The 55,976-nt window shown below is 71.9% G+C and carries 49 protein-coding genes and 1 riboswitch (1 of these 50 running past the window's edge); of the genes, 22 read left to right on the top strand and 27 right to left on the bottom strand.

Annotated features, from left to right (window positions below; translation table 11 throughout):
- The 7 genes from ACZ6R6_RS34355 to ACZ6R6_RS34325 all read left to right on the top strand — a co-directional run.
- Positions 1-367: the 3' portion of an Asp23/Gls24 family envelope stress response protein gene (locus ACZ6R6_RS34355; protein WP_470100584.1), read on the top strand. 44 nt of this gene lie to the left of the window's left edge; 367 of the gene's 411 nt are visible here — the last part of the coding sequence; the start codon falls outside the window, past its left edge; its stop codon occupies positions 365-367.
- Positions 364-630 carry an Asp23/Gls24 family envelope stress response protein gene (locus tag ACZ6R6_RS34350; RefSeq protein WP_306864984.1) on the top strand — a complete coding sequence of 89 codons (267 nt, stop codon included), beginning with the start codon at positions 364-366 and terminating at the stop codon, positions 628-630. The genes ACZ6R6_RS34355 and ACZ6R6_RS34350 overlap by 4 nt, the downstream gene beginning before the upstream one ends.
- Complete coding sequence (locus ACZ6R6_RS34345; protein ID WP_470100466.1) at positions 627-815, top strand: hypothetical protein; 189 nt, start codon at positions 627-629, stop codon at positions 813-815. The genes ACZ6R6_RS34350 and ACZ6R6_RS34345 overlap by 4 nt, the downstream gene beginning before the upstream one ends.
- A complete protein-coding gene (locus ACZ6R6_RS34340) occupies positions 812-1,285 on the top strand; it encodes an Asp23/Gls24 family envelope stress response protein (RefSeq protein WP_470100464.1) in 474 nt (157 codons plus the stop codon). Before ACZ6R6_RS34345 ends, ACZ6R6_RS34340 begins: the two co-directional genes overlap by 4 nt.
- Positions 1,282-1,962, top strand: a complete 681-nt coding sequence (locus ACZ6R6_RS34335; protein WP_470100462.1) for a DUF6286 domain-containing protein — start codon at positions 1,282-1,284, stop codon at positions 1,960-1,962. Before ACZ6R6_RS34340 ends, ACZ6R6_RS34335 begins: the two co-directional genes overlap by 4 nt.
- A 5-nt stretch (positions 1,963-1,967) precedes the next feature.
- On the top strand, positions 1,968-2,555 hold the full coding sequence (locus ACZ6R6_RS34330) for an alkaline shock response membrane anchor protein AmaP (RefSeq protein ID WP_470100460.1): 588 nt from the start codon (positions 1,968-1,970) through the stop codon (positions 2,553-2,555).
- Between the two features lie 76 nt (positions 2,556-2,631).
- The gene (locus ACZ6R6_RS34325) at positions 2,632-3,012 is read left to right on the top strand and encodes an antibiotic biosynthesis monooxygenase family protein (RefSeq protein ID WP_470100458.1); all 381 of its coding nucleotides are present in this window, start codon (positions 2,632-2,634) and stop codon (positions 3,010-3,012) included.
- Positions 3,013-3,103: 91 nt separating this feature from the next.
- On the opposite strand, the gene ACZ6R6_RS34320 is transcribed toward ACZ6R6_RS34325, so the two are convergent.
- Positions 3,104-3,700, bottom strand: a complete 597-nt coding sequence (locus ACZ6R6_RS34320) for an HD domain-containing protein (protein WP_470100456.1) — start codon at positions 3,698-3,700, stop codon at positions 3,104-3,106.
- Positions 3,701-3,771: 71 nt separating this feature from the next.
- Between ACZ6R6_RS34320 and ACZ6R6_RS34315 the strand changes: the two genes are divergently transcribed.
- The 3 genes from ACZ6R6_RS34315 to ACZ6R6_RS34305 all read left to right on the top strand — a co-directional run bounded on the left by ACZ6R6_RS34315 (position 3,772) and on the right by ACZ6R6_RS34305 (position 7,416).
- Positions 3,772-4,782, top strand: a complete 1,011-nt coding sequence (locus ACZ6R6_RS34315; RefSeq protein ID WP_470100454.1) for a helix-turn-helix domain-containing protein — start codon at positions 3,772-3,774, stop codon at positions 4,780-4,782.
- 65 nt (positions 4,783-4,847) lie between these two features.
- Positions 4,848-5,456: a cysteine hydrolase family protein gene (locus ACZ6R6_RS34310; RefSeq protein WP_470100452.1), complete on the top strand. Its 609-nt coding sequence runs from the start codon at positions 4,848-4,850 to the stop codon at positions 5,454-5,456.
- A gap of 274 nt (positions 5,457-5,730) precedes the next feature.
- Positions 5,731-7,416, top strand: coding sequence for a heparinase II/III domain-containing protein (locus ACZ6R6_RS34305; RefSeq protein ID WP_470100450.1), 1,686 nt, complete (start codon positions 5,731-5,733; stop codon positions 7,414-7,416).
- Between the two features lie 183 nt (positions 7,417-7,599).
- On the opposite strand, the gene cimA is transcribed toward ACZ6R6_RS34305, so the two are convergent.
- Positions 7,600-9,177, bottom strand: a complete 1,578-nt coding sequence (gene cimA / locus ACZ6R6_RS34300; protein ID WP_470100448.1) for a citramalate synthase — start codon at positions 9,175-9,177, stop codon at positions 7,600-7,602.
- Positions 9,178-9,455: 278 nt separating this feature from the next.
- Here cimA and ACZ6R6_RS34295 point away from each other — a divergent pair, with 278 nt between their 5' ends.
- Positions 9,456-10,109 (top strand): O-methyltransferase, encoded by a 654-nt coding sequence (locus ACZ6R6_RS34295; RefSeq protein ID WP_470100447.1) that lies wholly within the window; start codon positions 9,456-9,458, stop codon positions 10,107-10,109.
- A 102-nt stretch (positions 10,110-10,211) separates the two neighbouring features.
- Positions 10,212-10,805, top strand: coding sequence for a Uma2 family endonuclease (locus ACZ6R6_RS34290; RefSeq protein ID WP_470100445.1), 594 nt, complete (start codon positions 10,212-10,214; stop codon positions 10,803-10,805).
- Between the two features lie 57 nt (positions 10,806-10,862).
- On the opposite strand, the gene ACZ6R6_RS34285 is transcribed toward ACZ6R6_RS34290, so the two are convergent.
- Positions 10,863-11,957 carry a branched-chain amino acid aminotransferase gene (locus ACZ6R6_RS34285; RefSeq protein ID WP_470100443.1) on the bottom strand — a complete coding sequence of 365 codons (1,095 nt, stop codon included), beginning with the start codon at positions 11,955-11,957 and terminating at the stop codon, positions 10,863-10,865.
- Between the two features lie 172 nt (positions 11,958-12,129).
- Positions 12,130-13,176 carry a 3-isopropylmalate dehydrogenase gene (locus tag ACZ6R6_RS34280; protein ID WP_470100441.1) on the bottom strand — a complete coding sequence of 349 codons (1,047 nt, stop codon included), beginning with the start codon at positions 13,174-13,176 and terminating at the stop codon, positions 12,130-12,132.
- Between the two features lie 167 nt (positions 13,177-13,343).
- A riboswitch (cyclic di-AMP (ydaO/yuaA leader) is annotated at positions 13,344-13,572 on the top strand.
- On the opposite strand from ACZ6R6_RS34280, the gene ACZ6R6_RS34275 reads away from it, so the two are divergent.
- Positions 13,560-14,204, top strand: a complete 645-nt coding sequence (locus ACZ6R6_RS34275; RefSeq protein ID WP_470100439.1) for a C40 family peptidase — start codon at positions 13,560-13,562, stop codon at positions 14,202-14,204. It overlaps the preceding riboswitch by 13 nt.
- Before the next feature lie 62 nt (positions 14,205-14,266).
- Here the strand turns inward: ACZ6R6_RS34275 and ACZ6R6_RS34270 are convergent, their stop codons facing one another.
- On the bottom strand, positions 14,267-14,389 hold the full coding sequence (locus tag ACZ6R6_RS34270) for a hypothetical protein (RefSeq protein WP_306864946.1): 123 nt from the start codon (positions 14,387-14,389) through the stop codon (positions 14,267-14,269).
- Between the two features lie 312 nt (positions 14,390-14,701).
- Positions 14,702-16,291 (bottom strand): phosphoglycerate dehydrogenase, encoded by a 1,590-nt coding sequence (serA, locus tag ACZ6R6_RS34265; protein WP_470100437.1) that lies wholly within the window; start codon positions 16,289-16,291, stop codon positions 14,702-14,704.
- A gap of 216 nt (positions 16,292-16,507) precedes the next feature.
- On the opposite strand from serA, the gene ACZ6R6_RS34260 reads away from it, so the two are divergent.
- Complete coding sequence (locus ACZ6R6_RS34260) at positions 16,508-17,467, top strand: hypothetical protein (protein WP_470100435.1); 960 nt, start codon at positions 16,508-16,510, stop codon at positions 17,465-17,467.
- Positions 17,468-17,609: 142 nt separating this feature from the next.
- Here ACZ6R6_RS34260 and ACZ6R6_RS34255 read toward each other — a convergent pair whose 3' ends face one another.
- The 3 genes from ACZ6R6_RS34255 to ACZ6R6_RS34245 all read right to left on the bottom strand — a co-directional run bounded on the left by ACZ6R6_RS34255 (position 17,610) and on the right by ACZ6R6_RS34245 (position 21,509).
- Positions 17,610-20,216, bottom strand: coding sequence for an FtsX-like permease family protein (locus ACZ6R6_RS34255; protein WP_470100433.1), 2,607 nt, complete (start codon positions 20,214-20,216; stop codon positions 17,610-17,612).
- 61 nt (positions 20,217-20,277) lie between these two features.
- A complete protein-coding gene (locus ACZ6R6_RS34250) occupies positions 20,278-20,985 on the bottom strand; it encodes an ABC transporter ATP-binding protein (RefSeq protein WP_470100431.1) in 708 nt (235 codons plus the stop codon).
- On the bottom strand, positions 20,982-21,509 hold the full coding sequence (locus ACZ6R6_RS34245; RefSeq protein ID WP_306864932.1) for a PadR family transcriptional regulator: 528 nt from the start codon (positions 21,507-21,509) through the stop codon (positions 20,982-20,984). Before ACZ6R6_RS34245 ends, ACZ6R6_RS34250 begins: the two co-directional genes overlap by 4 nt.
- Positions 21,510-21,606: 97 nt before the next feature.
- Here ACZ6R6_RS34245 and ACZ6R6_RS34240 point away from each other — a divergent pair, with 97 nt between their 5' ends.
- A complete protein-coding gene (locus ACZ6R6_RS34240) occupies positions 21,607-22,152 on the top strand; it encodes a DUF1707 and FHA domain-containing protein (RefSeq protein ID WP_306864930.1) in 546 nt (181 codons plus the stop codon).
- Here the strand turns inward: ACZ6R6_RS34240 and ACZ6R6_RS34235 are convergent.
- Complete coding sequence (locus tag ACZ6R6_RS34235; protein ID WP_470100428.1) at positions 22,133-23,476, bottom strand: MFS transporter; 1,344 nt, start codon at positions 23,474-23,476, stop codon at positions 22,133-22,135. The two genes, ACZ6R6_RS34240 and ACZ6R6_RS34235, sit on opposite strands and share 20 nt — an antisense overlap.
- A 123-nt stretch (positions 23,477-23,599) precedes the next feature.
- On the opposite strand from ACZ6R6_RS34235, the gene dacB reads away from it, so the two are divergent.
- Both dacB and ACZ6R6_RS34225 read left to right on the top strand, forming a co-directional pair.
- Positions 23,600-25,150 carry a D-alanyl-D-alanine carboxypeptidase/D-alanyl-D-alanine endopeptidase gene (dacB, locus tag ACZ6R6_RS34230; protein ID WP_470100426.1) on the top strand — a complete coding sequence of 517 codons (1,551 nt, stop codon included), beginning with the start codon at positions 23,600-23,602 and terminating at the stop codon, positions 25,148-25,150.
- 187 nt (positions 25,151-25,337) lie between these two features.
- Positions 25,338-26,210: a CAP domain-containing protein gene (locus ACZ6R6_RS34225; protein ID WP_470100424.1), complete on the top strand. Its 873-nt coding sequence runs from the start codon at positions 25,338-25,340 to the stop codon at positions 26,208-26,210.
- 135 nt (positions 26,211-26,345) lie between these two features.
- Here the strand turns inward: ACZ6R6_RS34225 and ilvC are convergent, their stop codons facing one another.
- The 5 genes from ilvC to ACZ6R6_RS34200 all read right to left on the bottom strand — a co-directional run bounded on the left by ilvC (position 26,346) and on the right by ACZ6R6_RS34200 (position 33,880).
- Positions 26,346-27,326: a ketol-acid reductoisomerase gene (ilvC, locus tag ACZ6R6_RS34220; protein ID WP_470100582.1), complete on the bottom strand. Its 981-nt coding sequence runs from the start codon at positions 27,324-27,326 to the stop codon at positions 26,346-26,348.
- A gap of 35 nt (positions 27,327-27,361) precedes the next feature.
- Positions 27,362-27,886: an acetolactate synthase small subunit gene (ilvN, locus tag ACZ6R6_RS34215; protein ID WP_306864917.1), complete on the bottom strand. Its 525-nt coding sequence runs from the start codon at positions 27,884-27,886 to the stop codon at positions 27,362-27,364.
- A gap of 70 nt (positions 27,887-27,956) precedes the next feature.
- Complete coding sequence (locus ACZ6R6_RS34210) at positions 27,957-29,732, bottom strand: acetolactate synthase large subunit (protein WP_470100421.1); 1,776 nt, start codon at positions 29,730-29,732, stop codon at positions 27,957-27,959.
- A gap of 316 nt (positions 29,733-30,048) precedes the next feature.
- Positions 30,049-32,709, bottom strand: coding sequence for a putative bifunctional diguanylate cyclase/phosphodiesterase (locus tag ACZ6R6_RS34205; protein ID WP_470100580.1), 2,661 nt, complete (start codon positions 32,707-32,709; stop codon positions 30,049-30,051).
- 262 nt (positions 32,710-32,971) lie between these two features.
- Positions 32,972-33,880, bottom strand: a complete 909-nt coding sequence (locus ACZ6R6_RS34200) for a 2-hydroxyacid dehydrogenase (RefSeq protein ID WP_470100419.1) — start codon at positions 33,878-33,880, stop codon at positions 32,972-32,974.
- A gap of 73 nt (positions 33,881-33,953) precedes the next feature.
- Here ACZ6R6_RS34200 and ACZ6R6_RS34195 point away from each other — a divergent pair, with 73 nt between their 5' ends.
- The gene (locus ACZ6R6_RS34195; protein ID WP_470100417.1) at positions 33,954-35,057 is read left to right on the top strand and encodes a PQQ-dependent sugar dehydrogenase; all 1,104 of its coding nucleotides are present in this window, start codon (positions 33,954-33,956) and stop codon (positions 35,055-35,057) included.
- Positions 35,058-35,155: 98 nt separating this feature from the next.
- On the opposite strand, the gene ACZ6R6_RS34190 is transcribed toward ACZ6R6_RS34195, so the two are convergent.
- The 3 genes from ACZ6R6_RS34190 to ACZ6R6_RS34180 form a co-directional block, all read right to left on the bottom strand.
- Positions 35,156-37,249, bottom strand: coding sequence for a VanW family protein (locus tag ACZ6R6_RS34190; RefSeq protein ID WP_470100415.1), 2,094 nt, complete (start codon positions 37,247-37,249; stop codon positions 35,156-35,158).
- A 90-nt stretch (positions 37,250-37,339) separates the two neighbouring features.
- A complete protein-coding gene (locus tag ACZ6R6_RS34185) occupies positions 37,340-38,011 on the bottom strand; it encodes a response regulator (RefSeq protein WP_470100413.1) in 672 nt (223 codons plus the stop codon).
- Positions 38,011-39,711: an ATP-binding protein gene (locus ACZ6R6_RS34180; protein WP_470100411.1), complete on the bottom strand. Its 1,701-nt coding sequence runs from the start codon at positions 39,709-39,711 to the stop codon at positions 38,011-38,013. Before ACZ6R6_RS34180 ends, ACZ6R6_RS34185 begins: the two co-directional genes overlap by 1 nt.
- A gap of 181 nt (positions 39,712-39,892) precedes the next feature.
- On the opposite strand from ACZ6R6_RS34180, the gene ACZ6R6_RS34175 reads away from it, so the two are divergent.
- The 3 genes from ACZ6R6_RS34175 to ACZ6R6_RS34165 are packed head-to-tail and all read left to right on the top strand — an operon-like array spanning position 39,893 to position 42,900.
- Positions 39,893-40,864 (top strand): Bug family tripartite tricarboxylate transporter substrate binding protein, encoded by a 972-nt coding sequence (locus ACZ6R6_RS34175; protein WP_470100409.1) that lies wholly within the window; start codon positions 39,893-39,895, stop codon positions 40,862-40,864.
- Positions 40,864-41,400, top strand: a complete 537-nt coding sequence (locus ACZ6R6_RS34170; RefSeq protein ID WP_470100407.1) for a tripartite tricarboxylate transporter TctB family protein — start codon at positions 40,864-40,866, stop codon at positions 41,398-41,400. The genes ACZ6R6_RS34175 and ACZ6R6_RS34170 overlap by 1 nt, the downstream gene beginning before the upstream one ends.
- The gene (locus ACZ6R6_RS34165) at positions 41,401-42,900 is read left to right on the top strand and encodes a tripartite tricarboxylate transporter permease (protein WP_470100405.1); all 1,500 of its coding nucleotides are present in this window, start codon (positions 41,401-41,403) and stop codon (positions 42,898-42,900) included.
- Between the two features lie 165 nt (positions 42,901-43,065).
- Here ACZ6R6_RS34165 and ACZ6R6_RS34160 read toward each other — a convergent pair whose 3' ends face one another.
- The 9 genes from ACZ6R6_RS34160 to ACZ6R6_RS34120 all read right to left on the bottom strand — a co-directional run bounded on the left by ACZ6R6_RS34160 (position 43,066) and on the right by ACZ6R6_RS34120 (position 54,451).
- Complete coding sequence (locus ACZ6R6_RS34160) at positions 43,066-43,434, bottom strand: SH3 domain-containing protein (protein ID WP_470100403.1); 369 nt, start codon at positions 43,432-43,434, stop codon at positions 43,066-43,068.
- Between the two features lie 234 nt (positions 43,435-43,668).
- Positions 43,669-45,156 (bottom strand): Asp-tRNA(Asn)/Glu-tRNA(Gln) amidotransferase subunit GatB, encoded by a 1,488-nt coding sequence (gene gatB / locus ACZ6R6_RS34155; protein ID WP_470100578.1) that lies wholly within the window; start codon positions 45,154-45,156, stop codon positions 43,669-43,671.
- A 14-nt stretch (positions 45,157-45,170) separates the two neighbouring features.
- A complete protein-coding gene (locus ACZ6R6_RS34150; protein WP_306864885.1) occupies positions 45,171-45,749 on the bottom strand; it encodes a hypothetical protein in 579 nt (192 codons plus the stop codon).
- Positions 45,746-46,834: an AAA family ATPase gene (locus tag ACZ6R6_RS34145; protein ID WP_470100401.1), complete on the bottom strand. Its 1,089-nt coding sequence runs from the start codon at positions 46,832-46,834 to the stop codon at positions 45,746-45,748. Before ACZ6R6_RS34145 ends, ACZ6R6_RS34150 begins: the two co-directional genes overlap by 4 nt.
- A gap of 39 nt (positions 46,835-46,873) precedes the next feature.
- Complete coding sequence (gatA, locus tag ACZ6R6_RS34140; RefSeq protein WP_470100399.1) at positions 46,874-48,364, bottom strand: Asp-tRNA(Asn)/Glu-tRNA(Gln) amidotransferase subunit GatA; 1,491 nt, start codon at positions 48,362-48,364, stop codon at positions 46,874-46,876.
- Positions 48,361-48,660, bottom strand: coding sequence for an Asp-tRNA(Asn)/Glu-tRNA(Gln) amidotransferase subunit GatC (gene gatC / locus ACZ6R6_RS34135; RefSeq protein ID WP_470100397.1), 300 nt, complete (start codon positions 48,658-48,660; stop codon positions 48,361-48,363). Before gatC ends, gatA begins: the two co-directional genes overlap by 4 nt.
- A gap of 250 nt (positions 48,661-48,910) precedes the next feature.
- Entirely contained in the window at positions 48,911-50,992 is a 2,082-nt protein-coding gene (locus ACZ6R6_RS34130) for a putative bifunctional diguanylate cyclase/phosphodiesterase (RefSeq protein ID WP_470100395.1), read from the bottom strand.
- 128 nt (positions 50,993-51,120) lie between these two features.
- The gene (gene ligA, locus ACZ6R6_RS34125; RefSeq protein ID WP_470100393.1) at positions 51,121-53,301 is read right to left on the bottom strand and encodes an NAD-dependent DNA ligase LigA; all 2,181 of its coding nucleotides are present in this window, start codon (positions 53,299-53,301) and stop codon (positions 51,121-51,123) included.
- Positions 53,302-53,446: 145 nt separating this feature from the next.
- Complete coding sequence (locus ACZ6R6_RS34120; RefSeq protein WP_470100391.1) at positions 53,447-54,451, bottom strand: methionine synthase; 1,005 nt, start codon at positions 54,449-54,451, stop codon at positions 53,447-53,449.
- A gap of 199 nt (positions 54,452-54,650) precedes the next feature.
- Here ACZ6R6_RS34120 and ACZ6R6_RS34115 point away from each other — a divergent pair, with 199 nt between their 5' ends.
- Complete coding sequence (locus tag ACZ6R6_RS34115) at positions 54,651-55,805, top strand: S8 family serine peptidase (RefSeq protein ID WP_470100389.1); 1,155 nt, start codon at positions 54,651-54,653, stop codon at positions 55,803-55,805.
- Positions 55,806-55,976: the final 171 nt, after the last annotated feature.

Raw genomic sequence — 55,976 nt, 5'->3', positions numbered from 1 at the left:
GAAGATCGCGGGCCTGGCCGCCCGCGAGGTCGCGGGCGTCTACGACATGGGCGCCGGCACCGCACGGGCGCTCGGCGCGGTCCGCGGCATGGTGGGCGGCGACAGGAGCGTCACACAGGGCGTGTCGGTCGAGGTGGGCGAGCGGCAGGCGGCGGTCGACCTCGACCTGGTGGTCGAGTACGGCGTGGCCATCCCCGACGTCGCCGCCGCCGTGCGCCGCAACGTGATCACGGCTGTCGAGCGCATGACGGGCCTTGAGGTGACCGAGGTCAACATCAAGGTCGACGACGTCCACATGCCCGGCCAGGAGAAGGAAGGCGACAGGGGCAGGGCGGAGGAGGCCGAACCGGGACCGCGCGTCCAGTGAGCGACCTCGCCCACGAGATAGCCGACGCCGTACGGCGCTGCCCCGACGTCGCCGACCTGTCGAGCGGCCCGTTCGGGACCGTGGCGACCTACCTGCCTGGCGAGCGGGTGTCCGGCGTCGCCGTACGCGACCACGAGGTGGAGGTCGCCATCGTCGTCCAGATGGGACGGCCCCTCCCGGAGATCGCGCAAGAGGTGCGGACGGCGCTCGCCCCTCTGGTGGGCGACCGTCCGGTGAACGTCTATATCGGAGGTATTCGATGAACCAGTTCCCCATGTGGAGCATGGTCGGCATGCTCGTCGGCGTCGCCCTGGGCTTCGCGGCGGCCTTCGGTGGTCTCGGCGCGTTTCTCCTGGTGCTCGTCCTGGGCGCCGTCGGACTCCTCGTCGGCCGCATCGTCGACAGCGGCGAGATCGACCTGTCCCGGCTGGGCATGAGGCGGCAATGACCACCCCGGTCGGACACCGCGCCACGCCCTCCGAGACCCCCACCGACGTGCGCGGTCTCCCCGCGCAGCGGCCGGGCGGCACCTCGCCCGGCGACGCGGCCCGGTCCGCCGCGCCGGCCCGGCGGGTCCGGCCGGCCGTACCGGCCGAGCGGCGCGGCAGGACGGACATCCCGGAGCGGGTGGTCTCGCGCATCGCGGCCCGCGCGGCCGGGGAGGTGGCGCGGGTGCGCGAGGTCCGCGAGCGGGGGCCGCTGACCTTCACCGGACGCACCCGCGCCACCGTGGACGGGGACCTCACCGTGCTGAGGCTGGAGGTGTCGGTGGATTACCCCGCGCCGCTCCGGCAGGTCACCGAGGCGGTCCGGCGGCACGTCGCCGACCGGGTCGCCCTGCTGACCGGCCTGCACATCGGCCACATCGACATCGCCGTGACCGGCGTGGTGCCGCCCCTGCCGGAGGACGGCCCGTGACGGCCACCCCCGGTGCGCCCGGTCCCGCCTCCGGGCCGGGCCCCGCACCGCGGCCACCTGCCGCACCCGGCGCGGAGCTCACGGAACAGGCCCCACCGCCCCCGCCCGCCGGGATCCAGCGGAACCGGGCGGCCGACCGGGCGGCGAGCCGGGCCTTCCGTCCGCGCCGGGTGGTCCCCGCGGTGATCACCGCGGCCCTGATGACCGTGATCGGCGTCCTGGTCGCGGTGGAGACGGTCTCCGCGCTCCTCGGCCGCCCGGTGCGCTGGGTGCCCTACGACAGGATGCTGAGCTGGGCGTCCTCGACGCCGTGGAACGACCCGCGGGTGATGGCGGGGGCGAGCGTGGTCACCGCGCTGGGGCTGCTGCTGGTGCTGCTCGCGCTCGTGCCCGGACAGCCCAGGCTCATCCCCGCACGGACCGGCGACCCCGACCTGATCATCGGCGTGCGGCGCCACGGCTTCACCCGCGCCCTGGCCCACGCGGCCCGGCGGGTGCAGGGGATCGATCGCGCCCATGTGAGACTGCGCGGCCGGACCGCGCAGGTGACGGTGGACAGTCACATGTGGGACGTCACCGGGCTGGCGGAGGCCGTACGGCTGGCCGTCACCGAGCGGATCACCGCGCTCTCCCCGGTCGACGACTACGCCGTACGCGTGAACCTGCGAGGAAAGTGACCGCCATGGACAGGAAGACCGCGAGGGGCAACCGGCTGGGACTGCTCATCATGGGGCTGCTGCTGACGGCCCTCGGCGGCCTCGCGGTCGCCCGCGGCGCGGGCGCGCTCCCGCGGTCCTTGGCGCCCGCCCACGAGCCGCTCCTCGGCGCCCCGGTGCGCGAGGCGTTCACCCGCGACGGCCCGTGGCCGTGGTGGGCGCTCGCCGCCGGCGGGACCGTGCTCGCCCTCCTCGGCCTGCGCTGGCTGCTGGTCCAGGGCCGGCACACCAGGCTGGGCGACATCCGCCTGGCCGGCGGCCCCGGGGGGGTCACCGACATCGACGCCGGCAGCGTGTCCGACGCGCTGGCCGCCGACGTCAGCGCCCACCCCGCGATCCTCGGCGCCAGCGCCACCATGGTCGGCACGCAGGCGAACCCGGCGGTACGGCTGCGCGTGGTGGCCGACGAGAACCTCCCGATGAGCGCGATCCGCGAGCAGTTGGACGGGGTGGCCGTCCCGCGCATGCGCCAGGCGCTGGAGACCGAGCACATCCCGGCCGTCGCCCAGGTGAGCCTGGAGGAACCGCCACGGGCCCGCAGGACCGTCGCCTGACCGGACGGCGCCCTCCCCGGAAGTCTTTCCGGCGGCGCTCACGGTGCGGCTCCGGCCGGTGGGGCAGGATGGTTTCATGAGCGTTGTCAAGATCAATGTGCTGACCGTCCCCGCCGAGCAGCGCGAGGAGCTCGAACGCCGCTTCTCCGGGCGGGCCGGGATCGTGGAGTCGGCCGACGGCTTCGAGTGGTTCGAACTGCTCCGCCCGGTGGAGGGCACCGAGCAGTACCTCGTCTACACCCGCTGGAGGTCCGAGGAGGACTTCACCCGGTGGACGGAGAGCCAGGCCTTCCAGCGGGGTCACGCCCAGGCCGCCGCGGCCCCGGGCGCGCAGGGTCACGGCCATGCCGAGGCCCAGGCTCAGGGCCACGGCCACGGCCAGGGTCCGGCCGCGACCGCGGCCACGCTCTGGTCGTTCGAGGTGGTGCAGAGCACCGGTCCCAAGGACGGCTCCTGACCGGGTGATCCGCCCCCGGCCCGCCCGGGGCGCCGCCGTCTCCACGGCGCTCGGCGCGAGGGGGTGACGGCCGGCCTGGACAGGGCGGGCGTCAGCGGTCCAGCACGTTCGCCCGGATGCGGTCGGCGACGCCGCCGCGGACGAACACGCCGGCCAGGCTGTCCGGCTTGCGCGCGGCCTGGTCCCTGAAGCACGCGATGAACTCCTCGCCGAGCCCCAGCCGCGGGTAGCGCTCCAGCACCTCGGCCCGGAGCTCGGCCGGGAAGTCCTCCGGCCGGCGGCCGGAGACGTCCAGCGCGGTCGACAGCTCCAGCAGGTGGCCCTCGGGGTCCTGGGAGACATCCACCTTGTCCCACATGTGCCGCACGATCACCTCGGAGGCGCGCACCCGCCGCTCGACGGGCCACCCGGCCCCGGCGCCGAAGACCCACGCGAGGTGCCCGCCGGCCTCCTCGAACGGCACGGTGTGGCTGTCGAACTCCTTGACCAGTCCGATGTCGTGCAGCATCGACGAGACGTACAGCAGCTCGGCGTCGAAGGCGATGTCGTTCATCGCCGCGTAGGCCGCCGCCCACAGGTAGGCCCGCACCGAGTGGTTCAGCAGGGCCGGCGAGCAGTAGGCGGTGGCGACCTCCAGCGCGCCGCGGGTGGCGGAGGTGTCGGGGATCACGATGTCGGCGAATCTCATGGGTCCATCCTGCGCCGCCGCGGGCACGGCCCGTGAGTGGCCGGGAAGCCAACTGTCGATAGGATCGCGCCATGGGGTTCAGGACGGTCGCGGTGCTGCTGTTCGACGAGATACCGCTGTTCGAGGCGTCGGTGCCGATCGCGGTCTTCGGGGAGCGGCGGGTCTCGCTGCCGGAGTTCGACGTGCGCGCGGTGTCCGCCGAGGGCGGTCCGGTCCGCTCCGACATCGGCATCGCCCTGGCCGCGCCCCACGGCCTGGAGGCCGTGGACGAGGCGGATCTGGTGATCGTGCCGACCTGGCGGCGCCCGCTCGGCCGTCCGCCGGCGCAGGAGGCGCTGGAGGCGCTGCGCCGGGCCCACGGGCGCGGGGCGACGGTGGTCGGCCTCTGCCTCGGCACGTTCGTCCTGGCCGCCGCCGGCCTGCTGGACGGGCGCACGGCCACCACGCACTGGCGCTACGCCCCGCTGCTCGCCTCGGCCCATCCGCGGATCCGGGTCGAGCCCGATGTGCTCTACGTGGACGAGGGCGACATCCTGACCTCCGCGGGCAGCGCGGGCGGCATCGACCTCTGCCTGCACCTCGTCCGCCGGACGTACGGCTCGCGGACGGCCAACGACATCGCCCGGAGCCTGGTGGTGCCGCCGCACCGGGCCGGCGGCCAGGCACAGTACATCGACCACCCGGTGCCGCCGCCCTCCGACGGCGACCCGCTCGGCGAGACCCTCGACTGGGCCCTGCGCCATCTGGACCAGGAGCTCACCGTGGACGCGCTGTCCGCCCGCGCCCTGATGAGCCGCCGCACCTTCGACCGGCGCTTCCGCCAGGTCACCGGGACCACGCCCACCCAGTGGCTGCTGCACCAGCGGATCCTGCACGCCCAGCGGCTGCTGGAGACGACGCGGGAGCCGGTCGAGCGGGTGGCCCGCAGCGTGGGGTTCGCCTCGGCGGTGGCCCTGCGGCCCCACTTCCGCCGCCAGGTCGGGGTCTCCCCCACCGCCTACCGGGAGACCTTCGGCGACCCCGGCACGGCGGGCGCGGCGGCGCCCGCGGAGGAGCGACCGGCCGCCCGCGGACTGGCCTGATCGTCGCGGTGGATGGCCGGAAGGGCTATCACTCCGGCACGGCCCGCCCGGCCATGCTTAGGGACATGAAGCGAGCACTGATCGTCATCGACGTCCAGAACGAATATTTCACCGGCAACCTGCCCATCGCCTACCCTCCGCGCGAGGAGAGCCTGGCCAACATCCTCACCGCCATGGACACCGCGCGCGAGCACGGCGTCCCGGTGATCGTGGTCAGGCACTCCGCACCCGCCGAGTCCCCGCTGTTCGCCACCGGCGGCCACTCCTGGGAGCTGCACGAGGAGGTGGCGCGCAGGCCGTACGACCACCTGATGGACAAGACGATGGCCTCGTCCTTCGCCAAGACCGACCTGGCCGGGTGGCTGGACGCCCAGGGGGTCGACACGCTGACCGTCGCCGGATACATGACCCAGAACTGCGACGAGTCGACCGCCCGCGACGCCTTCCACCGGGGCATGGCCGTGGAGTTCCTGTCGGACGCGACCGGCACGCTCGCCCTGTCGAACCGGGCCGGCCGCGTGACGGCCGAGGAGCTGCACAACAACGTGCTGGTGGTGATGGGCTCCAACTTCGCCTCGGTGGCCACCACCGCCGAATGGGCCGACGCGGTCAAGTCCGGCACCTCCCTGCCCCGCCCGAGCATCTGGGCCAGCACCCGGGCCGCAGCGGAGTGACCGTACCCGCGAGGGTGCGCCGGTGGCTGGACCGAGGAGCGAGGGAGCCCGCGAGGGCGCGCCCTGAGAAGTGAGGGAAGCCACCGGCCACCGGCGCCCGAGCCGCGACGCACAGCGTCGCGGACAGACAGGCGTCGCCGTCGAAGGCGCCTTAAACGCCGGGCTCGCATCTAGTTGCTAACGATGTACCGGAAGAGGCTCACCCAGCTTGACCGGTTTGGTGGGATTCGGTCAGCATGATCCGCCCTCTTCGTCTGGCCTGGAAGGAACTGGCGTGCGCCGCCGCACCAAAGCACTCACTCTCTCCCTCGCCCTTCTCATGACCTGCGGCGTGGTGGCCGGCACAGCGGAGGCCTCGGACAAGGTCAAACGCACGAGCGAGTGCCAGGGCGACTGGTTACCGGCGACCCCGACGGCGCCGGACATCATGAGCGGCGAGCTGGAGTTCCTGAACCTGTCCCCGGTGAAGGTGGGCAAGGACGTCAACTGGCGCACCGACCCCTACCGCAACCGCTCGTGGAGCATGGTCTTCCACTCGCTGCGCTGGATGGGCCGCCTGGTCGCCGACTACGAGACGACCGGGCAGACGGCCTATCTGACCCGCGCCACGGAGATCGCCAAGGACTGGGTGGCGGACAACCCCCGCCGGGGCGGCGCCAAGGCCAGCCCGTACGCCTGGCAGGAGCATCCGATCGCGCTGCGCGCCCCCGCGCTGGTCTGCCTCAGCAAGCACGTCAGCGCGTCCTGGCTGACCAGGAGCCTGGCCGAGCACGCCAAGGTGCTGTCCGACCCGAGCCTGTACGAGAAGGGCCACAACCACGGCATCGACCAGGACATCGCGCTGCTGGGCATCGGCTGCCGCTACGGCAACCGCGCGTGGTCCGGTCTGGCCGTCAGGCGGCTGACCGAGACGGTGAAGCTGGACGTCGACTCCCAGGGGGCGCTGCGCGAGCAGGCCCCGCGCTACGCGATCTACGTCCACGAGCGCCTCAAGGTCGCGATGGACGGGATCAGGGAGTGCGGCCGGAAGGTGCCCGCCGAGATCACCCGGCGCTGGGAGTCGCTGGAGGACTTCATCTCCCACTCGACCCAGCCCAACGGGTTCATGGTCCCGATCGGGGACGGCGGCGCGGATGTGCGGCCGGTCGGGTACGACCACTCGAAGAAGACCGTGCGGGTGTTCGGCAACGGCTACGTCTACGGGCGCACCGCCTGGGACAAGCCCGAGTCGGCGTTCTACTCCATCCGCTTCGGTCCCGGCCTGAAGTATCACGGCCACGAGGACCACCTCGGCGTGACCTACTACGCCCAGGGCCGTGACGTCCTGGTCGACGTCGGCTTCCACTCCTACGAGAACAGCGGCTACCGCCGCTGGACGATGTCCCCGGAGGCGCACAACACGCCGTCCGTCGTCGGCGCCCGGTTCCGGGGCAGGACCGCCACCACCCTGAGCAGGTCCTCGATCGGGGAGGACCGGCAGAGCTACCGGCTGACCGACAGGGCCTACGGCGTGCCCAGGACCCGCTCGGTGCTGGTCAACCACGGAGACGACGTGATGGCCGTGCTGGACACGGTCCCCAAGGGCTCCCGGGTCCGCAACCTCTGGCACTTCGCCCCCGGGCTGTCCACCGTCTCGGACACCGGCGGCCGGGTCGTGTTGAAGGACAAGAGCGGCTGGAAGGCGACGCTGGTCCAGGTGTCGATGCCGTCCTGCGAGCCGGTGAGCGGGCTGCAGGTGGTCCGCGGCCGGACGAACCCCTACCAGGGCTGGGTCTCCCCCGCCTACCTGCAGAAGCAGGCCGCCCCGGCGGTCGTCTCCCCCGCCTCCGCGGGCGCGCTGCTCACCGTCGTGGTGCCGGGCACCGACAAGCCCTCACTCTCCTGCTCCGGCGGCAAGGTGAGCCTGAAGACGTCCGAGGGCTCGGTCAGCTTCAAGGTCAGCGGCGCCGACCTCTCCTGAGCGCCGCTCCGCCGGGCCCCGGGCCCGGCGGAGCCCGAGGCGGGGCCGGGCCGTCCCGGCCCCGCACGGCACCTGCCCGGCGCAGACCTGTCCCGCGGGGTACGGCCGGCCCGCCCCGCCGGGGTACGGCCGAGCCCGCCCCGTGGGGACGCCGGCCCGGGCCGTGCCCCCGCGGGGCCCGGATCAGTCCGCGGCGTGGCCGGCCCGGACCAGGCCGTAGGTGACGGCCTGCTCAAGGGCCTGCCAGGACGCCTCGATGATGTTCTCGTCGACTCCGACGGTGGCCCACTCGCCGGTCGCGTCGCTGGAGGTGATGAGCACGCGCGTTATCGCGTCGGTGCCGTGGGTGCCCTCCAGGATCCGCACCTTGAAGTCGATCAGCTCGACCTCGGCCAGCTCGGGGTAGAGCTTCTCCAGCCCCAGCCGCACGGCCCTGTCCAGGGCGTTGACCGGGCCGTTGCCCTCGCCGGTGGCGACGATGCGCTCGCCCTTGGTGTGCAGCTTGACCGTGGCCTCGCTGACCAGCTCGCCGCCGCGGGTCCGCTCGACGATCACCCGCCAGGACTCCACCGTGAAGTGGCGTCGGCGCTCGCCCGCCACGGTGTCGCGCAGCAGCAGCTCGAAGGAGGCGTCGGCGGCCTCGAAGGTGTAGCCCTTGGACTCCATGTCCTTGACCCGCTCCACCAGGTCGCGCGAGGTCTCCGGCGACAGCTCGTAGCCCAGCTCGCGGCCCTTGAGCTCGACGGAGGCGCGGCCGGCCATGTCGGAGACGAGCATGCGCATGTCGTTGCCGACCTGGGCCGGATCGATGTGCTGGTAGAGGTTGGGGTCCACCTTGATGGCGCTGGCGTGCAGCCCCGCCTTGTGCGCGAAGGCGGAGACGCCCACGTAGGGGGCGTGGGAGTTCGGGGTGACGTTGGTGACCTCGGTGATCGCGTGCGCGATCCGGGTCATGTCGGCCAGCGACTCCTGCGGGACGAGGTCGAAGCCCCGCTTGAGCTGGAGGTTGGCCACGACGGTGAACAGGTTGGCGTTGCCGGAGCGCTCGCCGTAGCCGTTGGCGCAGCCCTGCACGTGGGTGGCGCCCGCCCGCACCGCGGCCAGGGTGTTGGCCACCGCGCAGCCGGTGTCGTCGTGGCAGTGGATGCCGATCCGCGCGGAGGTCTGCACGGCCGCGTGCACGACCTCGGCGAGTTCGTCGGGGAGCATGCCGCCGTTGGTGTCGCACAGGGCGATGACCGAGGCCCCCGCCTCGGCGGCGGTGCGCAGGACCTCCAGCGCGTAGGCTGGATTGGACGCGTAGCCGTCGAAGAAGTGCTCGGCGTCGAGGAAGACCCGCTGTCCCTCCGCACGAAGGTGAGAGACCGTGTCGCGGATCATCGCGAGGTTCTCCTGGAGAGTCGTACGGAGGGCCAGCTCCACGTGCCGGTCGTGACTCTTGGCGACAAGGGTCACGACCGGCGCGCCGGATTCGCGCAGGGCGGCCACCAACGGGTCGTCGGCTGCCTTCACACCGGCTCGGCGGGTCGCACCGAACGCGGCGAGCTGCGCGTGCTTCAGGTCGAGCTCTGTTTGAGCCCGCCTGAAGAACTCTGTGTCCTTGGGGTTGGCGCCCGGCCAGCCCCCTTCGATGAAGCCGACGCCCAGACCGTCCAAGTGGCGGGCGATGGCCAGCTTGTCGACCACCGTGAGGTTGAGGCCCTCCTGCTGGGCGCCGTCACGGAGTGTGGTGTCGTACACGTGGAAGCGGTCGTCGGCCATGTCAGTCTCCTTCGCGGGGTTCGATGATTCGCCGCGCGCTCATCCGGCTTCGAAAAACAAAAAAACCCCTCACGGACGTGAGAGGTCTGCGCGCTGGCGGTGTCCCTTTTCAGCCAGCGCGCCTGCCGATAATGAGCAGACCGTAGAACATGATGCTCTGGAGTCTGCCACACGCTGACACCATTTGACACATCGATCTCACGATCCGAGATATACGGTCCGCCGACACGGGCTCGGACCTCAGCCGCGAACCGGCCGCCGGTGGCGACAATGGCCCCATGAAGGCGACTTATCTCGACCCTGCCGTCGGGCAGTATCTGCTCGCGCACACCACCCGGCCCGACGATGTGCTCGACGCGCTCGCCGTGGAGACCCGCGAGGCCACCGGCGACAGCGCGGTCATGCAGCTCTCCCCCGACCAGGGGCCGTTCCTCACCATGATCACCCAGCTCAGCCGCGCCGGGAACGTGGTGGAGGTGGGCACCTTCACCGGCTACTCGTCCATCTGCCTGGCCCGGGGCCTGGCGCCGGGCGGCAGGTTGACCTGCTTCGACCTCAGCGAGGAGTGGACGGCGATCGCCCAGCGCTACTGGGACAAGGCCGGGGTCGCCGACCGGGTGGAGCTGAGGATCGGCCCGGCCGCCGAGCGCCTGGAGGAGCTGCCCGGCGGGCAGAGCGTGGACCTGGCGTTCATCGACGCCGACAAGGCCGGCTACCCCGTCTACTACGAGATCCTGCTGTCCCGCCTCGCCCCGGGCGGCCTGATCCTCGCCGACAACACCCTGTGGAGCGGGCGGGTCGCCGACCCCACCGCCGACGACGACGACACCCGGGCCATCCGCGAGTTCAACGACATGGTCATGGCCGACGACCGGGTGACCTCGCTGATGCTCCCCATCGCCGACGGGCTCACCATGATTCGAAAGCACTGACGAGGAGTTCCCCGAATCCCGGACGGGCGCGAACTTTACGGTTACTTTGAGTCGCGTGTCAAACACGTTGCGCCCACCCGCGCGGAGGGGAAGATTGAGACCATGGCCAAAGTTCTGGAACGACCGACTGCGGATCCACCGCAAGAGGATCTCCGCGACGAGCTCGCGAGACGGCTGCCAGAGGTGCGCGAAAGATGTCCCGGCCGGCGTGTCGAGCTCATCAACGGCCGGATCGTGGTGAGGGAGTTGCCCACCGACAGCCACAACGACATCGTCTTCTGGATCATCACCCAGCTCGTCGGCATCGTGACCGGACAAGGCTGGAAGATCTGGCCCGACATCACACTCCACCTCGGCCCGCAGACCGACCGATACCGTCCTGATCTCACCGTCGTGCCCTCCAATCCCAGGATGTGGGACAAGAACGAGGTCTACGGCGATGTCACCCTGCTCGTGGTGGAGGTGGTCTCCCCGAGCAGCGTCAACGACGATCACGTCATCAAGCCACGCAACTGCGCGCAGGCGGGTGTGCCGCTCTATCTCGTTGTCGACGCCTTCGACGAGCAGGTCCGACTCCTCAGCCATCCCAGCCAGAAGGGATATCGGCAAGAGGTCATCGTCAAGTTCGGCGGCTCTCTGGACCTACCGGAGCCGTGGAATGTGACGATCGACACCGACAACCTGCCCAGAGTCTAGAACTTCCGGCGAGGAGAGCCCGGCCAGGTGGGAGGCCGGGCTCTTCTCGTGTCCGGGTCAGCAGATCTTGTGGACCCAGCCGTGGGCGTCGGGGCGGGAACCGTACTGGATGCCGACCAGCTCCTCGCGGATCCTGGCCGTGACGGGGCCCTGGGTGCCGTCACCGACCGTCCAGGCGCGGTCGGCGCCCTTGACCGAGCCGACGGGGGTCACGACCGCCGCGGTGCCGCAGGCGAAGACCTCGGTGAGCTCGCCGGACTCGCAGCCCGCCTGCCACTCCTCGATCGACAGACGCCCCTCCTCGGCGGTCAGGCCCAGCTCGGAGGCGAGGGCGAGGATCGAGTCGCGGGTGATGCCGGGCAGGAGCGTGCCGGTGAGGGCCGGGGTGAGCAGGCGGTCGCCGTAGACGAAGAACAGGTTCATCCCGCCCATCTCCTCGACGTAGCGGTGCTCGGCCGCGTCGAGCCAGACCACCTGGTCACAGCCCTGCTCGACGGCCTGGCGCTGGGCGACGAAGGCCGCCGCGTAGTTGCCGCCGCACTTGGCGAAGCCGGTGCCGCCGGGGGCGGCGCGGGTGTATTCGGTGGACAGCCAGACCGAGACGGCCTTGCTCCCGCCGAAGTAGGCGGCCGCCGGGGAGGCGATCACCATGTAGCGGTAGGTCCGGGACGGGTAGTTGACGCCGAGCGCGGCCTGCGTGGCGATCATGAAGGGGCGCAGGTAGAGGCTGTGCCCCGGGGTGGTGGGGACCCACTCGCGATCGGTCTGGACGAGGAGCTCCAGCGACTCGACGAACGCCTCCTCGGGCAGCTCCGGCATGGCCATCCGCACCGCCGACTGGTTGAAGCGGGCGGCGTTGGCGTAGGGCCGGAAGGCCGCGATCGCGCCGCCGTCCTGGCGGTATGCCTTCAGGCCCTCGAAGAGCTCCTGGGCGTAGTGGAAGACCGCGGTCGCCGGGTCCAGGCTCAGCGGGCCGTACGGCATGAGCCGCGCGTCGTGCCAGCCCTCTCCCTCGGTGTAGTCGATCGAGATCATGTGATCGGTGAATGTCTGCCCGAACCCGGGGCTCGCCAGTACCTGCTCACGCTCGGCTGCGGTGCGAGCGTGGTCGGAGAGCTGCACGTCGAAGCTGAGCTTCTGAGCGGTGGTCATGGCGGAGATCCTTCTCTTGAGGCGGTCTGCCCTTGGGTCCATTCTGCGGTGGACTCAGGTAACGGGAAACTACTGCATCTATGTCGAAAACCGGCACTGCAGGGATAAACGAAGACGCGCCTGGCGGCTCCAGTGAGCCGCCAGACGCGTCTGAGTGGGGGAGGCGGCTCTGTCAGCCGGCTACTCGGGCGGTGATGTCGTCACCGATCTCGTGAGTGGTCCGGCCGGTCCAGCCGGTAAGCCGCTCGACCAGGTCGTCGGCGACGGCCTGCTCGACCTTGGCGGCCTCGTCGGCCAGTCCGAGGTGGTCCAGGAGCATGGCGACCGACAGGATCGTGGCGGTCGGGTCGGCCTTGCCCTGACCCGCGATGTCGGGGGCGCTGCCGTGGACCGGCTCGAACATGCTCGGCGCGGTCCGGTCGGGGTTGATGTTGCCGCTGGCCGCCAGGCCGATGCCGCCGGCGACGGCGGCGCCGATGTCGGTGATGATGTCGCCGAAGAGGTTGTCGGTGACGATCACGTCGAACCGCTCCGGCTGGGTGACGAAGAACATCGAGGCCGCGTCGACGTGGCAGTAGTCGGTCTGGACGTCGGGGTATTCCAGACCGACCCGGTCGAACGTGCGGGCCCAGAGGTCACCGGCGTAGGTGAGCACGTTGGTCTTGTGGACCAGCGTCAGCTTCTTGCGGGGACGGCCGAGCGCCTTGTCGAAGGCGTAGCGGACGACGCGCTCGACGCCGAAGGCGGTGTTCAGCGACTCCTGGGTGGCGACCTCGTGCGGGGTGCCGCGGCGCAGCACGCCGCCCGCGCCCGCGTAGAGGCTCTCGGTGCCCTCACGGACGACGACCATGTCGATGTCTTCGGGGCGGGCCTTGCCCAGCGGGGTCTCGACGCCGGGGAAGAGCTTGACCGGGCGGAGGTTGACGTAGTGGTCGAGCTCGAAGCGGAGCCTGAGCAGCAGGTCGCGCTCCAGGATGCCCGGCGGCACGCTGGGGTCGCCGATCGCGCCGAGCAGGATCGCGTCGTATCCGCGCAGCTCGTCCAGGACCGCGTCGGTAAGGGTCTCACCGGTCCGGTGGTAGCGCTTGGCGCCGAGATCGTAGGTGACGGTCTCCACCTTCGTGCCGACCGCTTCGAGCACCTTCAGGCCCTCGGTGACGACCTCGACTCCGATCCCGTCCCCGGGGATGACTGCCAGACGAATGTTGCGCGAATCCATGCAGGCACCTTACCGGTCCGTCTCGGTAATCGAACACCGATCTCACCCATCGGACATTTTCGCGCGTACGGGACTCATGATCCACAGCCGTCCCGGCCGCTATGATCCCTTTGTCCGCTTTTGCGACGTATTGACCCTTTCGTTAAGTTTCGTTATGGTCCTCTGCATTCGAACCGATGCCTAATCCGCCGGGCCGTCCCCCCTTTCGGCCTGCGCGGAGCCGGGGAACCACTTCCGGGACCCACGGCCGCCCAGGACTCCGCGCTTCGCATGGCGGAGCCATGTCCTGAGCCGCCTTCACGGGTCCCTTGGGGCGAATCAGCGCTTCGCGCGCCGTAGGGCGGCCTCCACGCCCGAGCCCGACAGCTAACCCGGCCGGCCCTATGGAAGGAAGCATCCTGTCCGGCAAGATTCACCCCCGCGTCCTGTCCCTGTTCGTCGCCGGCGCCGCCGTGCTCGCGACCCCGTCCCTCGCGCTGGCCGACTCCCCCAAGGCCGACTCTCCCAAGGCTGACGCCCCCGCGCCCATCACCGCCACCGCGCCGCTGACCGGGCCCAAGCTCAAGGAGATCATCACCAAGAAGGCCCCCGTGCCCGCCTGGAAGCAGGCCGTGAAGTGGGCCATGTCCAAGCGCGGCACGCCCTACGTCTGGGGCGGCACCGGCAACGGCGGCTTCGACTGCTCCGGCCTGATGCTCCGCGCCTACGGCGCCGCCGGGATCAAGCTGCCCCGCGTGGCCGCCGCCCAGTACGCGGCGTTCTCCAAGAAGGTCTCCTGGAAGAACCTCAAGCCCGGTGACCTCGTCTTCTTCCACAACCTCGGGCACGTCGGCATGATCACCAAGCCGGGTTACATGGTCCACGCCCCGCAGACCGGCGACGTGGTCAAGGAGGAGAAGCTCAACTCCTGGCGTCGCAGCACGTTCGTCGGCGGCGTCCGTCCCGACCGCACGGGCGTCAAGCTCGCCGCCGAACAGGCCAAGCTCGCGGCCCAGCCCGCCCCCACGATGCTCCAGGCCACCCCCTGATCCCCGGAGGGCGCCGGTCACCCGGACCGGCGCCCCGCAGGTCGGATGAGAGCCCTACCCGGCTAGCGGGTGGGAGCGCCCCCGTTGTCGCGGCGGTCCAGGGCGGTCTGGAGCGCGTCGGCGGCCTCGTCTTCGGCGTCTTCGGGACGGTTCCAGGGATACATGTCGTACATGGCGATTCTCATCTCGGTCGCATGCGGGCAGGGAGAGATGGTCCGGACTCCGGTCACGGATCGGACCGGGCCTGAGTGCCGCGGGTCCGGATCGCGGACCGGCGGCGCGGGGCCGGCGTGCGCCACCACACCGCGGCGGGCTGCCGGCCTGCCCTGTCAGGCCCCGCCGCGGCAGGTAATGAGTGCGAGAACCTGGCGCATTTCCTGCCAGGTTACCCGCCCGTACGGACAGCGTCCCGCACTCCGTACACACTTCTCACATGCTGAGACACACAACGGCTGCCGCCCCCGGCTTCCCGGGGACGGCAGCCGTCGCCGTGCGCGCTAGTCGGCCAGGTCGACCGAGCGGCCGCTGTCGGCGCCGATCTCGGCGCCGATCACGTCGAGCACGTCGGCCGGGATGGCGGAGTCGACGGTCAGCGCGATGAGGGCCTTGCCGCCCTTCGCGTCCCGGGCCACCTGCATCGAGGCGATGTTGATGCTGTGGTCGCCGAGGATGCGGCCGACGACGCCGACGATGCCGGGGCGGTCGGTGTAGGTGAAGAACGACAGGTGGTCGGTCGGCTCGATCTCCATCTGGTAGCCGTTGACCTCGACGATCTTGGTGATCTGGCGCGGGCCCGACAGGGTGCCCGAGACCGAGACCGTCCGGCCGTCGGCCAGCACGCCGCGGACGGTGACGACGTTGCGCCAGTCGGGGCTCTCGGAGCTGGTGACCAGTTCGACGGTCACGCCGCGGTCCTTGGCCAGGAGCGGGGCGTTGACGTAGGTGACCGAGTCTTCGACCACGTCGGTGAAGATGCCCTTGAGCGCCGCCAGCTCCAGCACGCGGACGTCCTGGGCGGCGATCTCACCGCGGACCTCGACGTCGAGCCTGGTGGCGACCTCGCCCGCGAGGGCGGTGAAGACCCGGCCGAGCTTCTCGGCCAGCGGCAGGCCCGGCTTGACGTCCTCGGCGACGACGCCGCCCTGGACGTTGACCGCGTCCGGCACGAACTCCCCGGCGAGGGCGAGCTTCACGCTGCGCGCGACCTGGGTGCCGGCCTTCTCCTGGGCCTCGTGGGTGGAGGCGCCCAGATGCGGGGTGACGACGACCTGGTCCAGCTCGAACAGCGGGCTGTCGGTGACCGGCTCCTTGGGGAAGACGTCGATGCCGGCGCCGGCGACGCGGCCTTCCTTGATCGCCGAGTAGAGCGCGTTCTCGTCGATGATGCCGCCGCGGGCGACGTTGATCAGGCGCACCGACGGCTTGACCGTGTGGAGCTCCTTGTCACCGATGAGCCCGATGGTCTCCTTGGACTTGGGCAGGTGCACGGTGATGAAGTCGGCCTCGCGCAGGGCCTCCTCCAGCGAGACCAGGCGGACGCCCATCTGCGCGGCGCGGGCCGGCTGCAGGTAGGGGTCGTAGGCGATCAGCTCGACGCCGAACGGCTGCAGGCGCTGGGCGACGAGCTGACCGATCTTGCCGAGGCCCAGGATGGCGACGACCTTCTCGTCGAGCTCCACACCGGTGTACTTCGAGCGCTTCCACTCGCCGCCCTTGAGCGCCAGGTGCGCCTGGGCGACGTTGCGGGCGGAGGCGAGGATCAGCGCGACGGTGTGCTCGGCGGCGCTGGTGATGTTGGAGGTGGGCGCGTTGACGACCATGACGCCGGCCTTGGTGGCGGCCTCCACGTCCACGTTGTCCAGGCCGACGCCGGCCCGGGCGACGACCCGGAGCTTGGGGGCGGCCGCGATGGCCTCGGCGTCGACCTGCGTGGCGCTGCGCACGATGAGCGCGTCCACGTCGGCGAGGGCGGGCAGGAACTGGGCGCGGTCGGCGCCGTCGGTGTGGCGGACTTCGAAGTCCGCGCCCAGGACCGCGAGACCGGCCTCGGAGAGTTCCTCTGCGACCAGTACGACGGGCTTGTTCACAGGCTAGATCCTTAGAGACGTGGCGGCTGCTGCACGGACCTCACGTATTCTATCGGCGCTTGTGAACGCGTTCACGAGTGTCCCGCGATCCGAGACGGTCATCTGGGGTACCCACCCCCGAAGCATCCATGCGCGGAAAATTCAACTTGGTATTGCTCCAGAGAAAAGTTCACGATTACCCTCATAAGCCGTGGTCCCCTACCTATCGTTCCTCATATGAGCATCGGGAACCCCGCTCTCGGCGATGTGCTCGCGCAGCACGGCGGCCCGCACCGGCTGCTGGCGGCGCTTGCCGAATGGGGACTCCTGGTTGCCGTGCGACCGGACCGCTCCGTCGTGCTCGGCACGACGCAGGCGGGTGACCGGGTGCTGCTCGGATACACCTCGGCGAGCACCTACGCACGGCACCGTGGCAACCACTCGTTGTCGGCCTGCGACGCCGACACCATCCTCGACATCCAGCGCGTCACCGGTGTGCGGGAAATCGTGATCGACGCCGCGGGACCGGCGGCCGCCGCCGTGCCCATCGAGGACCTCCAGCGCTACCTGCTGTCGACCCGCACCGGCCCCACGCCGGCGCTGTCGGGCGTGGCCCTGACGGCATACGCGACCGGGGCGATGGCCACGGTCTCGCGTCCGCAGAATCCCCCGGCGGCCCGCCGGCCGGACTACCCGGTGGCACGCCCGCCGGAGACCCCGGTCGCGCGCCAGCCGGAGTTCCCGGTCGCGCGCCCGCCGGAGGCCCCGGTGGCACGCCCGCAGCGGGCCTCCGTGCCGGCCGCGCCCGCCCAGCCGTGGATCCCCGCACCCCGCCCCCACCTGTCGGGGCCGATGCAGATGGTGGACCCCGGCTACCGGCGGTGCGAGCACCCGATCCTGCCCGCGCTGCGCGTGGCGATCTCGCACGTGCTCGCCGACTACCCGCTCGTCCACCACGTGTGGATCTCCGAGGCCCGCACCTCCTCCGGCGCCCCGGGGATCATGCTGCACGTCAAGGTGCACATGTCGGCCGCCGAGGACGTGGTCCGGGACATCCACCGCGGGGTCCGCGCCCGGCTGCCGCAGCTCGCGGCGAGCGAGGCGCCGATCCTCATGGCCCGGGTCGCCGACGCGCGCAGCGAGCAGCGGATGGTCGAGATCGGCGCCCACGTGGTCTGCGCCGACGTCACCGGCTGACCCCCGCCGCAGCCGGCCGTACGGCGACGCCCGTCCGGAGCCGGCCGACGCGGCGCCGGCCGTACGGAGAGCGGCTACGCGGGGACGGCGGAGCGCCCGGGCGCTCCGCCGTCCCGCCGGCCGTCCGCTCCGGCGCCGGGCGCTATCCGGTGCGGCGGGCCAGCGTCACCCCGGTCCGGGCGGAGAGCCCCGCCACGAGGGCGGCCAGCACCGGCAGGCCGACCACGATCGCCGCCAGGAAGAGCCAGGGGATCTCGATCGTCGGCGGTATCGAGGGGAGCGTCAGGATCTGCCGGCCGGGCTCCGTCGTGACGACCATGGAGTAGCCCTCCTCGGCCGTCAGGGACCACGCCCCGGCGATCCCCGTGACCGAACCGGCCACCGTGCCGATCAGCACGCCGAGCCCCGCGATGAATCCGGCCTGCCCGGCGACGACCAACCGGCGCGTCCCCGGCGGGGCTCCGACGGCGGCCATCGTCGCCAGGTCGGGCCGCATGTCGGCCGCCGCGAGCCCGGTGGCGACGAACGTGCCGCCCAGCACCAGGACGAGCGCCGCCCCCAGGAGCAGCCACAGCCGCAGGGCGATCTCCCGCTCGAACCCGGCCTGGACGTGAACGTCCGTCCCCGGCGCCACCCCCCTGAGCTCCCACTCCAGGTCGAGCTCCTGCTGGAGGGTGGGCCGGTAGGAGGCGGGGTCGATGTACAGGACGCGGGGCCTCGTCTCCAGCCCGGCGGCCTGGACGGCCGCAGTGGGCAGCACCGCGACGGCGTGCTGGGGATGGGCGGCCGTGACCACGACCGCGGGGACCGTGACGCCACCGGGCACGCCGGACCTCCTCCCGTCAGGCGACCACACGTCCAGGGACAGCCGCCCGTCCCGCACCAGACTCGGATCGAACACCACCGCCTTCCCCGAGGCGAAGGCTGCGGCCGCCGCCGGGTCCGGCCGGCCCTGGACGAGGGCGAGCAGCCGTCCGTCCCCGATCGGCAGTCCGTCCACACCGAAGAAGAGCGGCGGCGAGTTCTCGGTGGGCCGGGGGCCCAGGAGGAGCACGGCGCCTTTGGCGTTGCGGGCCTCGGCGGCCTCGATCAGCGGCACCCCCGGCAGCTTCCGCTCGACGGCGGCCCTCAGCCTGTCCCATCGGGCGTCGTCGAAGCCCCTGCCGTAGACGGCTGTGGTCCCGGCGGGGCGGGTGACCTGGAAGGCATCGCGATTCTTGGCGTAGTCGCTGTTGAAGGCGGTCCCCAGCGCGGTGACCGCGGCCGCGGCGGTCATGACCGCCGCGACGGCGGAGGCGGTGCGGCCGCGATGGCGGGAGGCGTCACGGGCGGCCAGCCGGAACGGGAGCGGGAGCCGGGCGGCCGCCCGCGCGGCCTCCCTGACCAGCCTGGGCGCCAGCGCGACCAGTCCGAGCTGGGTGAGGACGGCGGTGGCGAGGACCCAGACCGCGCCGGACCTGACGGCGGTCACGGTGGCCGCGATCCCGGCGGCGACCAGGAGCAGGCCCAGCACCGGGCGGCCCACCCGGTCGCGCGCCCGGCTCCGGCGCCCGCCGAGCACCGCCGCCACGTCCTGCCGGGCCGCCTGTACGGCGGGCACCACGGCGGCGGCGGTCCCGCTGGCCGCGCCGAGGAGCGCGACGGCCACGACGGGCGTCCAGGGGATCTCCAAGGGGCCGACCCCGCCGATCAGCCGGCCCGCCTCCAGCACGGCCGACAGTGACGCCAGACCGACGCCGAGGACCGTGCCGAGCACCGCCGCGCCGCCACCGAGGACGGCGCCGTCGGCCAGGACGATCATGCGCAGGTGTCCCGGTGAGCCCCCCTGGGCGGCGATGAGCGCGAGCTCGCGGCGGCGTCTGCGGAGCCCGACCGCGAAGGCGGGACCGGCGAGCAGCACCACCTCCAGCACGATCATGGTCCCGGCGAGGCCGACCGCCACCGTCTGGTCCACGTTGCGCGGGGGTTCATCGAACTGGATCCGGGCCGGCGGATCCTCGATGACGGCACGTGACTGCACCAGCAGCCCGACGGCGTTCAGCCGCTTGACACCGGCCCACGTGACCGGCCCCGCGGTGTCGGCCAGCCAGCCGTTGCCGTAGCCGTCCCTCCTGTCGAGGAGCAGGCTGCCGGGCAGCCCCACGATCTCCCTGCTCCTGGTCTGGTGCGGGTGCTCGACCACTCCGACGACCCGCACCGCCTTCTTCTCCCGCAGGACGGACAGCGGCGCGCCGAGACGGGCCCCCCGCTCCAGCATCGCGGGGGTCACCGCGACCTCCTGGGCCGAGGCCGGCAGGCGGCCCTCCACCAGGCGATACATGCCCGCCGTCAGGGGGTCGCGCAGATCCAGCTCGCGCGCGCTCACCTGGCCGCGCTCAGCGAGGCTGCGGAAGTCGACGCTGCCCTCGTTCACCGGGACGAGCCGGGCGCCGGGGCCTAGGAGCCCGGCCAGCTCGGCCTGCGTCCACGGCCGTGTGGAGACGGGCCCCCGGCCAGCCGGGCAGCACCGGCCCGAAAGATCTTGTTTCAGCCTGCCGCGTCTCTCCGTCGTCCTGATCCGGGCGTCGGCCGCTCCGATGTCGGCCGTGAGCCGCTCCCGCGGGGTGAGGTCCGCGGTCTGGGCGAAGGTCAGCAGTCCGGTGATGACGAGGACCGGCAGGGCGATCATCGTGATGATCAGGGCGGTGCGGCCCCTGGCCCGCAGGGCGTCCCTGCGGGAGATCCGCAGCGCGGCGAGGAGGGCGCTCATGCCGTCCTCCCGTCCCACGGCCCGCGGGTCGCCGCCGTGTTCCGCGCGTCCGTCCGCTCGCTCATCGGGCGCTCTCCAGGGGGACGGCGGTGGAGTCAGTGATCTCGCCGTCGCGCAGGAAGACCACCCGGTCGGCCCAGGCGGCGTAGCGCGGCTCGTGGGTGACCAGCAGCGCGGTGGCCCCCGCGTCGCAGCGGGTGCGCAGGAGCTGGAGGATGTCGTCGCCGGTCGGGGTGTCCAGCGCGCCGGTGGGCTCGTCGGCCAGGATGAGCCGGCGCTCGCCGACCAGGGCGCGGGCGATGGCGACCCGCTGGCGCTGGCCGCCGGAGAGCTCGTCGGGGAAGCGGCCGGCGATGTCGGCCAAGCCGACCTCCTCCAGGGCGTCCATCGCCTCCCGGCGGGCCTGCCCGGTCCTGACACCGTCCAGCTCGCGCGGGAGCATGACGTTCTCCACCGCGGTGAGCGACGGGATCAGGTTGAGGTCCTGGAAGACGTAGCCGACGTGCCTGCGGCGGAGCCGGGCGAGCTCCTTGGCCGGCAGGCGCGACAGCGGGGTGCCCTCGACGGTCACCTCGCCCGAAGTGGGCCGGTCGAGCCCGCCGGCGAGGTTGAGCAGGGTGGACTTGCCGGAGCCGGACGGTCCCATCACCGCCACCAGCTCTCCGGCGGCGACGTCCAGGCTGACGTCTCGCAGCGCCGTCACGGCCTGCGGGCCGTCACCGTGCACGCGGCTGACGCCGGCGAGCCGTACGACCGGATCGAAACTCATCTCTGCTTCTCCTGCGTCTGGGGGGAGGCCGTGAGCACGGCCTCGCAGTGGTCGAGCCAGCGCTGCTCGGCCTCGGCCTGGAAGATCATCGAGTCGAGCACCAGCCGCTGCGCGGCTCCCTCGGCGCTCGCTCGCTTGGCGCGGGTGAGCTCCTGCAGCGTGCGCATGGTGGCGCCGCGCTGGGCCTGGATGACGGGCCGCACGTCGGCGGCGGCGGTGACCGCCATCGCGAGCTTGATGACCAGCTCGTCCCGGGGCCGGTCGGCCTGGGCGACGGGGGTGCTGAACCATCGCTCCATCTCGGTCCGACCGGCCTCGGTGATCGTGTAGACGACCCGGCCCTGGTCGTCCTGCTCGCCGGGGGTCACCAGACCGTCGCGTTCCATGCGCGAGAGCGTCGTATAGACCTGGCCGATGTTGAGCGGCCAGGTCGCCCCTGTGGACGCCTCGAACTCGGCACGCAACTGGTAGCCGTAGCGGGGCCCCTGGCTCAGCAGGGCGAGCAGCCCTTGTCGGATCGCCATGAATACTGAGTATGCATACTCAGTATGGTCACGGCAAGCGAGGCAAGAGATCCGCATATTCTGGACAGGCTCCGCTCCTGGGGCTGATACTCGGGAGATGAGCTCGCCGACGCCCCCGTCCCGCGCGTCCGATGGGGACCGCGACCGTGCGATCAACGAGCTCCGCGACCGCGCCGTCGAGGGCCACCTCTCGCACGAGACCTTCCTCGGCCGTGTCGACATGGCACTGCGCGCGCGCAGCCAGGGGGAGCTCGACAGCCTGGTGGCCGACCTGCCACAGCGGGGCCGGTTCCGCCGCATGGTGACCGAGATCGTCTCCTCGGCCTCCGACTTCACCAAGCGCGTGGAGTCGGCCTGGCGGCGTCCCCGGCTGCCCCGGCTCGCGCTGCCCGGCGACAGCCGCACCCGTTACGTGGTCGGCCGCGGCTCGGCCTGCGACCTGGTCCTGGCCGACCTGACCGTCTCGCGGGTGCACGCCGAGCTCCGCCGCGACGACGACGGCTGGATCGTCGTCGACCTCGGCTCGCTCAACGGCACCCGGCTGAACGACTGGCGCCTGGTCGGGCCGGCGAAGGTCCGCCCGGGAGACGTCCTCTCCTTCGGCGACTGCATGTTCCTGGTGATCACTCCCCAGCTGATCTGAGCGTCTCCGCGGTGAGGGGATAGCGCACCGTCAGCAGGGCGCTGACCCCGGCCGCGAGCGCGGGCAGCAGCGTGCCGCCGTACAGCGCGGCCATGACCGCCGCCTCGGGCTGCGCCACCGGCGTGCCGGGGTCGGACTCCACGAACCCGGCCGCGCCGAGCAGCCAGCCGAGCACCAGCGCGCCGAGCGCGAAGACCACGGTCTCGCAGGCCGTCCAGAGGCCGGTGAACACCCCGGCGCGGCGCCTGCCGGTGACCAGCGCGTCATGGGCGATCACGTCCGACAGCATGGAGAACTGCAGCAGCTGGAGCCCCGCGTAGCCGACGCCCACGACGAGCACGCACACGTGCGCGTAGACCGGCCCGAGCTCCCCGGCGAACGCCAGCCCGACCGTGCCCGCCGTGAACAGCGCCGACCCGAGGACCATCGCCCCGCGCTTGTCGTAGCGCCTGGACAGCCGGACCCACGCCGGCATCGTGACCAGCAGCGGCCCGACGACGCACAGGAAGAGCGTGGTGGTCGCCCCGGGGTCGCCCAGGACGTAGGTGGCCAGGTACGGCGCGCCCGCCAGCAGGGTGCCCGCGGCGAACATCTGGGCGCAGCTCAGGCCGAGCAGCACCATGAACGGCCGGCTGGAGCGGGCCGCGGCGAACTGGGCGCGGATGGACGCCTCCGCCTCCACCCTGGCGACCATCGGCGCGCGGGCCGTGCCCGCGAAGGAGGTGAGCATGAAGACCAGCAGCACCGCCCCGACGACCAGGCCCATGAGCCGGTAGCCGGCGGCCTCGGTGCCGGCGATCGCCGGCGCGACGGCCCCGGACAGCAGGATCGCCAGGCCGACGAAGACCATCTTCCACTGCAGCAGCGCCGAGCGCTCGTGGTAGTCGTCGGTCATCTCGGCGGCCATCGCCTTGTAGGGCACCTCATAGAAGGCGTAGGCCGTCGCGGTGAGGAAGTAGCAGACGGCGACGTACAGCGCGGCGGGAGTGCCAGTGAGCGGCGGGCCGGCGAACGTCAGCGCGAACGCCACGGGCAGGGTGAGCGCGCCCAGGAGCATCCACGGGCGGCGCGCGCCCATCCGCGAGACCGTCCGGTCGGAGCGCTGGCCCACCCAGGGATTGATGAGCATGTCCCACACCTTGGGGAGGAAGACCACGATGCCGGCCAGCCACGCGGGGACCGCCAGCACGTTGGTCATGTAGAACAACAGCAGCAATCCCGGGACCGTGGAGAACGTCGCGGTGGAGACTGAGCCGATGCCGTAGCCGATGCGGACCCCGCGCGGCACGGTGACGACGGCGGGAGCGGGCTCCGGTGTGACCATGACCACATTCAATCGCAGCAAGCGACCGCTCGGCAGTCCGGAAGATACGAATATTTCCGTATTGTCACCCAGCCCGCGATTCCCGATGATCTCGGCAAACCCCCTTAGGCACCGGGAGAAACCGTGCGCCCCTCACGACGGACCACAATCTCTGTCTCCGCCCTCCTTCTCGCCAGTCTCGCCTGGGCCTCGGCCCCGGCGAGCGCGCTCGAACCCACCTCCGGCGTCACCGATCTGGTCAAGGACATCGACCAGATCCTCAGCGACGCCCGGCTGACCCCCGCGCGGGCGGGAGTGGTGGTCAAGAGCGCCGCCTCCGGGGAGGAGCTCTACACCCTGGACTCGGGCAAGATCCTCACCCCCGCCTCCAACGCCAAGCTGGTGACCTCGGCCGCCGCGGTCGAGACCCTCGGCCTGGACTACCGCTTCACCACGAGCGTGCTGTCCAGCGGCCGCCGGGCCGGCTCGGCCCTCGCCGGGAACCTCTACCTCCGGGGCACCGGCGATCCGACCCTCCTGGCCGCTGACTACGACGCGCTGGCCGCCCGCGTCGCCGCCTCGGGGATCAAGGTGGTCACCGGCAAGCTGGTCGCCGACGACACCTGGTTCGACTCGGTACGGCTCGGCACCGACTGGGCCTGGGACGACGAGCCGTACTACTACGCGGCGCAGATCTCCGCGCTGACCGCCTCGCCGAACACCGACTACGACGCCGGGAGCGTCATCGTCTCGGTCGCCCCCGGTGACGCCGCGGGCAGGCCCGCCAAGGTCTCCACCACCCCCGAGACCGACTACCTGAAGATCGACAACCGGGCGACGACCGGGACCGAGACCGACGTGCTGGTCGAGCGGCAGCACAGCACCAACACCGTGGTGATCACCGGGACCGTCGCGGAGAAGTACGACGAGTGGGTCGCCGTCGACGACCCCACCGGATACGCCGCCTCGCTCTTCCGTAAGGCACTGGCCAAGCACGGCGTGCGGGTGCTGGGTCCCACCGCCCGCGAGGCGGCCCCGCCGGGAGCCGCCACCGTGGTCTCGCACGAGTCGATGCCGCTCGGCGAGCTGCTCGTGCCGTTCATGAAGCTCAGCAACAACATCCACGCCGAGATCCTGACCAAGGCCATCGGCCGCAAGGTCTCCGGGGCCGGGACCTGGAGCGCCGGGCTCGCCGCCATCACCTCCTTCGCCCGGGCCAACGGCATGCCGACGCTGCGCATGCGGGACGGCTCCGGCCTGTCCCGGGTGGACGGTCTCACCCCCGGCGGCGTCACCGGCCTGCTGATCGCGCTGCGCGCCAAGCCCTGGTTCTCCACCTGGTACGGCTCGCTGCCGATCGCCGGTGACCCCGACCGGATGGTCGGCGGCACGCTCCGGAGCCGGATGCGCGGCACCCCGGCCGCCGGCAACGTCCACGCCAAGACCGGTTCGCTGACCGGCGTCACGTCCCTGTCCGGCTACGTGACCAGCGCGGACAACGAGCCCCTGGTCTTCTCCGTCATGCTCAACCAGTTCCTGTCCGGCTCTCCCAAGGACATCGAGGACAAGATCGCCATCCGCCTCGCCCAGTTCAGCCGGACCGCCCCGGCCGACGTGGCGAGCGTCCAGCTCCGCCAGGCTCCGCAGGAGCCGGCCGACGTCGAGTGCTCCTGGCTCAAGCCCGTCGGCTGCTGAGCCGCCGGCCGCCTCCCCGCCGCCGCGCGGCGGCGGGGAGTGGGGGGTGGGAACGGTCCCAGACGCTTCTCAGGCCACTCCGGTTTACCTGGAACTCACAATTAATATCCGGAATTTAGTGACAAGGGGGATATATCACCGACAGAATGCGGAGCCATCCAGCGTCCACCCCACTGGAGGAACCGATATGCGCAGACCGCTAGGGGTACTCGCGTGCCTCGGGAGCCTGGCGGCACTCAGCACGCCGGTCACGGCCCACGCCGCGACGGCGTCGCAGACCGCATGCCGCGTGTACGCGGCCGCTCCCTACGTCACAGCCGCCGGAAAGATCCAGGCGTCGGCCGCGCGGCTCGGCTGCGGCGACACCGCGCTGGTCCGCATCCGCGTCAAGCGTGCCGAGGCCGGCCCCGACCCGGTCGTCAGGAGCGCCTCCCGCAGGGGCGGCAACGGGCGGGTCACCGTCGCGCTGCCGTGCGCCCCCGGCGTCTACTACGCGGTCGTCACCGACTACCGCGGCCACTCGGGCACATCCAAGGCCGCCCGGCTGTCCTGCTCCCCCACGGGCACGCCGTCCCCCACGGCCACCCCCACCCCCATCCCCACGGCGACCTCCTCGCCCAAGCCTTCGGCGACCCCCACCCCCACGACTCCCCCGCCGGCCGGCACCGTGGGGACGGCCGAGGAGAACGAGGTCGTGCGGCTGACCAACGCCGAGCGGGCGAAGGGCGGCTGCCAGCCGCTCAAGCACGACGCGCAGCTCCGCAAGGCCGCCTACGGCCACTCGGCCGACATGGCGGAGCAGGGCTACTTCAGCCACACCTCCAAGGACGGCCACAGCTTCATGGACCGCATCCGAGGGGCCGGCTTCACCGGCGGGTCGGGCTGGGCGGAGAACATCGCCATGGGCCAGCCGACCCCGGCCGCCGTGGTCGGCTCCTGGATGAACAGCCCGGGCCACAAGGCCAACATCATGAACTGCAAGTACACCCTCATCGGTGTCGGCGCGGCCAAGAACGCCAAGGGCCAGATCTACTGGACCCAGGTCTTCGCCGCCAAGTAGGGGCCCCGGCCCCGCCGGAGACGGCAGCGACAGCGACAGCGACAAGAACGGCGACGCCCCCGTGACGGATGACCGTCACGGGGGCGTCGCCGTACGGGCGGGCCCGTTCACCCACGGGCCGCCGGTGACCCGGTGCTACTTGAGCCAGCTCATCATCGGGCGGAGCTTGGCGCCGGTCTTCTCGATCGGGTGCTGGGCCAGCTCGTCACGGTAGGCGGTGAACTTCTTCTGGCCGCCGTCGAACTCGTCCACCAGCTCCTTGGCGAACTCGCCGGACTGGATCTCGGCGAGGATGCGCTGCATCTCCTTCTTGGTCTCCGGCGTCACGACGCGCGGGCCACGGGAGTAGCCGCCGTACTCGGCGGTGTCGGAGACCGACCAGTACATCTTGTGGATGCCGCCCTCGTACATCAGGTCGACGATCAGCTTCATCTCGTGGAGGCACTCGAAGTAGGCGACCTCGGGCTGGTAGCCGGCCTCGATCAGGGTCTCGAAACCGGCCTTGATCAGCTCGGACACGCCACCGCAGAGGACGGCCTGCTCACCGAACAGGTCGGTCTCGGTCTCCTCGGTGAAGGTCGTCTTCAGCGCGCCGGCGCGGGTGCCGCCGATGCCCTTGGCGTAGGACAGCGCGAGGTCCCAGGCGCTGCCGCTGGCGTCCTTCTCCACCGCGACGAGGCACGGCACGCCGCGGCCCGCGGTGTACTGGCGGCGGACGAGGTGGCCGGGGCCCTTGGGGGCGACCATCGCGACGTCGACGCCCTCGGGGGCCTCGATGAGGCCGTAGCGGATGTTGAGGCCGTGGCCGAAGAAGAGGGCGTCGCCCTCGACGAGGTTCGGTGCCACGTGCTCGGCGTAGAGGTGCCGCTGGACGTGGTCCGGCGCCAGGATCATGGTCAGGTCGGCCTCTTCGACGGCCTCCGCCGGGGTGACCACCCGCAGGCCGTCGGCCTCGGCCTTCTCCCGGCTCTTGGAGCCCTCCAGCAGGCCGACCCGGACGTCGACGCCGGAGTCGCGCAGGGACAGGGCGTGGGCGTGGCCCTGGCTGCCGTACCCCAGGACGGCCACGTGCCTACCCTGGATGATCGACAGGTCGGCCTGGTCGTCGTAGAAGATCTCAGTCACTTGCTTAACCTTTCGGGTTTCTCTGCTTACGCGGTCCGGTCCAGGGCCCGGAGCGAACGGTCGGTTATGGAACGGGCGCCGCGGCCGATGGCCACCATGCCCGACTGGACGAGCTCCTTGATGCCGAACGGCTCCAGGAGCTTGATGAAGGCCTGCAGCTTGTCCGGCGTGCCGGTGACCTCTATCGTCACCGCGTCAGGGGCGACGTCAACACACCGCGCGCGGAAGAGGTTGACCAGTTCCAGCACGCTGGAGCGGGTCTCGGAGTCGGCCCGCACCTTGATCAGCGTGAGCTCGCGCTGCACGGCCTGCGCCGGGTCGAGCTCCACGATCTTCAGCACGTTGATCAGCTTGTTGAGCTGCTTGGTGACCTGCTCCAACGGCAGGTCCTCGACGTTGACCACGATGGTCATCCGCGAGATGTCCTCGTGCTCGGTCGGCCCGACCGCCAGCGAGTCGATGTTGAACCCCCGGCGGCTGAACAGCGACGCGACGCGCGCGAGCACGCCGGGCTTGTTCTCCACCAGCACGGAGAGCGTGTGCCTGCTCATGCCTTCCTCCTCGCCTGACGGCCCGCCCGCGCGTCCGCCGGGCATCCGCGCCCGCTTCGATCACTCACCGCTAGTCCTCGCTGTCCCAGACCGGCGCCATGTCGCGCGCGAACTTGATGTCGTCGTTGCTGGTCCCGGCCGCCACCATCGGCCAGACCATGGCGTCCTGGTGGACCACGAAGTCGACCACGACGGGCACGTCGTTGATCTCCATCGCCTTCTTGATGGTCGCGTCCACGTCCTCCGGCCGCTCGCACCGCAGGCCGACGCAGCCGTAGGCCTCGGCCAGCTTCACGAAGTCGGGGATCCGGCGGACCGTCTGCAGGTCGGTGTTGGAGTAGCGCTGGTTGTAGAACAGCGTCTGCCACTGCCGGACCATGCCGAGGTTGCCGTTGTTGATGATCGCGACCTTGATCGGCACGCCCTCGATGGTGCAGGTGGCCAGCTCCTGGTTGGTCATCTGGAAGCAGCCGTCGCCGTCGATGGCCCAGACCGTGGTGTCGGGGCTGCCCATCTTGGCACCCATCGCCGCCGGGAGCGAGAAGCCCATCGTGCCGGCGCCGCCGGAGTTGATGAAGGTGCCCGGGTTCTCGTAGCCGATGAACTGGGCGGCCCACATCTGGTGCTGGCCGACGCCCGCGGTGTAGATGGCGTCCGGCCCGACGATCGCGCTCAGCCGCTCCATGACGTACTGCGGGGCGAGGGAGCCGTCCTCGAACTCGTCGTAGCCCAGCGGGTAGGTCGCCCGGTAGGCGTCGAGCTGGGTCCACCACTCGCTGTAGTCGCCCTTGCGGTCCTCGTTGCGCACCGCGGTGATCAGCTCGGAGAGGACCTCCTTGCAGTCGCCCACGATCGGGACGTCCGCGTGCCGGTTCTTGGAGATCTCCGCCGGGTCGATGTCGGCGTGCACGATCTTGGCGTGCGGGGCGAAGGTGGACAGCTCACCGGTGACGCGGTCGTCGAAGCGGACGCCGAGCCCGATGATCAGGTCGGAGCGCTGCAGCGCCCCGACCGCCGGCACCGAGCCGTGCATGCCCGGCATGCCCAGGTGCTGGCGGTGGCTGTCGGGGAAGGTGCCGCGCGCCATGAGCGTGGTGACCACGGGGATGCCGGTCAGCTCGGCGAACTCCATCAGCTCCGCCGCCGCCCGCGCCTTGTGGACGCCGCCGCCGACGTAGAGCACGGGCCGCCTGGCGTCGGCGATCAGCTTGGCCGCCTCCCGGATCTGCTTGGAGTGCGGCCGGGTCACCGGGCGGTAGCCCGGCAGCTGCATCACCGGCGGCCACTGGAAGACCGTCTTGGCGGTGAGCGCGTCCTTGGAGATGTCGACCAGCACCGGCCCCGGGCGCCCCGTCGCGGCGATGTGGAACGCCTCGGCGATGGTCCTGGCGATGTCGGCCGGGTCGGTGACCAGGAAGTTGTGCTTGGTGATCGGCATGGTGATGCCGGAGATGTCGGCTTCCTGGAACGCGTCGGTGCCGATGGCGTTACTGGGCACCTGGCCGGTGATCGCGACGATCGGGACCGAGTCCATGTAGGCGTCGGCGATCGGGGTGACCAGGTTGGTCGCGCCCGGGCCGCTGGTGGCCATGCAGACCCCGACCCTGCCGGTGGCCTGCGCGTAGCCCTGCGCCGCGTGGCCGGCCCCCTGCTCGTGCCGGACGAGCACGTGCCGGACCTTGGCCGAGTCGTAAAGGGGATCGTAGGCGGGGAGAATCGCGCCGCCCGGGATCCCGAACACGGTGTCGACCCCGACGTGCTCCAGCGCTCTGACGAGGGCCTGGGCTCCTGTCATCTGTTCGGTCATCGGCTCGTTCCTTGTATGGCTCAGCAAGTTTGGCGGCATAAAAAATGCCCCATTCCGCCTGGGACGGCGGAGCTGGGGCGGCGCGCAGGTCGAAGTGCTTCGCTATCGGCCTGCGCGCCGGCGAAGTACTACGAGAATCCCACTGTGATGCATGGCTCCACCATGGCCGACAGAGTGTGTCTGCGTCAAATTCATGGGACAGGAGTCTCAAAGTCCGAGATGGCGGACCTCCGGTGCGGACGCCCTCCGCACCGGAGGTCCGCAGTGCCGGTACGGCCGGGGGGTGAGCAAGGACACACCCCGTCACCGCCACGCGGAGCCCACCGGCCGGGCCACGCGGGACGGCCCCGGCCGGTCAGACGCCGCTGTGCAGGCTGGACAGGCTGGTGCGCATGAGCGAGTCGACCCCGCGGGCGGCCATCGGCCGCGCCACCAGGAAGCCCTGCCCCCGGGTGCAGCCCATCTCGCGCAGCAGCTCCAGCTGCTCGGGACGCTCGATGCCCTCGGCGACCACGATCAGCCCCAGATCGTGGCCGAGCCGTACGATCGTGCGGGTCAGCAGCGTCAGCGTCTCGTCGCGGCCGAGCCCGGACACGAACGACGGATCGATCTTGATCATGTCCACCGGGAGCTGCCTCAGGAACGCCAGTGAGGCGTAGCCGGTGCCGAAGTCGTCGATGGCCAGCCGCACCCCGAGCCGGCGCAGCTCCGACAGCCGGGTGATGGTCTCCTCGGCGTCTTCGACCAGCATCTCCTCGATGACCTCAAGGGTCAGCGCGCTGGGCGGCAGGCCGCTCTCGGTGAGCGCCGACTCGACGGTCTCCACGAAGCGCGGCGCCATGATCTGCCGGGCCGACAGGTTGAGCGACAGCCCGATGTCCCAGGAGGAGGCGCGCCAGGCGGCCACCTCCCGGCAGGCCTCACGCAGGATCCACTCGCTCAGCGGGACGATCAGGCCGGTGTCCTCGGCCGGGCCGAGGAACTGCTCGGGCGGCACGAACGCGCTCCCCCGCCACCAGCGCACCAGCGCCTCGACCGCGGTGACGCGCGAGGTGGCCAGGTCCACCACCGGCTGGTATTCGATGGCGAACTGGTTCTCCAGCAGCGCCCGCTGCAGGTCGGCGGCGAGCTCCAGGCGGCGCACCACGTCGGCGTGCATGTGCGCGGCGAACACCTCGACCCGGCGCCCGCCGAGGTCCTTGGCCCTGGCCATCGCCACGTCGGCGTTGCGGATCAGGTCGGCCGAGGACACGTCGTCGTCGGCGAAGGCCACCCCGACGCTCGCGGTCAGCGCCACGTCACGGTCGGCGACCCGGAACGGTTCGGAGGAGACCGTGCGGACCAGCCGCTCGGCCAGGTCCACCGCCGTCTGGGCGTCCACCGCGGCCTCCAGCAGCACCGCGAACTCGTCGCCGCCCCAGCGGGCCAGGGTGTCGTCGGCCCGTACGGCGGCGCGGAGCCTGCGGGCGGCCTGGCCGAGCAGGTAGTCACCGCTGGCGTGGCCGACCGAGTCGTTGACCGCCGTGAAGCCGTCCAGGTCCAGGAAGACCACGACGGCGCTGCTCGCGCCGGGACGGACCAACACCTCGCGGGTGCGCTCCTCGAAGTAGGCCCGGTTCGGCAGGCCGGTGATGCCGTCGTGGAAGGTCAGGTGGGCGACCTGGTTGCGCAGCGCCTCCTGGTCGCTGACATCGCGGGTGGTGACCAGCAGCAGGTCCTCGCCCCGCACGTGCCGGGTGGCGACCGACTCGGTGGGCCGCCAGGTGCCGTCGGCGGCCCGGACCCGGCAGGCGATCATGCAGGTGCCCGGCGCCTCGACCGGCTCCTCGTCCAGGCTCATCGCGCGCAGCGCCACCTGGATGCCGGGCGCGTCCTCGGGGTGGATGTAGTCGAAGACCGTCCGGCCGACCAGCTCCTCCGGGCGGTAGCCGTAGGTGATCTCGACGCCCTCGCCGATCTCCCGCACCACGCCGTCGTAGTCGCACAGCAGGACCACGTCGCCGGTGCTCTCGGCCAGGTCCTGGAGCTGCCGCTCGCCGAGGTCCACCAGGCGCCGCATCCGGCCCGTCTCCAGCAGCACCACGAACATACGCACCGCCAGGACGCCGACGATCGACGCCGCCACGACGGCCAGGACCGCGACCGGCCCCTGCACCCGGCCGCCGAGCACGCGCAGGAGCACGACCACGGTGGCCAGCGCGACGAGGATCAGCGGCAGGGCCGCGATCAGCGAGGAGGCGGCGGGGCCGACGGACGGCCGCCGGTCGTGGTCGGGGTCCATGGCGCGTGCCGTGCGCCGGCTCCACGGGACCGCCGCGAGCAGCAGGAAGGCCGCCGGCGCCGGCCACACCCCGAGCGACGACGGGGCGTCGCCCACCCGGGCCAGCGCGGTGACCGTCTCGGCCGCCGTGATGGCCGCCAGCACGGCCAGCGCCGCCAGGCCCATCGGCCAGGCCGAGCGCCGGACCGGCACCACCACCGGACCCACGGCGCAGGCGAGGATCAGGCACACCAGCGGCGGGGCGACGGTGACCGCGAAGGTGCCCGCGTCGTCGGCGTGGCGGTAGGCCGGGCCCAGCAGGAGGACCCAGCCGATCACGAAGAGCGAGGCGGCGCACATGTAGGAGTCGGCGAGGTCACGCAGCAGCGCCCGCCCGTGCGACGGCCGGGTGGCCGACAGGCCGGTGCCGACGGTGAGCATCGCCGTGCCGACGAGGACCACCAGGTCGGCGAAGGTCACGACGAAGGGCGTGCCGTCCGCGAGCGGCCGCACGCCGATCCCGACCAGCCAGGTGAGCGAGCCACCGGCCAGCCAGCGCCAGGCCGGCGCCCTGCGCCGGTCGGCGCCCCGCACGACCGCGACGGACAGCGAGACGGCGGCGATCGCGGCGGCGACGACACCCGCCACCGCGCCGACGATCACGGCCGGAGCACCACTGAGAAGGGCGGCAACGAGCCCCACCGCCCCGGTCGCGGCGGCGGCGGTCAGCGCTACCCGGGGGTCACGCCAGCGGATCAATGTCGTCTGCCCATCAGTGTCGGTTCGTCTCGCTTCCGCGACGGCACACGGCCAGTGTGTGCTCTCCGGCCGGTACGGGTGGTGACAACGCCGCAGTCGTCACCGATCTGATAACCATGCGAGCGATCAGGATCGCAGTTATTCACCGTACGTACCGGAGGTCACGAGGCAGCCACGGTCCGGATTCCTTTCCCGGTCGGTACGGAAAGCGGTCAGTAAACACCTGGTGGGAACGGGTCAAGAACGTTACAGATCACAGTCAGTATGAGCCGGTAATCAGGTTTTTGAGCGGTTCGCCCGCCAGATAACGCAGGAGCTGGGAGCGGAGGAGCCTCAGCAGGCGCCGCCCGGACGCCGGGGTGCTGCCCGCGACGTGCGGGGTGATGAACACCCCCGGCGCCGTCCACAGCGGATGCCCCGGGGGGAGCGGCTCGGGATCGGTGACGTCGAGCGCGGCCCTGATCCGGCCCTTCTCCAGCTCGGTGACGAGCGCGCCGGTGTCCACCACCCCGCCCCTGGCCGCGTTCACCAGCACGGCGCCGTCCTTCATCGCCGCCAGGAAGTCCGCGTCCACCAGCCCGGCGGTCGCGGGGGTGGAGGGGACCAGCAGCACCACCACGTCCGCCCGGGGCAGCAGCTCCGGCAGCTCGTCCTGGCCGTGCACCTGACCCCGCGCGGTCCTCGCCACCCGGATGACGTCCACCTCGAAACCGTCCAGCCGCCGCTCCAGCGCCTCGCCGATCGAGCCGTAGCCGACGATCAGCACCGTGGAGTCGGCCAGCACGCCGGTGTGGCGGTAGGTCCACTCGCCCTCCCGCTGGGCGGCGGCGAAGCCGGGGAACTCCCGCAGCACGGCGATCATGGCCCCCACCGCCCACTCCGCGGTCCCGGCGTCGTGCACGCCCCGCGCGTTGCACAGCACCGTGCCCTCCGGCAGGTGCGGCCGGTAGGCGTCCACCCCCGCCGTGACGGTCTGCAGCAGGCGCAGCCGGGACATCCGGCCGAGCAGCTCCGGCACCCGCGCCACCGTCAGCAGCGGCGGGATCCAGACCTCCACCTCCTCGGGCCCCTCGGGGACCGGCCCGGTGCCGTCGTAGACGACGCACTCCACATCGGGTAGATCGCTCAGGACGTCGGCGGCGGCTTCGGAGGGAACCCAGATCTTCATGGCTGCATTATCCAAGGGAACGTCCTGGAACCTCCCGCCGTACACAGCGGTATGAATGAAGGAGGAGGTTCGCATGTCCCGGATGGCACAGCTGGCTCCCGTCCCGGCCTCAGCCCTGGTGGCGGCCCTGGTGGCGGCGCTGTCGGCGGGATGCTCGGCGCCCTCGGCCGGGTCCGCCGGCACGGCGCGGGCTCCCGCCGCCACCGTGACCGGCGCTCCCCCCGGCCAGCCGCGCACCCTGGTGGAGGATCTGGCCGTGCCCTGGGGGGTGGCGTTCCTGCCCGGCGGCGACGCCCTGGTGACCGAGCGCGACACCGCCCGGCTGCTGCGGGTCACCGCGGCCGGGAGGACCACCGAGGTCGGCACGGTCGACGGCGTCCGCCCCGACGGCGAGGGCGGCCTGATGGGCGTGGCGGTCTCCCCCACCTTCGAGAAGGACCGCTCCGTCTTCCTCTACTTCACCTCCGCCCGGGACAACCGGATCGTGCGCTACCGCTACGACCGAAGCCTGACCGGCGCCACCGTGATCCTCGACGGCATCCCCAAGGGCGCCATCCACAACGGCGGCCGGCTGGCCTTCGGCCCCGACGGATATCTCTACGCCACCACCGGCGAGACCGGGGACAGGGCCCTGGCCCAGGACCTCGGCTCGATGGCCGGCAAGATCCTGCGCATGACCCCGGACGGCAGACCCGCCCCCGGCAACCCGTTCGGGAACGTCCTCTGGAGCTACGGCCACCGCAACGTCCAGGGCCTGGCCTGGGACCCGTCCGGCCGCCTGTACGCCAGCGAGTTCGGGTCCGACGCCTTCGACGAGATCAACCTCATCAGGAAGGGCGGCAACTACGGCTGGCCGGAGGTCGAGGGCGTCGGCGGCGGCTCCCGCTACGTCGACCCGGTCGTCACCTGGAGCACCGACGAGGCGTCCCCCTCCGGCATGGCCTACGCGGACGGCTCCCTCTGGGTCGGCGCCCTGCGCGGCGCCAGGCTCTGGCAGGTCCCCCTCGCCGCCGACGGCACGGCCGGGACCCCCGTCGCCAGGTTCGAGGGCCGGTACGGCAGGCTCCGCGCGGTCGCCGCCGCGCCCGGCGGCCCCCTGTGGATCGGCACCAGCAACAAGGACGGCCGCGGCACCCCCCGCCCGGGAGACGACCGCCTCCTCGCCGTGACGCCGTAGCGTCCGCGGGGCCGGGCCGCGCGTGCACCCGCACGCGCGGCCGGCAGGCCCCGGGAGCGCGTGCGTGAACCGCCGCGCGCGGCCGGCAGGCCCCGGGACTACTCGTCCTGGCCGTCCTGGGCGGGGGTGTCGGCGGGGACGCACTTGAGGTCGGTCTCGGGCTTGTAGACGGTCTTCTCCGTCTCGCGCTTGACCTCCTTGCCGTCCTGCTTGAAGATCCGGGTCACGTCGATCGTGAAGCCCTGCTGGCCGGCCATCGGGATGCACGAGGGGCCGCTGTCGGTCGCCCTCTTGAACGGGGTGAGGTCGTAGCGCTCGGAGGAGATCGACTCGATCTCGTAGCGCTTGGTGCTCCAGAAGGCGACCGTGACCCCGGTGTCGGTGTAGGAGGTCTTCACCAGCACGCCGTACTTGGAGTCGTTCTTCCAGCGGAAGTCCGGCGCGGGCCAGGAGACCGTGGACTCGCGGCCGGCCGGGTAGCGGGAGATGTAGAACTCGTGCGCCACGTGCTGGACGTCTTCGAAACCGCCGAAGAACACCGCGTTGTACATGGTGGTGACGAACTGGGAGATGCCGCCGCCCACCGAGTCGACCAGCCGGCCGCCCTGGATCATCGGCGCCGGGACGAAGCCCCGGGCCGTGTCGCGCTGGCCGATGACGCCGTTGAGCGAGAAGGTCTCGCCGGGCTTGACCAGGTAGCCGTCCAGGAGCTTGGCGATCGTGCGGATGTTGGTCACCCGGGGCAGGCAGCAGTCGTACGGGGTGGTGAACTCGCTGACCTTCTCCTTGATGCCGAGCTTGCGCGCCTCGGCCTCGGAGACGCGGGGCTGGACGGTCGTGAGGGTGACGGGGACGGTCCGGCTGCCGCCCTCGGCGACCAGCCGCGCCACGTCCTCGGCGAGCCTGTCGTCGTCGATCCCCTTGCCGCTGCGGCCGGGGACCAGCTCGGGTCTGGCGCCGACGATCCGGAAGGTGGGCTCCCGGGGGGCCAGGGCGCGGTCGACGAGCTTGCTCTCCACGGTCGCGACCGCGTTCGTGGCGTCGAACACCGGCCGCATGCCGCCGGAGTTGTCGGGCTCGAAGGACAGGTGGGCGGCGAGGGTCTCCACCGGGAGCTGGGCCTGCCTGCCCGCGTGGGTCAGGGTGAGCGGACCGGACAGGGCCTTGTCCGCGTCGGCGGCGGTCTTCTTGACGACCTCGGCCGTCACCCTGGGCTTGATCACCGAGACGGGCAGCTCGACCTCGCCGGCCGGCCCCAGGAAGGCTTTCCCGATGGCCCGGGCCGCGGCCTCCCGCTCCAGCTCACGGCCGTCGCGGGGGGTCACCGCGACCGGCTTGACGCCCTCGAAGGTGACCGCGCCCTCGCGGACCTTGAGGTCGATCTTCTTGGCCAGGGCCGTGACGGTGCTGTGCATCCGCTCGGGGTCGACGGAGACCTTGGGGCTCAGCTCGGTGGTGCCGGTCAGTGCCCGCCAGACCTCCATCGGGGTGGGGAATCCGCTGGAGACCTGGTCGATGGTGGCGACGACGTCGAACTCCAGCCCGGCCTTCCCGGGATCGATGGAGTATTTCCTGCCCGCCGCCCGCAGGATCATCTGCTCGCCCGCCTCGCCGGGCAGCCGGTCCCTGAGCTTGTCGGCCGCCTCGGTCGCGGTCAGGCCGCCGATGTCGACGCCGTGGACGCGGGTGCCGGGCAGCATCTTGCCGGACATCACGACGGCGGGCACGGCGTAGGCGAGGCCGGCCAGCAGCAGCAGGAGCGTGACGGCGACGGCGATCCTGCGGCCCCGGCGACGGCGCGGCGGATCCTCGTAACGGGGCGAGTCCGGCTGGCGGGCCTCTCCGTCGCCGCCGGGTGTGGGCTCCTCGCGCGGGGACCGCTGCGGGAGGGGGCGCTCGGGCGGGGTGGCCATCTGCCAGGGCTGGGGCGGCGCGGCCGCGGGCGGCAGCCCGGCCGGCCCCGCGCCGGGCCCGGGAGGCCGGCCGAACCCGGAGGGTCCCGCGGGCCGGTCTCCTCCGGAGGGGCCGAAGATGTCGGGCGAGACGCCCGGCGGGAGCCGCGACCCGCCCTTGGGCCGCTCGCCGGGAGGCTGACCGGGATCGCGGGCGCCCGGCCGGACCGGGCGCGAGGGGAGGGGCACCGCCGCGAACGGGTCCGTCGGTGGGTCTATCGACGCTCCGGCGTTCCGCACGGCCTCCGCTACCTCCTGCTGCTCTGCGATTTTTACCGGTGTCAACCCTAAACCAGATCCATCGGCCGAGGCCCGAAAAGCAGTAACGAATCAGCCCGTCCACCGGTAACGGTGTTCGGGCCGCCCGGCGGTGCCGTATTTCGGCCTCAGCTCGGCCTGGCCCGCCGCGCACAGATACTCCAGGTAGCGGCGGGCGCTGACCCTGGACAGCCCGGTGAGCGCCGCCGCCTCGGCCGCCGACACGTCGGTGCCGGTCTCCCTGAGCGCGTCGGCGACCAGGCCGCAGGTGGTGGCCGACAGTCCCTTGGGCAGCGGCGGCGGCCCTCCCCTGGCCGCGCCGAAGAACCGGTCCACCTCGTCCTGGCGGACCTCGGACCCGATGGCGGCCAGTTGCCTGCGGGTGTCGGCGTACTGGCCGAGGCGCTCGGTGAGCGCCCCGGCGGTGAAGGGCTTGATCAGGTAGTTCACCGCGCCGCCGCGCATGGCCGCGCGGACGGTGTCCACGTCGCGCGCGGCGGTGATCACCAGGACGTCGACCGGGTGGGACACGCCCCTGAGCGTCGTGAGGACGTCGAGGCCGGACATGTCCGGCAGGTAGATGTCCAGCAGCACCAGGTCGGGGCGGTGCTCGGCGACCGCCGCGACCGCCGCCCTGCCGGTGTGCACGGCGTCGACCACCGTGAACCCGGGCACCCGGGCCACGTAGCCGCTGTGGATCCTGGCCACCATGAAGTCGTCGTCCACGACGAGCACGCGGATCATCACGGCGCCCCCCGGTCCGTGGTCCCGCCGGGCCCGCCGGTCCGCCCGGCCGGCCCGTGGTCTCCTTGCCCGTCGTCCCCCCGCCCGGTCGGCCCGGCCGCTCGCGGCGGGGTCCCGGCCGGGTCCTCGCGCCGGGGCAGCAGGGCCGTGAAGACGGCGCCGTCGGCGTTGTGCACCCGCACCCAGCCGCCCCGGCGCGAACACGCCTGACGGGTCAGGGCCAGGCCGAGACCGCGCGGGCCCGCGTGTGCGACCTTGGTGGTGAAGCCCTCGCGGAAGACCTCCTCGGCCAGGCCGGGAGTGATCCCCGGCCCGGAGTCGCCGACCCGGACGTGCAGGCCGTCGGTCTCGGCGCGGACCGAGACCTCGACCGTGCCGCCGACCTCCTCCAGCGCGTCGAGGGCGTTGGCCACCAGGTTGCCCACCACCAGCACCGCGTCGTGGGGGTCGCCGAGCATGCCCTCCTCCACCCGGGAGTCCTCGGCGAGCACCAGGGACGCGCCCCGCTCGGCCGCCTCGGCCGACTTGGCCAGCAGCAGCGCGGCCAGGGTCGGGTCGGCGACCTTCTCCCGGATCCCGGACGCGTACCGGCCGTAGGCCTCGGAGGTCTGGGTGATGTAGTTGACGGCCGTCTCGTGCTCGCCGAGCTCCAGCAGGCCGACCACGGTGTGCATCCGGTTGGCGAACTCGTGGGCCTGGGCGCGTAGCGCGTCGGTCGTGCTGCTGGCCTGGTCGAGCTCGCGCGCCAGCCGTACCAGTTCGGTCCGGTCGCGCAGGGTGACCACCCAGCCGCTGGGCTGCTCGCGGACCGCCACCGGGGTCCGGTTGAGCACGAGCACGCGGTCGCGGTGGAGCACCACCCGGTCGTCGCCGGGGTCCGCGCCGTCCAGCACGTCCCGCATCCGGTCCGACAGGGGCATCTCGCGCAGCCCCCGCCCGACGTCGTGGGCCGAGAGACCGAGCAGGTCGCGGGCCGCGTCGTTGACCAGCGTCACCCTGCCCTGGAGGTCGAGGGCCAGCACCCCCTCCTTCACACCGTGCAGCACGCCCTCGCGCTGTTCGAGCAGGGCGGCGATCTCCCGGGGCTCCAGCCCGAAGGTCTGGCGGCGGACCCGCCGGGCGATCAGCCCGGCGGCCGCCGATCCGGCGAGGAGCACGGCGAGCACGGTCCACAGCAGCGGCGGCAGCGCCGAGCCGAGCTCCTCGGCGACGGTGTCCTGGAGCACGCCGACCGAGGCCAGGCCGATGACCCGGCCGGAGGAGTCGAAGATCGGCGCCTTGCCGCGCACGGAGCGGCCGAGGGTGCCGGTCTGGATGCCGGTCCAGGTCCGGCCGCTGGTCAGGATCTCCGAGCCGTCGGTGGACAGCCGCTTGCCGATCAGGGCCGTGTTGGGGTGCGCGTAGCGGATCTGCTCCCGGTTGGCGATCACCACGTAGTCGGCGCCGGTGGCCGCCTGCACCCCCGCCGCGATCGGCTGCAGGCTCACCTCCGGCCGGGGCCGGGCGAACGCCTCGCGGACCTGGGGCAGCCCGGCGACGGACTCGGCGATCGCCAGCGCGCGCTGCTGGTACTGCCGGTCGAGCTGGCTGCGGGTGTGTTCCATCCAGACGCCCGCCGTTCCGCCCACCGCGAGGAACACGATCACCGTCTGCAACATGAACAGCTGGGTGCCGAGGGAGGCGTTGAGAATGCGTCGCACGAGTGAACTCCCTGGTCAGGGACATTATGAAAGCAGCTGGAGATAACGGCGCGGTCGCGGCGGCCGTGACCGGCGCGACCAATACGACCGATACGACGGCAAGCTCGCAAAGGATCGACACCGTTATCTGGGACGCCCAGCATCCTCACCACGCTTCTCTTCAAGCTGTTTGGAGTTGACCATGCGTCTTCGGAGACTCGCCGCCCTGGCGGCCCTGTCCCTCGCCGCCCTCACCGCGTGCGGCTCGGGGGCGGGCTCGGGCTCCAGCGTCGGCACGCTGAAAATCATGGCCCCGGCCTCGCCCGGCGGCGGCTGGGACCAGACCTCCCGCACCGCGGAGCAGGCCATCACCTCGGCGGACCCGTCCCGCAAGGTGGAGGTCTACAACGTCCCCGGGGCGGGCGGCACCATCGGCCTGGCCCAGCTCGCCGGGGAGAAGGGCAACGGCAACCTGCTGATGACCATGGGCCTGGTCATGCTCGGCGCGGTGGAGCAGAACAGGTCGAAGGTCACGCTGGCCGAGACCACGCCCATCGCGAAGCTGACCGAGGAGTACGAGATCATCGTGGTCCCGGCCGCCTCGCCGTACAAGTCGCTGGCCGACCTGGTGACGGCGTGGAAGGCCGGCCCGGCGAAGATCGCGATCGCGGGCGGCTCCGCCGGCGGCACCGACCACATCGTGGCGGGCCTGATGGCCAAGGCCGCCGGGATCGACCCCAAGCAGGTCAACTACATCGCCCACTCCGGCGGCGGTGAGGCGCTCAACGCGCTGCTGGGCAACAAGGTCGCGATGGGCGTCTCCGGCATCGGCGAGTTCGCCGAGCACGTGAAGTCCGGCAAGCTCCGGGCCCTCGGCGTGACCTCGCCGGCCCGCCTCGACAGCGTCGACGCGCCCACCCTGAAGGAGGGCGGCCTGGACGTCGAGCTGGCCAACTGGCGCGGGTTCGTGGCCCCGCCCGGGCTGGACGACGCCGCCAAGAAGAACCTGACCGACCTGGTCACCAAGATGCACGACTCGCAGGCGTGGAAGGACGCGGTGGCCAAGAACGGCTGGATCGACTCCTTCCAGACCGGCCAGCAGTTCGCCGACTATCTCGCGGCCGAGCAGGCCAAGGTCAAGACCATCATCGCGGAAATGGGACTCGTCTCCTGATGTACTCCACCGAAGATCCGGCCGGCGCCACCGAGCGTGGCGCCGGCCCGGCGCACTCATGGCGGCGGCCCGAGCTCGTCCTGGCGCTGATCGTCCTCGGGCTGGGCGCGTTCGTGATCCTGGGGACCGCCGACGTCAGCGCCGCGGGCTCCTCGCTCGGGCTGGGGCCCCGGTTCTTCCCGGTCCTCGTCGGCTCGGCGCTGCTGCTGATCGGGCTGTGCTACGTGATCGACGTGATCCGGGGCGGCCACGGCGACCCCGAGGAGAGCGAGGACGTCGACGCCGGCGCCCGGGCGGACTGGCGGACGGTCGCGTCGGTGAGCGTGATCTTCCTGGCCTTCGCCGGGCTGCTGGACCTGCTCGGCTGGATCATCGCGGGGGCGCTGCTCTTCTTCGGCCTCTCCGTGGTGCTCGGGGCCACCCGGCGCCTGCACGCGGGTGTGATCGCGATCGTGCTGTCCACCGTCACCTACCTGGCCTTCGTCAAGGGCCTGGGCGTGACGCTGCCCGCGGGACTGCTGTCGGGGGTGGTCTAGGTGGAGTCGTTCCAGCTCCTGATGGAGGGGTTCGCGACCGCGCTGACCCCGGTCAACCTGCTCTACGCGCTGGTCGGGGTCACCCTCGGCACGCTGGTCGGCGTGCTGCCCGGCATCGGCCCGGCCATGACGGTGGCGCTGCTGCTGCCGATCACCTTCACCGTCCCCCCGGCCAGCGCGTTCATCATGTTCGCCGGGATCTACTACGGCGGCATGTACGGCGGGTCGACCACCTCGATCCTGCTCAACACGCCCGGTGAGAGCTCCTCGATGATCACCGCGCTCGAGGGCAACAAGATGGCCAAGCGCGGCCGGGCCGCCCAGGCGCTGGCCACCGCCGCGATCGGCTCCTTCGTCGCGGGCACGATCGCCACCGGGCTGCTGGTCGTCGCGGCTCCGCTGGTGGTGGACTTCGCGATCTCCTTCGGTCCCGAAGACTACTTCGCGCTGGCCGTCCTGGCCTTCACCGCGGTGTCGTCGGTGCTGTCGCGCTCGGTCGTGCGCGGGCTGGCCTCGCTGGGGCTCGGCCTGGTCATCGGGCTGATCGGCATCGACCAGCAGACCGGTCAGGCGCGGCTGACCCTGGGCGTCCCGCAGCTGCTCGACGGCATCGACGTGGTGATCGTCGCGGTCGGCCTGTTCGCGTTGGGCGAGGTGCTCTACGTCGCCTCCCGGCTGCGGCACAGCGAGCCGGAGGTCATCCCGGTGGGCCGGGCCTTCCTCGGCCGTTCCGACTGGTCGAGGTCCTGGCGGCCGTGGCTGCGCGGCACCGCGCTCGGCTTCCCCTTCGGGGCGCTGCCGGGCGGCGGCGCGGAGATCCCCACCTTCCTGTCGTACTCGATCGAGAAGCGCCTGGCCCGCGGGACCGCCCGCGAGGAGTACGGCAAGGGCGCCATCGAGGGCGTCGCCGGTCCCGAGGCCGCCAACAACGCCTCGGCGGCGGGCACCCTCGTCCCGCTGCTCACCCTGGGCCTGCCCACCTCGGCGACCGCCGCGATCCTGCTGGCGGCCTTCCAGCAGTACGGCCTGCAGCCCGGCCCCCAGCTCTTCGACCACAACCCGGCGCTGGTCTGGGGCATGGTCGCCTCGCTGTTCATCGGCAACACGATGCTGCTGGTGCTCAACCTGCCGCTGGCCCCGCTCTGGGCCCGGGTGCTGCACATCCCCCGGCCCTACCTGTACGCGGGGATCGTGCTGTTCGCCGCCCTGGGCGTCTACGCGCTCAACTCCTCCTGGGTGGAGCTGGTCATCCTCTACGTCCTGGGCATGCTGGGCTTCGCGATGCGCCGTTTCGGGCTCCCGGTGGCCCCGGCCGTGATCGGCATGATCCTGGGCCCGATGGCCGAGATCCAACTCCGCCGGGCCCTGGCCATCGGCGCGGGCGACGTGACGGTCCTGGTCAAGAGCCCGGTGGCGGCGGTGCTGCTGGTCGTGTCGCTGCTGGTGCTGGCCGCCCCGCTGGTCAGGAAGCTGGTCGCCCGCCCGTCACGCGCCGCGTAGCCGTCCGGGCGCCGGGCACGTGCCCGGGTGGACGCTGGGCACCTGCCTGGGTGGACGCCGGGCACCTGCCTGGGTGGACGCCGGGCACCTGCCTGGTGGACGCCGGGCACGTGTCGGCCAGCCCCGCCGCGCCGGGGAGCGGCGGGGCCGCCGGCCCGGCCGGGACTACCGCTGCTCCAAGGTGTCGACGGGCTCCTCCGCCAGGCGCCAGCCGTCCTCTCGGGCGAAATAGGAGCAGGAGGCCCATCCCGTGGTCCCCGCCGGCAGCCCGGAGGCCGACCTGCCGCCCAGACGGAACTGGCACCAGCCGCTGGAGGAGCCCAATATCTGGCCGTAATCACCGTAGTAGAGAAGACCGATCACGCGCGAGCCGCCGGGGGTGGAGCGCAGGCGGACGCCGTCGGCGATGATGACAGCATCCACCCCGAGAGCTGCCGAGAAGCCGGGAGCACCGGCCTGAGCTGGGGTGACGGTCGCGAGCGTCCCGCCGGCGACGGCCAGCACCACGGCCATGAGCGCCAAATGCCTTTTCACGCGTTCTCCGATCCTGAGGGGCTGGACAGCACCACAGAGAAAAGGGGGACTGACGTGATCACTGTGCAAGTAATCAATAATTGCGTCAATACGTGCGTGATATTAAAAATTAGAATTACCACATAAAAAGGCCCCGCCGATCTTTCGATCGGCGGGGCCTCCGCGGTCCGCCCGCGGGCTCTCCGTGTCGCCCACCGCGGGGCGGTCCCGGACCGCCCGGGGGCGTCCGGACGGCTACTCGGAGACGCCGAGCCTGTCCAGCAGCAGCTCACGGGCCCGGCCCGCGTCGGCCTTGCCGCGGCTGGCCTTCATGACACCGCCGACGAGAGCGCCGACCGCGGCGATCTTGCCGCTGCGGACCTTGTCGGCGGCGGCGGCGTTGTCGGCCAGGACCTGGTCGATGATCGCCATCAGCTCGCCCTCGTCGTTGACGATCTGCAGGCCGCGCGCGGCGACCACCTCGTCCGGGGAGCCCTCCCCGTTCAGCACGCCCTCCAGCACCTGGCGGGCCAGCTTGTCGTTCAGCGCTCCCCCGGCGACCATCGCGCACACCCGGGCGATCTGGTCCGGGGTGATCGACAGCTCGCCGAGCGGGACCCCCGCCTCGTTGGCCCGGCGGGCCAGCTCGCCCATCCACCACTTGCGGGCGTCCGCCGGCGGCGCGCCGGCCGCGACCGTCGCCTCGACCAGGCCGATGGCGTCGGCGTTGTGCATGGCCGCCATGTCGAGGTCGGAGACGCCCCACTCCTGCTGGAGCCGCTTGCGCCGGGCGTTCGGCAGCTCGGGCAGGGCGGCCTTGAGCGAGGCCACCCACGCGACGTCGGGGGCGATCGGCACCAGGTCCGGCTCGGGGAAGTAGCGGTAGTCCTGCGCCTCCTCCTTGGACCGGCCCGAGGTGGTGGTGCCGCTGTTCTCGTGGAAGTGGCGGGTCTCCTGCAGGATCCGGCCGCCGTCGGCCAGGATCGCGGCCTGGCGCTCGATCTCGCCGCGGACCGCGCGCTCGACGCTGCGCAGCGAGTTGACGTTCTTGGTCTCGGTCCGGGTGCCCCATTCCGAGGACCCGCGCGGCATGAGGGAGACGTTCACGTCGAAGCGCATGGAGCCCTCCTCCATGCGCACGTCCGAGACGCCGAGGCCGCGCATCAGCTCGCGCAGCTCGGTGCCGTAGGCGCGGGCGACCTCGGGGGCGAGCCGGTCGGTCCCCGGGATCGGCTTGGTGACGATCTCCACCAGCGGGATGCCCGCGCGGTTGTAGTCGACGATCGAGTAGTCGGCGCCGTGGATGCGGCCGGTCGCGCCGCCCACGTGGGTGGACTTGCCGGTGTCCTCCTCCAGGTGGACCCGCTCGATCTCGATCCGCACGATCTTGCCGTCCACCTCGACGTCGAGGTAGCCGTCGAAGCAGAGCGGCTCGTCGTACTGGCTGATCTGGTAGTTCTTCGGCATGTCCGGATAGAAGTAGTTCTTCCGGGCGAAGCGACACCACTCGGCGATCGAGCAGTTGAGCGCCAGGCCGATGCGGATCGTCGACTCGATCGCCGCGGCGTTGGCCGTCGGCAGCGCCCCGGGCAGGGCCAGGCAGACCGGGCAGACATGGGTGTTCGGCGGGGCGCCGAACGTGGTCGGGCAGCCGCAGAACATCTTCGACGCCGTGCCCAGTTCGACGTGGGTCTCCAGGCCCAGCACCGGCTCGAAGCGCTCCAGCGCCTCGTCGTACGGCATGAGCGTTTCGGTGCTCACAGGTAACCAAGTCCCTTCAGTGCGTTCCTCGTCTCGGCGACCCAGTCTGCGTACGAGGGCACCTGAGCCAGGACCGCGAGATCGATGTTCCGTCCTATGTATTCGAAGTAGTCGCGGATGGGTTTCCCCCTCCGGGGCACGGTCGCGGCCAGGACCCGGCCGGGGTCGGTGATCCGCTCGACGTCACGTGGCCGGGCGGGCAGCAGGCCGAGGTCGCTGCCCTCCAGGGCGGCCCACACCGCGCGGTCGGCCAGCAGCCAGCCCTCGGTCTCTCCCAGGCCGATGACCGGCACGAGATAGTGCGAGTGGTAGCGGACGCCGTCGGCCTTGCCGCCCGGCTTGCCGCGCTCCCGGATGTCGTCGTGGGTGAAGAGCAGATGGCAGTCCGCCGCGAGCTCCTCCAGAGCCGTGACCATGTGCTCCCGGCCGCACGAGACGACCTCCGTCGCCTCGACGTCGACCGCGTGCGGCGACATCCACGTCAGCTCGCGGAGCTGCCGGGAGATGACGGCGCCGAGGAAGCCCTCGTCGGCCTCTCCCTCCGCTACCAGCCCCGGGACCAGAGGGCGGCTCATGCCGCGGCGCCCAGGTATTTGCGGACCTGTCTGGGTGAGACGAACGTGCCCGGCTCGCCGTCCGGCTGGACCGGTTTGGCCACGGTCACCCGGGAGACCCGGTCCTTGTCGGGGTCGACGCGGACCGCGGTGTCCAGGAAGGTCAGCGCGTCGGGGTCGGTCCGGTAGGTCTCGGCGACCACCACCGGGGAGTGGCTGGTGAGGATCACCTGCCGGTATGGTCCCGCCCCTCCGGGCTCGGTGATCCGCCGGCGGATCCGGCGGATCAGCTCGCCGAGGCGGCCCGGGTGCACGCCGTTCTCGATCTCCTCCACCAGCAGGGTGCCGGGGTGGTCGGGGTCGTGCAGGGCGGCGAGCAGGCCGAGGACGCGCAGGGTCCCGTCCGACAGCAGCGGGGCCGGCACCGCTCCCTGGCCGTCGACGATCAGGTCGAAGGAGCACTCCTCCCGGTCGGCCCGGGGCACCAGCCCGACCACGTCGGGGACCACACCGGCGAGGTCGACCACGAGGTCGGCCAGCGCCGCCGAGCCCGCCATCCGCCCGAGCACCGCGGCGAGGTTCGCGCCGTCGGCGGCCAGCGGCCCGCCGCCGGCCGGGCAGGACCGGCGGCGCATGGCCGCCGGCGACAGGGCGTAACGGTGCCACGACTGGACCGTACGGCGAGGCGTGATCTCCGGCTCCGGGTCCTCGACCATGAACTCCAGCAGCTCCTCCGGGAGCCGGTGGGCCACATGGCTGATGACGGCTCCGCTGGACCGGGGGATCCGCAGCACCATCTCCGCGCCCACGTCGAACCGGACCGGCAGCAGCGCGCCGGGCTCCGGGGAGACCAGGGTCTCCACCGAGACGACGAACCCGGGGACGGGAGTGCCCCGCGCGACCCGGTGGAACTGCTCCCCCGGCAGCCCGCGGCGCGCGCCGAGCAGCCCGCCGGATCCGGCGATCTCGTCGGCGACGTATCCGACGGCGTCGAACAGGTTCGACTTGCCGCTGGCGTTGGGGCCGACCAGCGCGAGGAAGGGCGGCACGTCGAGGACGAAGTTCAAGAAGGACTTGAACCCGTCGATCTCGATCCGAGTGATCATGCCGCCGTTCCCCCCAGTCGCCCTATCGCCTCGAAAGCCCTACAGTGCCGGGGCTTTGGACAGCAGGCTGCCGCCCCAGCGGTCTTCGAGGGCCTTCTCCACCGCGGCGGCGACCCGGTAGCAGCGGTCGTCGCCGAGCACCGGGGCCATGACCTGCAGGCCGACCGGCAGTCCGTCCTCGTCCGCCAGGCCGCACGGCACCGAGATGCCCGCGTTGCCCGCCAGGTTGGTCGGGATGGTGCACAGGTCGGCGAGGTACATCGCCATGGGGTCGTCGGCGCGCTCGCCGATCGGGAACGCCGTGGTCGGCGTGGTCGGCGAGACGAGCACGTCCACCTGGTGGAAGGCCGCGTCGAAGTCGCGGGCGATCAGCGTGCGGACCTTCTGCGCCTGGCCGTAGTAGGCGTCGTAGTAGCCGCTGGACAGCGCGTAGGTGCCCAGGATGATGCGCCGCTTGACCTCGGGGCCGAACCCGGCGGCCCGGGTCAGCGCCATGACCTCCTCGGCGCTGCGCGTGCCGTCGTCGCCGACGCGCAGGCCGTAGCGCATGGCGTCGAAGCGGGCCAGGTTGGAGGAGGCCTCCGACGGCGCGATCAGGTAGTAGGCCGGCAGGGCCGTGGTGAACGACGGGCAGGAGACCTCGACGACCTTGGCGCCGAGCGACTCCAGCAGCTCGACGGCCTCGTGGAAGCGGGCGAGCACGCCCGGCTGGTAGCCGTCGCCGCCGAACTCCTTGACCACGCCGATGCGCAGCCCGGCCACGTCACCGATGCGGGCCGCCTCGACGACCGAGGGCACCGGGGCGTCGATGGAGGTGGAGTCCATGACGTCGTGGCCGGAGAACGCCTCGTGCAGCAGCGCCGCGTCCATGACGTTGCGGGCGAAGGGGCCCGGCGTGTCGAGGGAGCTGGCGAAGGCGATCAGGCCGTAGCGGGACGAGCCGCCGTAGGTCGGCTTCATGCCCACGATGCCGGTGACCGCGGCGGGCTGGCGGATCGAGCCGCCGGTGTCGGTGCCGGTGGACAGCGGGGCCTCGTAGGCCGCGACCGCGGCGGACGAGCCGCCGGAGGAGCCGCCCGGGATCCGGGACAGGTCCCACGGGTTGCGGGTGGGGCCGTAGGCCGAGTTCTCGGTCGAGGAGCCCATCGCGAACTCGTCGAGGTTGGTCTTGCCGAGGATCACCAGCCCGGCCTCGCGCAGGCGGCGGGTCACGGTGGCGTCGTACGGCGGGCGGTAGCCCTCAAGGATCTTGGATCCGGCCGTGGTCGGCATGTCGACGGTGGTGAAGACGTCCTTGTGCGCGATCGGCACCCCGGCCAGCGGGCCGGGGTTCTCCCCTGCGGCCAGGCGGGCGTCGACGGCGCGCGCCTGCTCCAGTGTGGTCTCCGCCTCGACGTGCAGGAAGGCGTTGACCTGCGGCTCGACGGCGGCGATCCGGTCGAGATGGGCCTGGGCGACCTCGACGGCCGAGACCTCACCGCTCGCGACCAGCGCGCCGAGCTCGGCGGCGGACTTGTGGATGAGGCTCATGCTTCCTCCCCGAGGATGCGCGGAACACGGAAGCGGCCGTCCTCGACTGCCGGGGCCTCGGACAGCGCGCTGTCGGGCGCCAGGCCGGGCCGCACCTCGTCGGGGCGGTAGACGTTGGTGAGCGGGAGCGCGTGCGAGGACGGCGGGATGTCGTCGGCCGCCACCTCGGCGACGCGGGCGACCGCACCGATGATCACATCGAGCTGGGCGGCGAAGTGGTCGAGTTCCTCATCGGCCAGCGCCAGCCGGGACAGCCGGGCGAGGTGAGCGACCTCGTCGCGGGTTATGGCGGACATGAGTCGTTGAACCCGTTTCGTGGAATGGCAATTGGACACTGTCATCTTAGGGCTCGTGACCTAACGTGCCTGACCCATTGACGTCGCGGTGGCCCCGGGGTCCGCCCGGCGACGCCCCGCGAGACGGCGGTCCGGCCCTGCGCCCGGCACGGCCCGGACGGCTCCGCCCGGTGGCCAGGCCAGGACCCGAGCCCGGCGACGCCACCGCCCGCGCGGATCCCGGCCGCGGTCCCAGCGTGTCACCGGAGCGCTAGGCGGTCTGCGGGTCGAGGACCTCGGAGGGGTTCAGGAAACGGAGGGCGGGCGTGGCCGGGTCGCGCTGTCTGCGGAGCCAGACGGTCGCGTCGACGGCGGACATGGGCTCGGCGAACAGCCAGCCCTGGGCGAGATCGCACCCCATGGCGGCCAGGCAGGCGGCCACCTCGGCCGACTCGACGCCCTCGGCCACCGAGCGCAGACCGAGGGAGCGGACCAGGTCGACGATGGAGCGGACGATCCGCTCGTCGTCCTTGGACTCGCCGATCCTGCGGACGAACGAGGCGTCGATCTTCACCTCGGAGACCGGCAGGCGCTGCAGCCGGACCAGCGAGGAGTAGCCGGTGCCGAAGTCGTCCAGCGCGAGCGGCACGCCGAGGGAGGTCAGGGCGCGGACGGCGTCGGCGGTGTATGCCTGGTCGGTCATCAGGATGCGTTCGGTGACCTCGAGCTGGATCGCCATGGGCGGCAGCCGGTATTGGGCCAGGCCGGCCTCCAGCCGGTCGGGGAGGGCGGAGTCGAGCAGATCGCGGGCGGAGACGTTCACCGAGATCTGCTCGTGCAGGCCGGTGTGCCACCAGTGAGCCGCCTGTTCCAGGGCGGCGTCGATGACGTACTGGGTGAGGTGCCGCATGAGATACGACTGCTCGGCCATCGGCACGAACTCCCCCGGGGAGATCATCCCCCGCTCGGGGTGCCGCCAGCGCAGCAGCGCCTCCACGCCCCGCACCTGCCCGCTGGCCAGGTCGAGCTTGGGCTGGTAGTGGAGCCGGAGCTCGGAGCGGTCGATGGCCCGGCGCAGGTCACCGATGAGGTTGAGCCGTTCGGGGCTGTTGCGGTCTTTGTCGGCGACGTAGATCTCGACGCCGGTCCGCCCCTCCTTGGCCAGGTACATCGCCACGTCGGCGCGTTGCAGCAGCAGCTCGAAGTCGGGCGCGTGATCGGGGTAGAGGGCGATGCCGACCGAGGCGTCCAGATCGAAGGTCATCCCCTCCAGGCGGACCGGCTCGGTGAGGGCCACCCGCAGCCGCGCGGCCACTTCCCGGGCCGCGGCGGCGTCCCTGACCGAGGGCAGCAGCACCGCGAACTCGTCGCCGCCGAGCCGGGCCACCACGTCGCCCGGCCGTACGCTGTGGGTGAGCCGGTGCGCCACGATCTGCAGCAGCCGGTCGCCCACCGGGTGGCCAAGGGTGTCGTTGACCTCCTTGAACCTGTCGAGGTCGAGCAGGAACAGGCCGACCCGCTCGCCCGCGCGCGCCTCGGCGAGCGCCTCCTCGGTGCTGAGCACGAGCATCTTGCGGTTGGGCAGCCCGGTGAGCCCGTCGTGCATCGCCTGGTGGTCACGGCGGACCGACAGGGTGGCGGTGAAGTAGACCGCGGCCAGCGGCGCGACGAACAGCGGCACCAGTGCCGGGGAGTGGTTCATCACCACCACGACCAGCGGGGCCAGCCCGAGCAGCCCGGCGTAGACCAGGCTCTGGTGGCCGATCGTGGTCCTGATCACCCGGTTGATCGAGCGGCGCTCGTGCAGCGCCACCGCGCCGGAGACCAGCAGCGCCCGGACCATGAAGTAGGCGAGCCCGGCCAGCCCGATCGCGAGCATGTCGGGCCCCTCGGGCACCCCGGAACCCCCCGGCCCCGGGGAGTTGCCGAACAGCGCGAGCACCACCCCGGCCGCGGTGCAGGCCAGCGTCGCCTGGGCGATGTTGAACATGACCCGGTGCCACGCCTTGCGGGTGACGGCGCCGTTGACGACCAGGCCGACCGCCTGCATCAGCACGGCGATCGGCAGCCCGTAGTGGAGCAGCGCGGCGAAGGTGAACATCGCCGACGGGTAGGTGCCGCCCACCGTGATCGACGACGACAGCAGCACCGGCCGCAGCTCGCCCAGGACGACCAGGACCGTCAGCATCCAGAACAGCGGGCTGCGGGCGGTGTCGGCCAGCGCCTGCGGGCTGATCCACCACTGGGCCACGACGAGGGCGGTGGACCCGATCGTGATGACGGCGGCGAGGTAGGCCCACAGAGGTGAGCCCACACGCGGCCCGGTGTCGCGTGTGTCGTTTGGGTCGGCCATGAGTAACAAAACCCCCATTAGTTCACTATGGGAGAGTACGGCCTCTGGGCCACTTCGCGAAACCGGTTGCGCACGTTCCGTTACCGCTCATTCCGGCATCCGCCCCCCGCCACGGCTCCCGTCCGCCTTCACTCCTCGGGCTCGACCACCGTCGCGGCCGCCGCCTCCGGCCCCTCGGCCAGCAGGACCCGCAGGCCCTCCTCGTCGAGGATCGGCACGCCGAGCTTGACCGCCTTGTCGAACTTCGATCCGGCGTTCTCGCCCGCCACCACGTAGGAGGTCTTCTTCGACACCGAGCTCGACACCTTGCCGCCCCGGGCCGCGAGGGCCTCGCCGGCCTCGTCGCGGGTGAAGCCCTCCAGCGTGCCGGTCACCACGAAGGTGAGCCCGGCCAGGGTCTGCGGGAGCTGCTCGGCCGGCGGCTCGTCCTCCATCCGGACCCCCGCGGCCTTCCACCGCTCGACGATCTCCCGGTGCCAGTCGACCTCGAACCAGTCGTGGATGGCGGCGGCCACCCGTGGGCCGACGCCCTCGACCGCGGCGAGCTCCTCCTCCGAGGCGCTCGCGATCGCGTCGATCGAGCGGAACTCGGCGGCGACGGCCTGGGCGGTGGGCGGGCCGACGTGCCGGACGGAGAGGGCGACCAGGACCCGCCAGACCGGCTGGTCCTTGGCCTTCTCCAGCTCCTCCAGCATCTTCTCGGCGTTCTTGCTCGGCTCGCCGCTCTGGTTGGCGAAGAAGGAGACGACCTTGGGCTCGCCCGTCTCCGGGTCGGTCTTGGGCAGGCCGGTGTCGGGGTCGCGGACGACCGACCGGATCGGCAGCAGCCGCTCGATGGTCAGGTCGAACAGGTCGGCCTCGGTGCGGACCGGCGGCTCCTGCGGCGGCAGCGGCTGGGTCAGCGCGGTGGCCGCCACATAACCCAGGCCCTCGATGTCGAAGGCCCTGCGCCCGGCGGCGAAGAAGAGCCGCTCACGGAGCTGGGCGGGGCAGGCCCGGGTGTTGGGGCAGCGCAGGTCGGCGTCGCCCTCCTTCTCGTAGGCCAGCTCGGTGCCGCACTCCGGGCAGCGCGTCGGCATCACGAACTCGCGCTCGGTGCCGTCGCGCAGGTCCACGACCGGGCCGACGATCTCGGGGATGACGTCGCCGGCCTTGCGCAGCACCACGGTGTCGCCGACGCGCACGCCCTTGCGCGCGACCTCCGAGCCGTTGTGCAGCGTGGCGCGCTCGACCGTGGAGCCGGCCACGACGATCGGCTCCATGACGCCGTACGGCGTGACCCGGCCGGTGCGCCCGACCCCCACCTGGATGTCCAGGAGCTTGGTGTTGACCTCCTCGGGCGGGTATTTGTAGGCGATCGCCCAGCGGGGCGCCCGGCTGGTGGAGCCCAGGTTGCGCTGGAGCTCGATGCGGTCCACCTTCACCACGACGCCGTCGATCTCATAGACGGGGTCGTGGCGGTGCTCGCGGTAGAACTCGACGAAGGCGTTGATGCCGTCGAGGTCGTCGACGACCTTGTAGAGATCGCTGACCGGCAGGCCGAACTCCCGCAGCCGCTCGTAGACCTGGGACTGGGTCCGGGGCAGGGCGGGCCCCTCCCACCTGCCGACACCGTGGACGATCATGTGCAGCGGGCGCTGCGCGCTGATCCGCGGGTCCTTCTGCCGCAGCGAGCCGGCCGCCGCGTTGCGCGGGTTGGCGAAGGGCGCCTTGCCCGCCTCGACGAGCTGCTCGTTGAGCTTGGCGAACCCCTCGACGGGCAGGTAGACCTCGCCCCGGACCTCCACCAGCTCGGGCACGTCGTCACCGGCCAGACGGTGCGGCACGCCGGCGACGGTGCGCACGTTGGCCGTCACGTCGTCGCCCACCCGGCCGTCACCCCGGGTCGCGGCCCGGACCAGGCGGCCCTTCTCGTAGACCAGGGCGATCGCCAGGCCGTCGATCTTCAGCTCGCACAGATAGGGCGCCGGGTCCCGCTCGGCCAACCGCTCGGCCCGCGACTGCCAGGAGGCGAGGTCGTCGGCGTTGAAGGCGTTGTCCAGGCTCTCCATCCGCTGCAGGTGGGCGACCGGCGTGAAATCGGTGGAGATCGGCGCGCCGACCTTCTGGGTGGGCGAGTCGGGTGTGCGCAGGCTCGGGTGGTCGTCCTCGATCCGGCGCAGCTCCCGCATCCACGCGTCGTACTGAGCGTCGCTCACGGTGGGCGAGTCGAGCACGTGGTAGCGCCAGTTGGCCTCCTCGACCAGCTCGGCCAGCTCCGCGTGCCGATCCAACGCCGCCACCGGCACGCCTTCGACCTCAGTGCCCATCGCCCAGCTCTCCCCTCGTCCATACCGCCAAGGGAAACGCTATCGCCGGGGACCGACATCGCGCGGCGGCCTTACCCGGAGATGGCAGACCCTCCCCGCCGGGGACCGGCCGGTCCGGGTCTCCGGGCCGGGCGGGGAGGGACGGTCACTCGCCGGGATCCTCCCTCAGCACCCGGGCCGCCTCCCGGCATCTGGCCAGCGCCGCTCTGGCGTAGGCGGGCGAGGCTCCGGCCAGCCCGCAGGCGGGGGTGAGCACGACCTGCGAGGCCAGGGTGGCGGCGGGGAAGCCGAGACGGCGCCAGAGCTCGACGGCGGGCTTGGCGACCACGCCGACGTCGGGCAGCCGGGAGTCCAGGCCGGGCACGACGCCGAGGAGGATCGCCATGCCGGCTTCGACCACCTCGCCGAGGGCGTCCTCGTCGCGCCGCCGCAGCAGGGAGGCGTCCACGGACACGCCGTCGGCGCCCGCCGTACGCAGCAGGTCGAAGGGCACGCCGGGGGCGCAGCAGTGCACGACCGTGAACGCGCCGGCGGGCAGCACCGCCCTGAGCCGCTCGGCGGCGACGGCGCCCTCGACGGCGGGCAGCCGCCCGAAGCCCGACGCGGTCGGAACCGTGCCCGCCAGGACGCCCGGCAGCCCGGGCTCGTCGAGCTGGAGCACGATCTCCGAGGCGCCCGGCACCCTGCGGCGCACGTCGGCGACGTGCGCGGCGAGCCCTTCGGCGAAGGAGTCCACCAGGTCGCGCACGGCTCCGTCGTCGGCGAGCGTCTTGTCGCCGTGGCGCAGCTCGACCGCTCCGGCCAGGGTCCACGGCCCGCACACCTGGATCTTGAAGGGTCCCTCGTATCCCTGGGCCGTCTCCTCCAGCGCGTCGAGATCCCGGACGAGGTGGTCGCGGGCCCGCTTGAAGTCGCGCCCCGGGCGGTCGGCGAACCGCCAGCCGGACGGCTGCACCTCCACCGGGAGCTCCACCAGCAGCGACGCGGTGCGCCCGATCATGTCGGCGCCCACTCCGCGCGCGGGCAGCTCCGGTATGTACGGGAGCGCGGGCAGCTCGCCGAAGACGACCCTGAGCGCCTCCGCGTGATCCGTCCCGGGGTGCGACCCGATGCCGGTCGCGGTCGCCTCACCCCACGGGTATCCGCTCATGCCCGCTCCCGGCCACGCCCGCCGAGGGGACGTGAGCGCTCGCCCCGGTGCGCGCCGGCTCGCCTGCTTCGCTCGTTCACGACAGCCAGCTTAGGACCGCCGGGTGCCACCTCCCACCGGGAGAATCCGTCCCCGCGGTGACGGCACTTGATCAAGTTGAGTAGGGTTTTGCCGGTTATTCACCCGCCTTGGGGGACGCATGATGATCGGTCGGGCGCTCGTCGCGGTGTCGGTGCTGCTGGCTGTCGGGGCCGCGGGGGTTCCGGCGGCCGGGGCGGCCGAGCCCGACAAGTGCGCGCCCGGGCGGGGCACGACGAGCATCGGGGAGTCCTGGGCCCAGCGGCGGTTCAACCTGCCCGAGGTGTGGCGGCTGACCAGGGGCGTGGGAGTGACCGTCGCGGTTGTCGACAGCGGCCTGGACACCGGGCATCCCCAGCTGAAGCAGGCCACCGCGGAGGAGGTCACCGGCACCGGGGGACGCGACTGTTTCGGCCACGGCACGGAGGTGGCGGGCATCGTCGCCGCGACCCCGATGAGGGGCGTCCTGTTCACCGGGGTGGCGCCGGACGTGAAGCTGATCTCCGTCAAACACACCGACGACGGCCGGGGAGACGTGAAGATGCTGGCGCTGGCCATCGTGAAGGCCGTCCAGCTCGGCGCCAACGTGATCAACGTGTCCGCCCAGGCGAGCGACAACCCCGACCTGCGCAACGCCACCGCCTACGCGCTGGCCAAGAACGTGGTGGTGGTCGCCGCGGCCGGCAACGTCGAGAAGGACGACGGCTCTCCCGCGCCCGCCTATCCGGCCTCCTACCCCGGAGTCGTGTCCGTCGGCTCCGCCGCCCCCGACGGGCGCAGGGCCGACTTCTCCAACCCCGTCACGCCCATCACCGTGCTGGCCCCCGGCACGGGGCTCACCAGCACCTGGCCCGGCAGTCTCTATCAGGAGAACCTGGAGGGCACCAGCTACGCGGCGGCGTACGTGACCGGGGTCGTCGCGCTGGTCCGCTCCCGCTATCCGGACCTGACCAACGAGGAGGTGGGGCGGCGCATCGCGCTGACCGCCAACGGCGGCGCCGGGAAGGGGACCGGCGCGGGAATGATCAACCCGCTGCTGGCCATCTCGGCGATCCTGCACTCGGAGACGGTGGCGCTCGCACCGCCCGAGCCCGCACCCCTGCCCGCCGACGCGATACGGCACGCTCCGCCGGAGAACGCCGAGAGCATCGCGATGGCGACGCGGATCGCCCTGATCTCGCTCGCCGCGGTCGCCCTGGTGACCCTGGGTAGTCTCACGATCCCTTTGGGACGCAGCCGCAGGTGGCGGGCGGGGGCCCCAGATAACGGGACGTGAAATAGATGTGAAATCAGTGAACTACGGGGCGCTCGTTTGCTTTGATAGCTATAGATCAACTTATTAGCAGCTTTACCGGTAGTTGAGGTGGAAGGAATGCAATGGGGGATTTGAACCCATTACTGCCTGAAGATCCAGAACGCGTCGGTGTTCACATCCTCGTCGGGCGGC

This window comes from Streptosporangium sp. NPDC048886, from assembly GCF_055586905.1.
Note: the sequence above shows the minus strand (reverse complement) of the source record. Positions and strands in the feature narration are given on the sequence as shown.

Excerpts from the sequence above, each read along its gene's own strand:
- ACZ6R6_RS34345 (WP_470100466.1), top strand. The coding sequence starts at position 627 with ATGAACCAGTTCCCCATGTGGAGCATGGTCGGCATGCTCGTCGGCGTC.
- ACZ6R6_RS34340 (WP_470100464.1), top strand. The coding sequence starts at position 812 with ATGACCACCCCGGTCGGACACCGCGCCACGCCCTCCGAGACCCCCACC.
- ACZ6R6_RS34330 (WP_470100460.1), top strand. The coding sequence starts at position 1,968 with ATGGACAGGAAGACCGCGAGGGGCAACCGGCTGGGACTGCTCATCATG.
- ACZ6R6_RS34325 (WP_470100458.1), top strand. The coding sequence starts at position 2,632 with ATGAGCGTTGTCAAGATCAATGTGCTGACCGTCCCCGCCGAGCAGCGC.
- ACZ6R6_RS34320 (WP_470100456.1), bottom strand. The coding sequence starts at position 3,700 with ATGAGATTCGCCGACATCGTGATCCCCGACACCTCCGCCACCCGCGGC.
- ACZ6R6_RS34315 (WP_470100454.1), top strand. The coding sequence starts at position 3,772 with ATGGGGTTCAGGACGGTCGCGGTGCTGCTGTTCGACGAGATACCGCTG.
- ACZ6R6_RS34310 (WP_470100452.1), top strand. The coding sequence starts at position 4,848 with ATGAAGCGAGCACTGATCGTCATCGACGTCCAGAACGAATATTTCACC.
- cimA (WP_470100448.1), bottom strand. The coding sequence starts at position 9,177 with ATGGCCGACGACCGCTTCCACGTGTACGACACCACACTCCGTGACGGC.
- ACZ6R6_RS34295 (WP_470100447.1), top strand. The coding sequence starts at position 9,456 with ATGAAGGCGACTTATCTCGACCCTGCCGTCGGGCAGTATCTGCTCGCG.
- ACZ6R6_RS34290 (WP_470100445.1), top strand. The coding sequence starts at position 10,212 with ATGGCCAAAGTTCTGGAACGACCGACTGCGGATCCACCGCAAGAGGAT.
- ACZ6R6_RS34285 (WP_470100443.1), bottom strand. The coding sequence starts at position 11,957 with ATGACCACCGCTCAGAAGCTCAGCTTCGACGTGCAGCTCTCCGACCAC.
- ACZ6R6_RS34280 (WP_470100441.1), bottom strand. The coding sequence starts at position 13,176 with ATGGATTCGCGCAACATTCGTCTGGCAGTCATCCCCGGGGACGGGATC.
- ACZ6R6_RS34275 (WP_470100439.1), top strand. The coding sequence starts at position 13,560 with ATGGAAGGAAGCATCCTGTCCGGCAAGATTCACCCCCGCGTCCTGTCC.
- ACZ6R6_RS34270 (WP_306864946.1), bottom strand. The coding sequence starts at position 14,389 with ATGAGAATCGCCATGTACGACATGTATCCCTGGAACCGTCCCGAAGAC.
- ACZ6R6_RS34260 (WP_470100435.1), top strand. The coding sequence starts at position 16,508 with ATGAGCATCGGGAACCCCGCTCTCGGCGATGTGCTCGCGCAGCACGGC.
- ACZ6R6_RS34255 (WP_470100433.1), bottom strand. The coding sequence starts at position 20,216 with ATGAGCGCCCTCCTCGCCGCGCTGCGGATCTCCCGCAGGGACGCCCTG.
- ACZ6R6_RS34250 (WP_470100431.1), bottom strand. The coding sequence starts at position 20,985 with ATGAGTTTCGATCCGGTCGTACGGCTCGCCGGCGTCAGCCGCGTGCAC.
- ACZ6R6_RS34245 (WP_306864932.1), bottom strand. The coding sequence starts at position 21,509 with ATGGCGATCCGACAAGGGCTGCTCGCCCTGCTGAGCCAGGGGCCCCGC.
- ACZ6R6_RS34240 (WP_306864930.1), top strand. The coding sequence starts at position 21,607 with ATGAGCTCGCCGACGCCCCCGTCCCGCGCGTCCGATGGGGACCGCGAC.
- ACZ6R6_RS34235 (WP_470100428.1), bottom strand. The coding sequence starts at position 23,476 with ATGGTCACACCGGAGCCCGCTCCCGCCGTCGTCACCGTGCCGCGCGGG.
- ACZ6R6_RS34225 (WP_470100424.1), top strand. The coding sequence starts at position 25,338 with ATGCGCAGACCGCTAGGGGTACTCGCGTGCCTCGGGAGCCTGGCGGCA.
- ilvN (WP_306864917.1), bottom strand. The coding sequence starts at position 27,886 with ATGAGCAGGCACACGCTCTCCGTGCTGGTGGAGAACAAGCCCGGCGTG.
- ACZ6R6_RS34210 (WP_470100421.1), bottom strand. The coding sequence starts at position 29,732 with ATGCCGCCAAACTTGCTGAGCCATACAAGGAACGAGCCGATGACCGAA.
- ACZ6R6_RS34200 (WP_470100419.1), bottom strand. The coding sequence starts at position 33,880 with ATGAAGATCTGGGTTCCCTCCGAAGCCGCCGCCGACGTCCTGAGCGAT.
- ACZ6R6_RS34195 (WP_470100417.1), top strand. The coding sequence starts at position 33,954 with ATGTCCCGGATGGCACAGCTGGCTCCCGTCCCGGCCTCAGCCCTGGTG.
- ACZ6R6_RS34185 (WP_470100413.1), bottom strand. The coding sequence starts at position 38,011 with ATGATCCGCGTGCTCGTCGTGGACGACGACTTCATGGTGGCCAGGATC.
- ACZ6R6_RS34175 (WP_470100409.1), top strand. The coding sequence starts at position 39,893 with ATGCGTCTTCGGAGACTCGCCGCCCTGGCGGCCCTGTCCCTCGCCGCC.
- ACZ6R6_RS34170 (WP_470100407.1), top strand. The coding sequence starts at position 40,864 with ATGTACTCCACCGAAGATCCGGCCGGCGCCACCGAGCGTGGCGCCGGC.
- gatB (WP_470100578.1), bottom strand. The coding sequence starts at position 45,156 with ATGCCGTACGACGAGGCGCTGGAGCGCTTCGAGCCGGTGCTGGGCCTG.
- ACZ6R6_RS34150 (WP_306864885.1), bottom strand. The coding sequence starts at position 45,749 with ATGAGCCGCCCTCTGGTCCCGGGGCTGGTAGCGGAGGGAGAGGCCGAC.
- ACZ6R6_RS34145 (WP_470100401.1), bottom strand. The coding sequence starts at position 46,834 with ATGATCACTCGGATCGAGATCGACGGGTTCAAGTCCTTCTTGAACTTC.
- gatA (WP_470100399.1), bottom strand. The coding sequence starts at position 48,364 with ATGAGCCTCATCCACAAGTCCGCCGCCGAGCTCGGCGCGCTGGTCGCG.
- gatC (WP_470100397.1), bottom strand. The coding sequence starts at position 48,660 with ATGTCCGCCATAACCCGCGACGAGGTCGCTCACCTCGCCCGGCTGTCC.
- ACZ6R6_RS34130 (WP_470100395.1), bottom strand. The coding sequence starts at position 50,992 with ATGGCCGACCCAAACGACACACGCGACACCGGGCCGCGTGTGGGCTCA.
- ligA (WP_470100393.1), bottom strand. The coding sequence starts at position 53,301 with ATGGGCACTGAGGTCGAAGGCGTGCCGGTGGCGGCGTTGGATCGGCAC.
- ACZ6R6_RS34120 (WP_470100391.1), bottom strand. The coding sequence starts at position 54,451 with ATGAGCGGATACCCGTGGGGTGAGGCGACCGCGACCGGCATCGGGTCG.
- ACZ6R6_RS34115 (WP_470100389.1), top strand. The coding sequence starts at position 54,651 with ATGATGATCGGTCGGGCGCTCGTCGCGGTGTCGGTGCTGCTGGCTGTC.